Below are 56,082 nucleotides of genomic sequence, written 5' to 3' on the forward strand. Positions count from 1 at the left end.
CGGCGGCGACGACGCGACCGAGGCCCGCCTGGGCGGGGACGATGTCGCGCGAGAGCTCGTGACCGTACAGCGGCATGCCCGCCTCGAGGCGGAGAGTGTCACGCGCAGCGAGGCCACACGGCACGAGACCGTGAGCAGCGCCCGCGGCGAGCGCGGCGTCCCACAGCGCGGCGGCCTGCGCGGTGGGGATCATGAGTTCGTATCCGTCTTCGCCGGTGTAGCCGGTGCGGGCGACGAACAGCGGTGCGCCCTCGAACGTCCCCTCGGTCCAGGCGTAGTAGCCGAGCTCGTCGAGAGCGGTGCCGGTGATCTGCACCCCCGGGGTGGAGCTCAGGATGCCGCGCGCCTCGGGCCCCTGAAGAGCGATGAGGGCGTAGTCGTCGGTGACGTCGTCGACGAGCGGCGCCTCGGGGAACGTGCGCCGCGCCAGATCGAAGGCCGAGGCCACGGCATCCCGATTACCGGCATTGGAGATGACGAGGAAGCTCTGCTCCCCCGTGCGGTAGACGATGACGTCGTCGACGATGCCGCCGCTCTCGGCGAGCACCAGCGAGTACTTCGCCTTACCGATCTTCATGGTCGACAGTCGCCCGGCGAGCACGTAGTCGAGGAACGCGGGCGCGGCCTCGCCCTCGACGCGGAACTCCGCCATGTGCGAGATGTCGAACAGCCCCGCGGCCGTGCGCACCGCGTGGTGCTCGGCGAGGTCGGAGGTGTAGCGCACGGGCATGTTCCAGCCGCCGAAGTCGGTGAACGAGGCGCCGAGGGCCTCGTGTCGATCGTTCAGCGGCGACGTGCGCGGTGGAGCGGGGGTTTCGGTCATGAGTTCTGCCGTTCGCGATGACGGACAGACGTCGGACGACGCCTGGAGAACTCCCCCTCTGTCATGGACCTGAGAGTTTCACCCGTGCGGTCGAATCGAGCGCGGGCTTTCACCGTCGGCGGACCCGGGACGGTGCATCCGGGTCTCTTTCCAGAGTGGCCCGATCGACGCGGTACGCGTACCTGAGAGATTGGCGGGGAGGCTTGCTCCTTCGGTGTCCGGCTGCGTTCGCCGGAGCTCTCCCGCATCGATCATGGGGCCGGTGTGGACTTGTGGGGTCAGCCTAGCGGAGCTCGGGCGCGGGACGTGCGATGTTCAGCCGTTGTCCTGCTTGCGTATTTCGCGGGCGTCTCCGGGGACGCAGAGGGAGGTGCCGGCAATGTAGTAGTCGCCGGGGGCCGTTGAGAACGACAGACCCGCCACGGTCCCGCCCGAGGCGTACACGACGTAGAGCGGCGTATCGACGACACGCACCTGCATGCCGAGCGAACGCCAGTAGTCGGCGATGACCTTGGCGTCGGCACCCCGATCACTGTCCGGAGCGGGTGCCCCGTAGCCATATGAGTAATTGACGCGCTGGCCTTGTTGATCGCCGCAATCGCCGACCTCGGGCGCGTGATCGCGGTTCCACCCCGCGACATTGAGCTGGGCCGCACTGTCTTCGATGGTTGAGACGAGAGCGTCACGGGCCTCAGCGGGAGTCATACTGTCTTCCTTCGATTGCACACAGCCGGCCAAAGTGATCGGTGAGATGAGGACGAGCGCTCCGAGCACCATCGCAAGGACGGGCCGACTAGTTCGAGAAGCCATTCGTCAATCCTTCGATCAGCGCTTTCTGCAGCGGGGTCGGAGCTGGCGGAACATAAGGCGACACGAGATCACCACGTCCGGTCGTGGCGAGGGCCACGTTGCGCAAAGACTCCGTCTGCTTGTCAAGATAACCCCCCTCATCCGATGTGACTGCGCCATGATCGTTGACCGCGCGCAGCGCTCCGTCTCCGGCGACGCTGAATGCGTGTGATCCGAAATCCGGGCTGATCGGATTGACGGAATGGTCAGGAGCCAGACGCCCTGTCCACGCCCACTGATCGCCTCGAGCAGGATCTATCGCCCAAACGTCCTGGGCCTGCCCCGAGAACACGGAATCCGCATGTATGTCCGACGCCGAATCAATGTTCGTCGGCAAACCTGCTGAACCTAGCGTGACGAAGGAGTCGACGTGGACCTGGTCTTCAGTCAGAGCCAGAGACGCCGTGGTGGTCCCGTAGGAATGCGCCACAATGTTCACTTGCGCTCCGGAGTTGACGTGGTCAAGGGAACGCAAGTCACGGGCGAGGTTCGCTGCTCCCGCGTCAGCCAGGTCGTTATGCATGACGTCGAAGCCTCCCTCCATGATCGGCACGGGCGGGGTCTTGTACCCGATCCAGGCCACGGTCGCATGGGAATGGCCCGGATCCGCGCGGTTTTGCTGATCGAGGAGGTTCTGAGCGGCGCGCGACCAACCGTCCATCCCCTCGGTCGTGGTTCCCATGCCGGGCACGGCGTACGTGATGTTGTCCGCGGTGTCGAGATCGCCGATGGATATCGCGGCGAGAGGGGGCGAGTCCCCCGTGAGAGTGATGAGGTGCCGAGGGGCGCCGCCGGCAGGTGACGTCAGCGACGACTCGATGTTCTCAAGACCCTCCACCCGAGAACGCGCACGATCGAGCCGCTCGGCATACGCCTCGGCGGCGGCCTGTCCCCCGACGATCTCGTCGTATGTCGGTGGCTTCTCCGCCTCGGCCAGCGCTGCGCGCGCGTCTGCGAGCTGGTCCTTGAGCCAGATGCGGTTCGCCTCGTCGCGAGCGGCGTAGGCGACTCCCCCGAGGTTGCCGATGATCGCCGGGGCGGCGTGGATGAGCGCGTTTTTCTGCGCCGCGTCCAGGTGCGCCCACCACGGTGCGACGGCCGCCGGCTCTGCCCGGGCGAGAATCCCGGCGAGGTTCGGGCGGGCCCGCAGAAGAGCGGCCAGACTCCCGGCGTCCGCGCCGGCGAGAGCGTCGAGCACCTGGCCGGGATTCGCACAACCCGTCAGGAGAGCCGCCCACTCGTCGGCGCCCAGGCCGGGCACGGCGATGGCGGCGCGAAGCACGGCAGCCGCCCTTTGCGCGGCATCGCGGAGTGCCGCACGCGCATCCGCGAGGACCGCCCTGGCCTCTGCTCGCGGTCCGGAGCCCAGGAACGCTCGTCGGTCCGGCCCGAGCCAACCGGTGGGCGTGGCGGGTGGCTCTTGGAAAGCCGCAGCGTCGAGCGCGTCGGCTCGGTCCCACAGGTCGACGGCGTCTCCGGCCCTTGCCCGTGCAGCGTCGATCGCGGCGGCGACGTCTTCGAGTGCCGATCCACCGCGCCGGAAGGCGGCCGCCATGGCGGACCAGCCGGACGCCACAGCCCCGACACGCGTCCCGTAGGCGTCGGCCGCTTCGCCGGTCCAGTCCGCGACCGCCTGCATCGTCCGGAGCGCTGCCCCGACCTCGTCGGCGTTCTGCTCACGCACCCGCCACGCGGAGATCGCCCGATACAGAGCGGCGACATCGCCGGGGATGAGGGCGGATGGGTCTCGCGTATCACCGAGTTCGGCAGTCACTCGATGACCCACCCCTCGACGGCACCCAGCGCTCGAACGTCGGCCTGGGCGCTGGCGTCCAAGCTCTCGAACATGTCCGCGACCTCGCGTAGCCCCGCCGCGAGCGCCTGGACACCACGGCGACGTTCGGCGGTGCAGTCGTTCATGCACCCGACGAACTCCGCCAGGGCGAGGTTCAGGTCGGGCTGGTCGGCGACGGAGAAGCCCCAGACATCGGGCTCACCGGGCACGACATCGACCATCTTCGCCGCCACCCGCCGCACCTCATCGACGGATATCGAGATGTCCCCCATGCGCAGGAGCATAGACAGATGACGCAGCGACACGGGGCGCCAGAGGGAAATTTCACCCGCCCCACGGCCGACGGCCCTCGTCGCCGGCGGGGCAGAGAGCGCTCGCCGAAGCGGGCGGCGCATTGGCCTCCCCACCGCCCGAGGCGCGGAGGCGGCTCAGCCGCGCGTGCAGTTCCCGGACGCCACGGGCGCCGACAACGAGCCCATCTGCGCCATCACCGGTTCGAGCTCGGTGGGCGTCATGGCGTAGCCGACGTCGTCGTCGGTGTCGGAGCGGGCGAACACGATGCCCGCGACCTGGCCCGAGGTGGTCAGCAGCGGACCGCCCGAGTTACCCGGGCGCACGATGCCGGCCAGGGCGTAGATGTCGCGCGGAGCGCGTGAGTCGTCGTAGATGTCGGGGACCGGAACCGTCCCCTCCGAGAGGATCTGCGCGCTTCCCGAGGTGAACGGCCCTCCACCCGGATAGCCCTGGACGACGGCGGGAGCGCCCACCGCGAGCGTCTGCGCGATCGGCAGGGCCGCGGCATCCAACTGGTCGACGGAGATGACCGCGATGTCGTCGATCGGATCGAAGTAGACGACGCGGCCTTCGCGGGCCGGACGCCCCGGGAGCTCCACGAGCGGGGTGTCGACCCCCGCGACGACGTGCGCATTGGTGACGACGCGGTTCTCGGCCACGACGAAGCCCGAGCCGCTCGAGGTGATGCCGCACGCATAGGCGGTGCCCGAGATCCGTGCGACCGACTGCGCGGCCTGGGTGAGAGCGGGGTCGTCGAGGGCGATGCTCGGGGTCGTGGGAACCGGACCGATCTGGATGAGCTCGCCCAGACGAGGGATGCCGTCGGCGAAGATCGTTCCTCGCAGGTCGGCGAGCGCACCGCGCACGGGAGCGGGCGTGAGGTCGTCGATCGTGCGCACCACGGCCGAGGAGCCGAGTGCGGCGGAGACGACGGGGACTCCCACCGGGGTGAGTGAGCCGGCGACGAACGAGATCGTGAGGGCGGCGGCCGCGACGTTGACGACCCCGCCGAGGAGGCGCTCGGGGACGCGCAGCTTGATGCGGTCGGCACCACGACGGAAGAATCCGCCCACGGCACTGCCGAGACCCGAGCCGATCACGAGGAGCGCGATCCCGGCGCCGATCATGGCGGGTCCGCGCCACGCGAGGTCGGTGACCCACTGACCGACGAACGGCAGCGCCCAGTACGCGGCGACGGCACCGAGCGCGAGGCCCGCGAAGAAGCCGACGGTGGCGAGAAAGCCCCGGGACAGACCCACGGCGAGTGCGACCGCCAGAAGGGCGATCAGGGCGATGTCGACGATCGGCATCCGACCTCCTGTGTTCGCATCGAGGCTAGGACGCCCGTCTGAGAGAACCCTTTCGACGCGCGGGCCGAGCCGGCCGCCGCGCATCCGCGGCGCGCACCGGTTCGGGGCGCGTCCGACGTTCGGGGCGGTGATTTCACGCCCCGCACCGCACGATCCGCCCCGATCCAGACGGGCTCGTCTGGAATTCGCCCTTCGAGTCGGAATGACACTAAGATCGGTTCCGGAGATATGGTCACCATGACAAGAACCCCTCACCCCGAGTCCCGCGATGCCGGCGTGCGCGTCGCGGTGTCGACCGTGATCTTCAGCGTCCGACGCGACGAACACGACGAGCCCGTCCTGTCGCTCCCCCTGGTCCGCCGCACGCGCGACCCGTTCGATGGACGGTGGGCCCTGCCCGGCGGTTGGCTCGATGCGACCGAAGAGCTCGACACCGCGGCATCCCGCACCCTCGCCGAGACGACGGGCCTCACCCCCAGCTATCTCGAGCAGCTCTACGCCTTCGGGGCCGTGGACCGCTCGCCCACGCGCGTGGTGTCGATCGTGTACTGGGCTCTGCTGCGCTCCGACGAGGTCGACGCGCAGGTCGCCGCCCACGCGCGAGAGGGCGACGCGCCCGAGAACGTGGAGTGGTTCGACGCGAACGATCTCCCGCCGCTGGCGTTCGACCACAACGACATCGTCGAGTACACGCTCTGGCGCCTGCGCAACAAGGTCGGCTACAGCCGCATCGCGCACGGGCTGCTCCCCGACGAGTTCACCCTCGCCGATCTGCGCGAGGTGAACGAGACGATCCTGGGCAAGCGCCTGGATCCGGCGAACTTCCGCCGCCAGGTCGACACCTCCGACACGCTCATCCCGACCGAGCGCTTCCGCACCGGAAGCCATCGCCCCGCCCGCCTGTACCGCTACAACCGCGATGTGGAGCTCGCCGACCGCGGCCCGCTCCCGTCCCGTCACTGATCGGAACGCCCATGTCCGCCACACCCCTCACCCTGCAGCCCCGTCCCGCGATCGACCCCAGCGTCGACCACGCAATCCAGGCGATCGTCGCCGGCGCCTCCACCGACGCCACCTGCACCACCGACCTCGCGGTCGGGCCCTGGGACTTCGACACACGCCCCGGCTACGGCCCCGGCTCATCGATGGGCGACGTCATCCCCACCGGCGCCCCGCGCCAGGGCGAGTTGCCGCAGCGGTACCGCGACGCCTCCGACGACGACCTCGACGCCCGCATCCGTGCGGCGAAAGAGACGCTGGGCGACCGGGTCGTGGTGCTGGGGCACTTCTACCAGCGCGAAGAGGTCGTGCGCCACGCCGACTACGTGGGCGACTCCTTCCAGCTCGCGAACGCCGCGAAGGACCGCCCCGAGGCCGAGGCCATCGTGTTCTGCGGCGTGCACTTCATGGCCGAGACCGCCGACCTGCTCTCGCACCCCGAGCAGGCCGTGATCCTCCCGAACCTCGCGGCGGGCTGCTCCATGGCCGACATGGCCGACATCGACCAGGTCGAAGAGTGCTGGGAGCAGCTCGCGGACGTGCTGGGCGATCTCGAGACCCCGGATGCCGAGGGCCTGGTTCCCGTGATCCCGGTGACCTACATGAATTCCAGCGCCGCCATCAAGGGTTTCGTGGGCCGCCACGGCGGAATCGTCTGCACCTCGTCCAATGCCCGCACGGTGCTCGAGTGGGCGTTCGCGCGCGGACGCCGGGTGCTCTTCTTCCCCGATCAGCACCTGGGCCGGAACACCGCCAAGGCAATGGGCGTGCCCCTCGAGCAGATGCCGATGTGGAACCCGAGGAAACCCCTCGGCGGCTCCTCCGACGCCGAGATCGTCGAGAGCCGCGTGATCCTGTGGCACGGATTCTGCTCGGTGCACCGCCGCTTCACGGTCGACCAGATCGACAGGGCTCGCGCCGATCACCCCGGCGTCCGCGTGATCGTGCACCCGGAATGCCCGATGGACGTGGTCGATGCCGCCGACGAGGCAGGCTCGACAGACATCATCCGCAAGGCGATCGCAGCGGCGACCGAGCCGACGACCTTCGCGATCGGCACGGAGATCAACCTCGTGCAGCGCCTCGCCGCCCAGTACCCCCAGCACGAGATCTTCTGTCTCGACCCCGTCGTCTGCCCGTGCTCGACGATGTATCGCATCCACCCGGGTTACCTCGCGTGGGTGCTCGAGTCGCTCGTCGACGGCACCGTCGTCAACCGCATCACGGTACCGGCCGATGTCGCCGAGCCCGCCACCGTCGCGCTCGAGCGCATGCTCGCCGCGAAGCCGAACGGCGCGGTGAAGTGACCGCCGTCGTCGTGGTGGGCAGCGGCATCGCCGGTCTCACGGCGGCGCTGCACGCTTCCGAGAACGGATGCCGTGTCACGGTCGTGACCAAGGGCGCCCTGCCCGACACGAACACGCGCTGGGCGCAGGGCGGGATCGCCGCCGTGACCAGCGCGGCCGACACGGTGGCTTCGCACGCGGCCGACACGATCACCGCCGGCGCGGGGCTGAACGATCCCGCCGCCGTCGACGTCCTGGTCGGCGATAGCCCGGAGCGCATCGCCGAACTCGTGGCACGCGGAATCGTCTTCGACCGCGCTGCCGATGGCGACTTCTCCCGGGGCCTCGAGGCCGCTCACGCGGTCCCCCGCGTGCTGCACGCCGGAGGCGACGCGACCGGTGCCGCGATCCAGGCTGCTCTCGGCGCGTCCGTGCGCGCCGCGGGGATCGAGGTGCGCGAGCACGCCCTCCTCCGCGATCTGGTGGTCATGGACGGCCGCATCAGGGGCATCGAGCTCGATGGCGGCGAGCGCCTCGACGCCGACGCGGTGATCCTGGCCACCGGGGGCGCGGGACAGCTTTACGCCCACACCACCAACCCCCTCGGCGCGACAGGCGACGGAGTCGCCGCGGCTCTTCGCGCGGGGGCGGCTGTCGACGACCTGGAGTTCGTGCAGTTCCACCCCACGGCGCTGGCCGACGGCATCCCGTTCCTGGTCTCGGAGGCCGTCCGCGGAGAGGGCGCCATCCTGATCGACGATGCCGGTCGACGGTTCGTCTTCGACTCCCACCCCGACGGCGAACTCGCTCCGCGTGACGTCGTCGCTCGCGCGAACGCCCGCGCGATGGCCGCGCAGGGCGGTCGCCCCGTCCGGCTGGATGCCACCGCCATCGGCCGCGAACGACTCGCCCAGCGCTTTCCCACGATCGACGCAGCGGTGCACGAGCGCGGGCTCGATTGGGGCCGTGATCCGATCCCCGTGACCCCGGCGGCGCACTACCTCATGGGCGGCATCGTCACCGACCTCGACGGACGCACCACGCTGCCCGGACTGTACGCGGTCGGCGAGACGGCCCGCACCGGCGTGCACGGGGCGAACCGTCTGGCATCCAATTCGCTTCTCGAAGGGGCGGTGTTCGGAGCGCGCGCCGGGGATGCCGTGGCCCGCGGCGACGCCTGGCCGGCGTTCTCGACGCGCACCGTTCGGTGTCTCGACGTCGCCCCCGCGGTGGACGCTCCCCCGTTCTCTCGTCGCGCCCTGCAGCAACTCATGTGGGCCGAGGCGGGGCTCGAACGGGAGGCGACGGGTCTGCGCCGCGCGGCCGCCGTGCTCGCCGCCTGGGACGCCGAGCCCGCACCGCGCAGCATCGAGGACGCGAACCTCCTCCTCCTCGCCACGCACGTGGTCACCGCAGCTCTTGCCCGCACGACCTCGGTGGGCGCGCACTTCCGCTCCGACGCCGAGTCCTCGGCATCCCGTCTCGATCTCCAGGAGGTCCTCGCATGCTGACCCGCGCCACGATCGACCGCGTCGTCTCGGCCGCCCTCGACGAGGACGCCCCCTGGGGCGACCTCACCAGCGAGACCTTGATCCCCGAGCACGCCACCGCGCGCGCCGAGCTCGTGGCACGCGTCGAGGGGGTGTTCAGCGGCTCGGCGGTGTTCGTCGCCGCGTTCACCCTCACCGACCCCTCGATCACCGTCGAGCTGCAGATCACCGACGGCGCGCGGTTCACCCCCGGCGACACGCTCGCCGTGGTCACGGGACCGGCGCGAGGTGTGCTCACGGCCGAGCGCATCGGCCTCAACTTCGTGCAGCGTATGTCGGGGATCGCGACCCTCACCAGCCGCTATGTCGCCGAGGTCGCCCACACCGGCGCGCGGATCGTCGACACACGCAAGACCACGCCGGGCCTGCGCGCGATCGAACGCCAGGCCGTCCGCGACGGCGGCGGCCACAATCACCGCTTCTCGCTGTCGGATGCCGTCATGGCCAAGGACAACCACCTCGCGGTGCTGACCGCCAGTGGGCTCTCGGTGACGCAGGCGCTCGAGAGCGCCATCGCCCGACTCCCTCACACCACGCACGTCGAGGTCGAGGTGGACCGGCTCGAGCAGATCGACGCGGTGCTCGCCGCCGGCGTCGGAACGATCATGCTCGACAACTTCTCGATCGACGACTTGCGCACGGGCGTCGCCCGCATCGCCGGGGCCGCCCAGGTCGAGGCTTCGGGCGGCGTGACGCTCGACACCGTGCGGGCGATCGCCGAGACCGGCGTCGACGTCATCTCGGTCGGCGCACTCACGCACTCGGCCTCCGCCCTCGATCTGGGCCTCGACATCCGCATCGAGACGGCGTGAGCCTCTACCTCGACAACGCCGCCACCACCCCCGTGCGCCCCGAGGTGCTCGAGGCGATGGCGCCCTACCTCACGCGGTTGTTCGGCAATCCGTCGAGCCATCATGAGGTGGGCGAGGCCGCGGCATCCGCCCTCGATGAGGCTCGCGCGCGGGTTGCCGCCGTCCTCGGGTTCCGCGCCGGCGACGTGGTCTTCACCTCCGGCGGCACCGAGTCGAACAACGCGGCGATCAAGGGAATCGTGCTGGGCTCGGGGAAGCGTCATCTCGTGACCACGGCGATCGAGCACGAGTCGGTGCTGGCCTCCGCGGACTACCTGTCACGCCTGCACGGGGTGCGCGTGACCCACGCTCGGGTCGACGACACCGGCACTCTGACGCCCGAAGCGCTCGCCGGCGTGCTGTGCGACGACACGGGGCTCGTCAGCGTGGGCTACGCCAACAACGAGATCGGAACGGTTCAGGACGCCGCCGCCCTCGCGGCCGTCGCTCACCAACGCGGGATTCCCCTCCATCTCGACGCCGTCCAGGCCGCCGGGTGGCTTCCCCTGACGGGACTCGGAGCGGATGCCGTGACGGTCGCCGGCCACAAGATCGGCGCCCCGAAGGGCACCGGGATCCTGGCCGTGCGCGGGCGCCTGCCGTTCGAGCCGCTGCTGCACGGGGGCGGGCAGGAGCGCGGCCGACGCTCCGGCACCCCCGACGTCGCGGGGGCGGTGGCGATCGCCACCGCCCTGACGCTCGCCGAAGCGGAACGGGCGGCCGATGCGGCCCGGGTCAAGACCCTGCGCGATGCCTTCATCAGACGGGTGCTCGCAACGGTGCCCGGCGCACGCCTCACCGGTCACCCGCAGCGCCGGCTTCCCGGGACCGCCAGCTTCGTCTTTCCGGGAACGAACGGCGAGACCGTCCTGCTCGAGCTGGAGCGTCACGGGGTTGTCTCATCGAGTGGCTCGGCGTGCGCGGCGGGCAGTGACGAGGCCTCGCACGTGCTCCTCGCCGTGGGGCTCTCGCCCGACGAGGCTCGCACGGCCGTGCGTTTCTCCCTCCCGCATGGACTGACGGGTTCTCTCGACGCCGTCGCAGATGCGGTCGCCGACGCCGTATCCGCCGTAGGCTCGCGCGGGTGAGTTCCACTCCCGTCACCGTCATCGTCCCCGGATACGACGTCGCCGCCTTCGCGGAGGAGGCCCTGGACTCCCTGCGCGCACAGACGCACCGGCACTGGACGGCGGTCCTCGTCGACGACGCCTCCATCGACGACACCACCCGCATCTTCGCCGACGCCGCTGCCTCCGATCCCCGTTTCCGACTCGAGCGGCATGAAGAGCAGCGCGGGCTGGGCGCCGCCCGCAACACCGGCCTGTCACGCGTCAACACCCCGTACGTCGCCTTCCTCGACGCCGACGACCGCTTCCGCCCCGACGCACTCACGCGCCTCGCCGACACTCTCGATCGAACCGGCAGCGACTTCGCCGTCGGCGCGTACGTCCGTCTGCGACCGGATGCCGACACCCCGGGGTACACGGCCGGCGACGTGCAACCGTGGGTCACGGCATCCACTTCTCCCGCCCGCGAGCGCACGACGATCGCGGAGCATCCCGCGGCCTCGGGGAACATCGTGGCGTGGTCGAAGATGAGCCGCACGCGGTTCTGGGACATGCACGGCCTGCGCTTTCCCGAGGGGCGCTACTACGAGGACCAGGTCCTCACGCAGCGCATGTACACGGCGGCCACGGCGTTCGACGTCATCCCCGACGTCGTCGTCGACTGGCGCCAGCGCCGCGAGGGCGGGTCGATCACCCAGCGTCTCGGCGAGCTCGACGTGCTGCGCGACTACCTCGACGCCCTCGGCGAGGGCATCGCGGTGCTCCGCGAGGCCGGGGCCGACGCGGCGGTGCAGGAGCGCGGAGCCCTCATCCGCACCCTCGATCTCCCGCCGCTGCAGCTGATCGCCGAGACGCACCCCGACCCCGCGTACCGCATCGCGCTCGACGCGTTCCTGGAGACGCTTCCCGGCTGAGCGGTCACACCGGTCTCAGCAGCCTCCGTCGCCTAGGCGGGGGCCTCGTCGGCGCGGCGAGCGGGGAGCGCTGCGCGCGCGAGACCGGCAGAATCGTGTTCTTCTTCGGCCAGGACGGACGAGGCGGCGAGCTGCTCGGCGGCGAGGCTCGAATACAGGCCACCCGCGACCAGCAGTTCGGAGTGGGTGCCCGATTCGACGATGCGGCCGGCATCCACCACGTGGATCTGGTCAGCGCCGATCACCGTCGACAGGCGATGCGCGATCGAAAGGGTCGTGCGCCCGTGCGACGCGGTCTCGAGAGCCTCTTGCACGATGCGCTCCGACACGGTGTCGAGGGCGCTCGTCGCTTCGTCGAGCAGCAGTACCGGTGGGTCTTTCAGCAGGACGCGCGCGATCGCGATGCGCTGCTTCTCTCCGCCCGAGAGTCGATAGCCGCGTTCGCCGACGATGGTGTCGTATCCCGCCTCGAACGAGTCGATGACGTGGTGGATGTTGGCCGCACGGCAGGCGGCCTCGATCTCGTCGTCGGTGGCGTCGGGCCGGGCGTACCGCAGATTCTCGCGCACGGTCGCGTGAAAGAGGTAGGTCTCTTGCGAGACGATGCCGATCTCGTCGATGATCGACGCCCGCTCGAGGGAGCGAACGTCGGCACCCGAGAACATCACCGCTCCCCCGGTTGCTTCGTACATCCGGGGCGTGAGGTAGAGGATCGTCGTCTTACCGGCGCCCGAGGGGCCGACGAAGGCGACGTGCTGACCCGGATCGACGGTGAACGAGACGCCGTCGAGGGTCGGCCGCGCCTGCTGCGGCGCATCGGGGTAGCGGAACTCGACGTCGCGGAACTCGATACGCCCCACCGGACCGGGGGCCGCCGAGACGGGCAGGGCGTCGGCGTCGTCGACAATCGCCGGACGCAGGTCGAGGTACTCGAAGATGCGGGCGAACAAAGCCGACGAGGTCTGCACGTCGAGGGCGACGCGCATGAGCCCCATCAGCGGCATGAGCAACCGCGCCTGCACCGTGGTGAAGGCGACGATCGTGCCGGCCGTGATCGCTCCCGCGCCGCCGCCGATGAGGTACCCGGCGACCAGATAGATGACCGCCGGAACGCTCGACATGATCACCTGGACGACGGCGAAGAAGCCCTGACCGCTCATGGCACGCCGCACCTGCAGGCGCACCTGGTTGTCGTTCTCGGCGTCGAAGCGCGCGGACTCGGTGCGCTGACGGTTGAACGACTTCGACAGCAGGATGCCCGAGACGCTGAGCGTCTCTTGCGTGATCGCCGACAGCTCCGACAGCGACTCCTGCGTCTCACCGGCGATGCGCGCACGCACCTGGCCCACGCGCCGCTGCACGAACAGCAGGAACGGCATGAGCGCGACGGCGATGAGGGTCAGACGCCAGTCGATGAGGATCATCGCCACGAGGGATGCGATGACCGTGACGGCGTTGCCGAGGATGCTCGTCACCGTATTGGTCAGGACCCCCGAGACGCCCCCCACGTCGTTCTGGAGGCGGGACTGGATGACGCCCGTCTTCGTGCGCGTGAAGAAGCCGAGCTCCATGTTCTGAAGGTGGTCGAACAGACGCGTCCGCAGGTCGCCCGTGACCCGGTTCCCCACGGTCGCGGTAAGCCAGGTCTGCCCGACGTTGAGTGCCGCAGAGACGAGGAAGAGGCCGATCATGACGCTCACGAGGAACGCGAGGAGCCGCAGGTCGGGCGGCGACCCGTCGATGGGGAAGAGCGCGTCGTCGAAGATGCGCTGCACGAGCAGAGGCGGGATCACGGCCACCGCCGCGCCCACCACCACGAGGAGCGCCGTGAAGGCGATACGACCGCGGTAGGGCCGGAACAGGTCGATGACGCGGCGCCCGAGGTTCTGCACGCGCGGGGCCTGGGCGTTGCGACGACGCTGCACGTCCGCGTCGACGCCGCGGAACATGCTCCCGCCCATCCCCATGCTCATGCTCGTCAGCCTACGTCCGACCGCCGACACCGAGCGCCGGGCCGGCGATGTCGGATGCCCTCGATAGGGTCGCTAACGAACGACCTTTGATCGGTTGTCTCGATATCGGAATATCCGAGTCCGCGCACCCGTTGTGTCCGTCGCAGTCGCCCACCGTGGCGCCACGAAGCCCCCCGCACGTAAAGGACCTCGTCATGGCCGCCACCGGCACCATCCCCGTCTCTCCGGAGAGCACCGCTTCCTCACCGTCGCACCGCTCCGGCCCCGTCATCGCTCTGCTTGTCGTCGCCGCGTTCGTCGTCATCCTCAACGAGACCACCATGTCCGTCGCCCTGCCGGCGATCATGGCGGACTTCGGAGTGAGCGCCGCGACCGGCCAATGGCTCACCTCGGCGTTCCTGTTGACGATGGCCGTCGTCATCCCCCTGACCGGCTTCCTCCTCGAACGCTTCCCCATCCGCGTCGTCTTCTTCAGCGCGATGGGCGTCTTCGCGCTCGGCACCCTCGTCGCCGCGCTCGCGCCCGCGTTCGGGGTCCTGCTCGCGGGCCGCATCGTCCAGGCGATGGGTACGGGCGTGATGATGCCGTTGCTGTTCACGACGGTTCTGAACCTCGTTCCGGCGAACAAGCGCGGCCGCGTGATGGGCGTCGTCACCATCGTCATCGCCGTCGCACCCGCCGTGGGGCCGACGGTATCCGGGCTCATCCTGTCGGCGCTCACCTGGCACGCGATCTTCTGGCTCATCCTCCCCATCGCACTGGTGTCCATCGCTCTCGGAGCGCGCTGGGTCCGCAACGTCACCCAGACGCGCCCTGACGCGCGCTTCGACGTGCTCTCGGTCGTCCTGTCGGCGGTCGGCTTCGGCGGCCTCGTCTACGGTCTCAGCGCCATCGGCGAATCGGCCTCCGGGCACGCGTCCGTGCCGGTGTGGATCCCGCTCGTCGTCGGCGTGGTCTTCGTCGCCGTGTTCGTCGTCCGTCAGCTCCGTCTGCAGCGCTCCGACTCCGCTCTGCTCGACCTGCGCGTCTTCCAGAGCCCGTCGTTCCGACTCGCCGTGCCCCTGGTGGCGATCGTGATGGCCGCGCTGTTCGGCTCGCTCATCCTCCTGCCCATCTTCCTGCAGCAGGCGCTCGGCCTCAGCAGCCTCACGGTCGGTCTCATGCTGCTCCCGGGCGGCGTGCTCATGGGCGTCATGGCCCCGATCGTCGGCCGCCTCTTCGACCGCTTCGGGCCTACCCCGCTCGTCATCCCGGGCATGTTGATCGCGGCCGCCGTGCTGTGGACGATGGCGCTGACCTTCGGCCAGGGCACCCCCATCTGGTGGATCGTCACGGTGTACCTCGCCCTGAACCTGGGACTGGGCCTCGTGTTCACGCCGCTCATGACGTCCGCGCTCGGCTCACTCCCCCGCCGTCTCTACTCTCACGGCAGCGCCGTGGTGGGTACGGCGCAGCAGGTCGCCGGGGCCGCCGGCACGGCCGGTTTCGTGGCCATCATGACGGTCTTCTCGAGCGCCGCTCTCGCCGGTGGCGTCGATCAGGCCGGTGCCGTCGCATCGGGCGTGCACGCGTCGTTCGTCGTCGGCGCGGTGATCGCCACCGCAGCCGTCGTTCTCGCGTGCTTCGTCCGCAAGCCCGCGGAGGGCGAAGAAACGGACGCTCCCGTCAGCGCCCACTGATCCCCGTCGAGGCGGGCGCGGCCCTGCGGTCGCGCTCGCCCGGCCGCGCGGACCGTGTGCAGCTAGACCTCGCGAGGAGTCTTACTCACTGCGAGGTCCGGTGGTGCGGGAGAACGTCGCGACTGGTCGCGCGCCGACGCGGACTCAGAGAGAGCAGGAACCGCCGCCGCAGCACTGCGACGCGGACGGCTTCTCGCCGTTCTCGGTCTCGACAGCGGGGGCGTTCAGCAGTGCGATCAGCGGCTTCGACGAAGCGGCCGTGTCGGACGTGGTGTCAGCAGACATGCGCTCCATGCTACGCCTGCGCGTGAGGGCCCGGGCCGGGGGTATCCGCTAACGCTGCGTCGCGGCATCCGCAACCCCCGCCCCTCCCCTCGCGGGGCTTTCTACCGTGGAGACCCCGACCGAGAAAGAAGGGCTTTCCATGACTGATCTGAACGGCAAGCGCATCGCGTTCCTGCTCACCGACGGTTTCGAGGACAGCGAGCTCACCAGCCCATGGGATGCCGTGACCTCCGCCGGTGCCGAGGCCGTCCTCGTCTCGCCGAGCGAGGGCAGCATCACCGGAGAGAAGGGCCACGAGCAGAAGGTCGACCTCTCCGTCTCGAGTGCCTCCGCGGGCGACTTCGACGCCCTCGTCCTCCCCGGCGGCGTGCAGAACGCCGACGACATCCGCATCGTGAAGGACGCCGTGTCGTTCACCCGTGACTTCTTCGATCAGCACAAGCCGGTCGCCGTCATCTGCCACGGCGGGTGGATCCTCACCGAGGCCGACGTGCTGAAGGGCCGCACCCTCACGAGCTACCCGACGCTGCAGACCGACCTGCGGAACGCGGGTGCGACGTGGGTCGACGAAGAGGTGCATGTCGACCAGGGTCTCGTCTCGAGCCGAAACCCCGACGATCTCCCCGCGTTCAACGCGAAGCTGGTCGAAGAGGTCGCGGAGGGGAAGCACTCCGGTCAGACCGCCTGAGCCCGCTTTCGACCAAGGCCCCGGACCACGGTTCGGGGCCTTCGTCGTCGGCCCTGGCGCGCGGGTCGCGATGTGCGGGGTCGCATCGCGCGGTACGACGCCGGCCGGAGCGACAGCTCACGACCCTCCCGCCCGACGGCTGCACCCCGAGGGCACCGACACCAGGGTCAGTCCCCCGCCGGCAGCGTCTGACACGAGGGACACCACTGCCCGCCGCCCTTCGTTCCGGGGATGTCTTCGATCACTCCGGCGCAGTCCGGACACGGTTCGCCCGTGCGCCCGTGCACGCGCATCGACGCGACCTTCGCCGCCTTCTGCTCCGCGATCGGCACTCCGCGTCGGGCGAGGACAGCGGCCGTCAGGGTGTCGTGCAACGCGTGGTGGAGCCGTGTGATGTCGTCCTCGCTCAGCGCCGCAGCGTGCGCCGTCGGTGCCAGCCGCGCCGCGAACAGGATCTCGTCCGAATACGCGTTCCCGATCCCGGCGAGCGTCTCCTGCTCCTGCAGGAGCGCCTTGAGCTGCTTGCGCCGACGCCCCAGTGCCTCGGCGAGCATCTCTCTCGAGTAGCTCGGATCCGCGGCATCCGGTCCGAGCTTCGCGATCGAAGGCACCTCTTCGGCCGCATCGACGACGTGCAGCTGCACCGAGAGCCACTCGCCCGCATCGATGATGCCCAGGATGCCGTCGTCGAAGGCGATACGCGCGATCACGGCTGCGGCCGGCACCGCCTCGTCGTCCGTCGCGGCCGAGGGGCTCCACGTCGCCCAGCCGGCCCGGCCGAAGCCGAGCCCCAGATGCACGCCGTCGAGATCGAGGTCGATGTGTTTCCCGTGGCGCGAGACCGCGGTCACCGTGCGACCGACGATCTCGTCGAGCGGACGCGCGCGGGTCTTGAGCGCGCGTCCCTCGACGAGTTCGACGCCCGTGACCGCACGGCCGCGCAGTCGCTCGCTCAGGAAATGCGCGAGCGCCTCGACCTCGGGTGCCTCAGGCACGGGTCATCGCGATCAGGACTCCGACGACGCCGGGGGCGCGGTCGGTGCCGGGTACGAGCTCGTCGAGCCGGGCTGACTCGACTGCTGCGCCTGGGCGAACGAGTCCGCCACGACACGACCCTGGATGATCTGGGTGAGGTCGATCCCGGTCGCCGCGCGCACGGCCTCGAACGACGAGCGCAGGCCCGTTGCCGACTCCGCCGCGAGGTGACCGCTCGCGCCCTCGCCACCGAGGACGGTGATGTTGCCGACGCGGTCGTACCCCTTGGCGAATTCGGCCATCATCGGCACGAGGGCTTCGAGGGCGCGTTGCGCGAGCAGTGCTTCCTGATTGTGCGAGAGGGCCTCGGCCTCGGCACGGATCGCCTCGGCGCGCGCCTCACCGGCGAGACGGACGGCCTGAGCATCGGCCTCGGCCCGCACGCGCACGGCGGCCGCTTCCTGCTCGGCGATCTCGGCACGGGCCTGGGCCGCCTTGATCTGCGCGTACGCCTCGGCGTCGGCGTCTTTCTGACGCTGGTACAGGTCGGCGTCCGCGACGCGCGACACCTCGGACTCCAGGCGGGCCTGGGTGTTCTGCGCTTCCTGCTGCAGCACGGCCTGTCGACGCTCGGCGCGGGTCAGCGCCTCCGCCTGCTCGGCCTCGGCGTTGGCGCGACCGACCTCGGCCTTCGCCGCCGCGCTGTTCTTGTCGAGCTTCGTCTGCTCGATGAGGTTCGCCTCGTCGGTGGCGATCTGTCGCGCGCGGATCTCACGGACGGCGTTGATGCGCGCCACCTCTGCCTCGCGCTTGACGCGCTCGACCTCGGTCGCACCCAGGGCCGAGATGTAGCCGTTGCTGTCGGTGACGCCTTGGATCTGGAAGGAGTCCAGAATCAGCCCCTGCGACGACAGGTCGCCCTTGATGCCCTCGGCGATCTGGTCCGAAAGTCGCTGTCGATCGCGCATCAATTCTTCGACGGTCAGGGTCGCGACGACGCCGCGCAAGGCTCCTTCGAGCTGCTCGGTCGTGAACTGCTCGATCGCTTTGTCCTGGGAGGCGAAACGCTCGGCCGCGCGACGCACCTGTTCGGGGTCGGAGCCGATCTTCACCAGGGCCACGCCGCTGACGTTGACCGTGACGCCGTTCGACGACTGAGCCGTGGGCTCCATCTTGATCTGACGCGCGCGCAGCGAGATCATCTCGCCGCGCTGCGTCAGCGGATTCACGATGGCGCCGCCCCCGGTGATGACGGTGATGCGCGAGGATTCCCCGTCTGCCCCTCTCTGCCGCTTTCCGACGATGACCAGTGCTTCGTCGGCCTTGGCGACGCGGTACCACCCGCGTATCAAGCCCGCGATGATCAAGAGGACGACGACGACAACGACGAGTGCGATGACCACGACGATGCCGATCGCCCCCAGAGCAGCAAATTCCATGGTTCTCCTTCGACAGGCGCCGCGAACCGCGGCGCGGGGGAATTCCCTCCAACCTATCCGGGGGCCTGCGGGCGCTGTCCAGCCCCTGTGCGCACGGTTCCGGTCGCCGCCGGGGTGGGGAGGAGCGTACCGTTGAGAGTGGGCGGCCCGAACCGCCCCAGAAGGGTCCCCCATGAAGATCGTTTCGTCGCAGGACTGGCGAGATGCCATCCGCTTCGATGCTCCCGTGCTCGTCGCCGAGGTCGTTCCGGGAGAAGCCACCCGCTGCGTGGCCTGCGGCACCGACGGTCCGCTCTACGAGCGCACAGAGCTGTGGGCGGTCAAGCACCGCCACCCCAAGCATCACGGCGGGTTCGTCCGCTTCTACTGCGAGGTTCACAAGCCGGCCGCTCCCCCGCCGCCGCCCGCCCCTACGATCGAGGCCCGCCGCGCCCGCGCCGCATCAGCGCCCAAGGAACGTCGCGCCCCGAGCCTGAAGCCCACCCCGATCACCGATCGCCCGACGCGCGCGATGTGCCCCGATTGCTTCGTCGAGGTCTCGGCCGGCGGCGACTGCGGAATGTGCGGCGCCCAGGTCGTCTGATCGGTTAAACCAAGAACCGCCCCGGATTTTCCTCGGGGCGGTTCTTCGTGTTCGGGAGACTCAGCGGGCCGAGATCGTCCACCCGGCCTCGTGCGAGGCGCCGGGGTCGAGCGAGACGACACCCGTGTCGAAGTCGTACGCGTCGTCGTTGAACGCGTCGGGCGCGCAGGTCATCGGCTCGACGGCGAGGCCCGCGCGGTGACCCGGCGTCCCCGGGCCGTCCGGCAGGTCGGCCGTGTGGACCTGCACCCACGCGCATTCCCCCGCCCAGCTCATGGCCACACCGCTGCCCGAAGGATCGGTGAGCGTGACGGTCGCGCGACCGTCGGCATCCCGGATCAGCCCCGTGTAGGCGTGGTCGATCTCGACGGTGCCCAGCATCCGCTCCTTGCGGAAGTCGAAGCGCTCCGCGTCGGAGGTGACGGATGCCAGCGCCACCGGCGCGAGCCGGTCCGGCGTGACCTCGAGCACGGTGTCGGCCGGAAGCCCGAGCGTCCACTCGTCGAGCGTCGCGGGACCGGCGACGAGATACGGGTGGGGGCCCGTACCCCAGGGCGCCGGTGTGTCCGACAGGTTCGTGGCGCGAACAGTCTGCGTGAGGCCGGCGGCATCCAGGCGATACGTGGTCGAGACGACCAGCCACCAGGGGTATCCGGCCTGCGCGGTGATGGTCGCGGTGAGAGTGACCGCGTCATCGGCTGCCTCGAGCACGTTCCAGTCCACCCACGACAGCAGTCCGTGCAGCGCGTGGCCGCGATTCGGCTCGGTCAACGGCAGCTGGTGCTCGAGACCGTCGAAGCGGTGGATGCCGTCGACCACACGGTTCGGCCAGGGGGCGAGCGTCGTGCCGCGGTAGGCGGGGCGTAACTCGTCGGCGTCGAAGGGGACGACGAGGTCGCGGCCCTCGTGCGTCAATGATCGGAGGGTGGCGCCGACGCTTGCGATCGCGGCTTCGTAGCCGTGGGCGCGCAGGACGACGGGGGTGCCCGAGACCACGGTGGGGGTCTCGGTGGGAACGGCAGCGGTCATGTCGCCATTATCCCGGCCGCGGCCCCGCCACCCCGGCATCCCCTCCGCCGGATTTCACCCGAACCGACGAAATGCCCCGACCCGCGAGGGGTCGAGGCATTCCGGGGAGGGCGACTTACTTGAAGGCGTCCTTGACGTCTTCGCCGGCCTTCTTGACGTGAGCCTTGGTCTGGTCGGCCTGGCCCTCGGCTTCGAGGCGCTCGTTGTCCGTCGCCTTGCCGGTGGCTTCCTTCGCCTTGCCAGCAATGTTCTCCGCAGCGTTCTTGATCTTGTCGTCGAGTCCCATAGTCGGCTCCTCCCGTTGTGGTCTTCGGGTATCTCCCGATGTGCATTCACGCTAGGCGGCGGTTCCCGAGGGGGCAGGGGGCTTGAAATCCACGTCGCCGTGAGGCACGGATGCGAATAGGTTCGTGACGTGGGGAACTGGGGGGACATCTCGTGAGCACGCTTGCCGATTTCGACGACCTTCTCGAGGAAGCGCCCGACGGGCCCGTGCGCAACGGTCGAGCGGGTCGCGTCGCCCTGATCGTCTTCCTCGTCATCACGTTCATCGTGCTCGGCGGAGGCGGCGGGTACGTCTGGTGGGCGTCCGCTGCGGCGCTGCCCGCCCCGACCGTCACCTCGCAGACACCGACCGCGAACGCCGGGGCGCCGGCATCCCTCGCTCTCCCTTCCGGCGGCGAGACGCTGCTTCGAGTCGACGGAGGTGCCGATTACCTGGGTCCCGACGCCGCTCAGTCGTTCGCGGCAGCGGGCGGGAACGACGCGCGCTCGCTCGCGAGCATCTCGAAGCTCATCACCGCCCTCGTCGTCCTCGACGCCCACCCTCTGATCGGCCCGACAGATCCCGGGCCGACCATCTCGTACACCGAGGCCGACACCGACCTCTACGACCAGTTCTACGTGCAGGGCGCGGTCATCGCGCCGATGCCCGATGGCCTGAAGCTGTCACTTCACGACTCGCTCACGACGATGCTCCTCCCCTCGGCCGCCAACTACGCGGTGGCCATCGCCCGGTGGGGCTTCGGCTCCGAGGGGGCCTACGTCTCGGCGGCCCGCTCGTGGCTCGGCAAGAACGGGCTGAACGACACACGCATCGTGGATGCCACCGGCATCGACTCCCGCAATGCCAGCACCCCGAGCGATCTGCTGGCACTCGCGAAGATCGCGGAGGCGAACCCGGTCATCGCACAGATCGCCAATACCCGTTCGGCGCAGATCACCGGCGCCGGAACCGTCACGAATACCAACGACCTGCTGGGCACGCTCGGGGTCACCGGGCTCAAGACCGGCAACCTCGGCGACGGGACCTTCAACCTCCTCTTCACCTCGACGCTCGACGTGCGGATCGGCGCTCCCCTGAAGATCACGGGCGTGCGGCTCGGCGGCGAGACCCACGACAGCACCGATGCGGACGTCCGAAACCTCCTCCAGAGCATCAGCGACGGCTTCCACGACATCCCCCTGGGCACCGTCGGCGACACCCTCGGCACGATCTCGACGCCGTGGGGATCGAGCGCCTCGCTCGTGCTCGCGCAGACCACGAAGCTCCGCACCTGGTCCGACACCCCCGTGGCGGTGACTCTCGACACGACGACGCCCCAGAACTACGCCGACGGCGAAGTGGTCGGTTCGCTCACCTGGACCGCGGGACCGAAGACGACCTCCGCCGACGTCAAGATCTCGGGCGCGATCGAGGAACCCACCCTGTGGTGGCGCCTGACGCACCCGAGCGAGCTGGGCTGAGCGGCCGAGGACGCGCCCGTTGAGCGGGGCCGCGCATCACGGACGCACCCGTTTGTGGAGCACGCATGACATGGATGCCGACACCCCGCGCTCACGCCGAGCAGCTGCGTCCTCGGTACGTTGATGGCGAACGGCCCCGACGGTAGCGTTCGAGGATGCGCCGGACGATTCCCCTCCTGACGATCGCGGTGGCTGCCGCCCTCGGGCTCAGCGCCTGCGTCCCGCAGCCCGCCCCGGAACCGACGACGACCGACGCGGCCACCCCGACCTTCACGCCGACGGTGAAGCCCACCGCGACGGTGTCTCCCTCCGCCGATGCCTCAGCCCCGGCGAGCGACGCCGTGCTGATCGTTCAGCTCGACAGCGCCTCCATCGCCGCGGGTTCGACGCTCGAGTACTCGCTCGCCGCGGTCGACGCGTGGACGGCCGCGCTGGGCATCGCACCGACCCGGTCGGCGGTGGAAGGCCCGTACGGCGGCGATTCCGAGCTCACCGCCCTCGAGTGGCCGGGCTTCACGCTGACCGTGCCGAACGACGGGTCGACACGCGGCGCCTCCGTTCGCGTCTCCTCGCCCACGGTCGCCGGCCACCCCGTGGTCACCAGCGGTGGCATCGGTGTCGGCTCGACCCGAGCCGAGGCCGTCGCGGCGGGCGCCACGGAGGGATTCGACTCCACCGAACTGCGGCTGGACACGCGAGACGCACCCGGGACGCAGTCGTTGCAGCGGCCGGGTGAGGTCGGCCGGCAGTACGTGATGCTCGTCCTCGACGGCGACTCCATCGTCCAGATCATCCTGCCGGCGAACGACTACAGCGATATCTGATGATTTCCCGCGTCGAACGACGCGTGGACTCTGCCGGGTGAACATCGGCATTTCCTTCTCCCGTCGCTGCGCCTCGCTCTAACGTGAACAGCATGTCGTCACTCCACCTCGAACCCGGAACCATCGCCGATTGGGTCGCAGCCCTCGCCGCCGTCTTGGGGTGCATCTTGAGCATTTTCGCGCTCCGCGTAGCCCTCGCCGCGAACAAAACCGCAGATGAGACGCGTCAAGCGGCTGTTGCCGCGGCGCGCGATTCTGCCACGCGCGAAGCGCAGCGAGACGAGGTCGACCGTGCACGCGATCGCCGCCAGTTGGCCGGCAGCGTCGCCTCGTGGTGGGCAGCCGACCGAGAAGAGAACGGCCGCAGATATGGGGTTGTGGTCTCGAACCAGAGCCCCACGTCCGCCGTGTTCTACGACGTCGAGGTGCAGGTGGCGGGACCAGGCGGCGCGACCCACACCATCCGCATGAAGGTGTTGCCGCCGGGCCAGTTCTTCGTTCAGAAGAAGGGCCTTGCACAGCAGTCTTCCTGGGACGGTATCCCCCTGCCGGTGCGCGAGGCAGACGTTCTCGACCCCTTCACCGTCGCCGGTGATCGCTCCATCACCGTGCTGGAGTACGCCGACGGCCTCGGTACGAGGTGGCAATGGACCCCCGGCGCCGGTCTCGCAGAACTCGCCTCACCCGGACGCAGCACGACGCCGACCTCCTGAGCGCATCCGCTCCTAGGCTGGCCTCATGACCAGCCTCTCCCCCGCCCAGGTCGATCGCGCTGTCGGCGCCGTGCTCGTCTCCGCCGCGGGCGACGCCCTGGGCTCGGCGTACGAGTTCGGTCCCGCGCTCGCCGACGACGTCGTCCCCGCCTTCGGCCGCGGCCACTTCGGCCACGGCGAGCGCGAGTGGACCGACGACACGAGCATGGCCGTGCCGATCCTCGACGAGCTCGCCGCCGGGCACCGACTCGAAGACCCGTCGTCGCTCGAGACCATCGTCCGACGCTGGCAGGAGTGGGCGCGCGACGCCCTCGACGTCGGAGCGCAGACGCGCCAGGTCCTGTCCCGCATCCCCGCCGACGGACGAATGGATGCCATCACCGCCGCGTCCCGTGCCGTGCACGACGCATCGGGTCGCAGCGGAGGCAACGGCTCGCTCATGCGCACCGGACCCCTGGCCCTCGGCTACCTCGAGCGTCCCCGCGAGGAGATGGCCGCGGCGGCCGGAGCCGTCGCCCGCCTGACCCACTGGGAAGACGACAATCTCGACGCGTGCGCTCTATGGTGCGGGGCGATCCGCCACGCCATCCTGACGGGAGAGCTCGACATGCGCGCGCAGCTCGACCTCGTGCCCGCCGAGCGCCGGGATCGCTGGGCCGACCTGATCGAGGCGGCCGAGGGCCGCCATCCGCGGGACTTCCAGCAGGCGAACGGCTGGATCGTACGGGCGTTCCAGGGTGCACTTTCGGCGGTCGCCGGGGCGGGCTCGCCGCTCGAGGCGATCGAGCGAGCCGTCCGTGGCGGAAACGACACCGACACGGTCGCCGCGATCGCCGGTTCTCTGGCCGGAGCGGTCTGGGGTGCCGAGGCGCTGCCGCCTTCCCATGCCGAAGGCCTGCACGGGTGGCCGGGCATCGACGGCTCCGAGCTCGCGCGTCGGGCGCGGGAGGCCGTGGGGGCCTGACGTCGCCTCAGAGCGAGGTCGCCACGCTGAACACCGTGATCAGGATCCCCACCGGAACGAGCACGGCAGCCGCGGCGATCCCGATCCCGATCCACACCCAACGCGGCAGGCTGCGCTTCAGCCGGCGCCCCTCGGGACCGACGGATGCCGACAGCCCCGGCGCCGCGCGATCGTCGCTATACCCGTCGGTCTGGGTCCACGCTTTCCGGCCCACCGTGGCCCGGATGCGGGCGAAGCGCTCCCAGACCGCGGGGTCGTGCAGGTCGAAGCCACCCGGGCGGTAGACGATGAGCATGTCGTCGCGCACCTCGACGTCGAGATCGCCTGTCTCGTCGATCAACAGACCCATGAGGTCGGGCGTGAAGACGTACAGGGCGTCGCGCTCGTACCCTCTCGGTGCGAAGAGATGGAAGTGCGCGTCGAAGTCGCCCTCGAGCGAGAGTCGCTGCTTGCGCTGCGGTCGGTGCTGGAGCGACGACAGGATGCCGTCGTTGCTCCGCGCATCGAGCACGAAGTGCGGCAGCTGTCTGGGCAACCGGATCGCCAGGTAGCCGAGGTTGATGCTCTTGACCGGCACGTTCACCGACACGCTCGTCCGGATCGTGACGATCCCGCTCTGGCGGACGTTCTCGGCCTTCCTCGCCCCGCCGACGATCCGGCCGGCCTCCCACCCCGGCCCGGTGATGCGGTCCTGGACATTGCCCGCCGTGGCGTACTCCCACATGTCACCCGAGAGCGCGGGAGGCTCCGCGGTGGCCTCGTAGGTCCAGCCATTCGTTGCGGCGAAGGAGGCGAGGTCTTCGATGCGGGCGGGCTCGGGGGTGGGCACGTGGCCGACCCTAGCGGGGTCCGTCAGAATTGGTCGTCACTGAGCCCAAGCTCCTCCCAGCGACGTCGGGCGACTGATGCGGAGAGCTTCTCGAGTTCGAATTTTTGAGGCGCGCCATGCTGATCTACCCGGATGCGGCGCCACAAGAATCGCCTCTCCGCCGTCACGCTCGGCAGGTGGTAGTCGAGAAAACCCGCATCGATCTCGCGGAGGGTGGACCAGCCCGACCCGTAATCCTCGAAGGGGAACTCCCTCCGCCCATCGATCCAGACGACCAGGAACCACAGCCACGGGGCTCTCCGAGGAAACATCATCTCCGACACCACACACGCGACATGACCTCGGAGCTCACCGTCCACGGAAAGCGTCCAGACCGCGTGGTGGTAGGAGCTCAACGAAGGATCGAGCGGTTCATAATCCCTCGGTTCCGTCACGACGACGAAGCTACCTGCCCATAGGCAGAAGTCCGGGGAACAGTCCCGTTCAATCGTTGAAGCGGAACTCCACCACGTCGAGCAGCCGAAACACCTTGAGTTGGCGTGTGTCTGCTGCAGTTCTCAACGTTGATCGACGGAGAAGCCCCACGACTCCCACCATGCATCTCACCTCTGCCAGACGCCGTCATCAACGTCACCTAGGCTCCATCTCCATCGAGTTCCAACTGAAACTCCGTGAAGATGTCGGGCACTGCGTACCCGATCGCCTCGCCTGGACCGTCGTAAACCGCCCAGAGGGGGTCCGGAGCATCTTGGCTGATCTGCGCCCGATCGACGAGCTCGGCTTTGGCTCGATCCGCGGGCATACGGAATCGCGTTAAGTACTTATTCGCATCCCCCCACCCAAGAATTCGACCAATTTCGGCCCTTGCCAAATACCCACCTGCGCGCGCTGCACCGACAATCACGTCGCGCTGACGCTCGTGCCCACGCTCATTCAAGATCACCAATAGCTCTGCGTAAGCCGTGTCGCTCCACGATGAGTTCGACACCTTCACATCTTGAGAGATGTTCGACAGAATTTCACGCGTTCCTTCGTCTGAGACCGCGTGCCCCAAAAATTCATCCCAATTTAGCGCATACATTGGCCCACCGACCGACTTGATTGTCTCATCTTGGATCCGAGGATCTATTCGCCGTAGAGCCTTTTCGCCTTGCTGAACTTCCCAAATGTCTGGCTTACGCTCCTCGGTTACGAAAACGAACCCGGAAGTAAAGTTCTGCTGCTTACAATGCGCAAGGATTTCCTGCCACACGTAGTAATCACCGGCTGCTTCGTCTACAGATGCCTTGTTGCTATCGGTCTTACCTGGTCCGACCGGATCGTCCTGATTAACCCGTGATACGTAGAGCGCTTTCCACTCGTTCAACTGCTCTTCTCCCGGCGCAGCAAGAAGATGCCCATTGTCAAAAACTTCAGCAATCTCATCTAAGAGCAAGTGAGGGACGCCACCCCTCTTGATCGCGGTGATATCAACGCGATCGCCGAGCCAGCCTCGCACTTTGTCGTCGACCTCGTCGAGCCATGTCACGAGTTCGTCAAACTTGATTTGCACCTCTGACTCGAGTGCTTCGATCTGTTCCGCCGTGACAGCGTCGACTCTGCTCTGCGGTCGGACCTTGCCAATTTCTGACAGCACGTATTCCCGGACTCGATCAAGGCCTCCTCGACCCTCAAATAGACCCGGCGTTGGCACGTTGTTCAGTACGGCGTCTGAGTAAGCCTGCCTATAAAGCTCTACCTGAACTTGGTGCGGGAGATAGACACGGCTCGCCAAATCCCGAATCGACCCGAGCAGGTTCTTTCGCGGATTACTGTGCAACTTCCACAGGTTGCGAAAAACCATCGTGTCAAAGTAGATGGGGATGCCAGCATCAAACGCTTGCCGCACCTCGTCGTCCGTGAAGACGTGCATGTGGGGGTGAATTACAGGAAATGACACAGGCAAATATCCGTAACTTCTCGCTTGAAATTCGAGCTTGGAATCCAATGCAAGTATGCAACTACCAGTGCTCGCGTCGCAACAACGATTGACGAATTCCAGCTAGCGGCGACGCCCCCTCGCCCACGACGCCGCACGAACCACCGGCTACGCACAGCACCTAAGCTTCCATCAGCGAGAGACACGTCACGGCTCGATTGGGAGGACATACGCGACCGAACACATTCTCAGTTCAACGCGCATCCTGTTTGGACGGCTGAGCTAGTTGTTAAATCGGAACTCCACCACGTCGCCGTCCTGCATGACGTAGTCCTTGCCCTCGAGGCGTGCCTTGCCCTTCGCGCGGGCCTCGGCGACCGAGCCGAGCTCGACGAGGTCGTCGAACGAGATGACCTCGGCCTTGATGAAGCCCTTCTCGAAGTCGGTGTGGATGACACCAGCGGCCTGCGGCGCCTTCGCGCCTTGCGGAATCGTCCAGGCACGCGCTTCTTTGGGGCCTGCGGTGAGGTAGGTCTGCAGGCCCAGTGTGTCGAATCCGATGCGGGCGAGCTGGTCGAGGCCCGACTCGTCCTGTCCGGTCGACGCCAGCAGCTCGGCCGCGTCCTCGGGGTCGAGGTCGATGAGTTCCGACTCGATCTTCGCGTCGAGGAAGACGGCCTTGGCGGGTGCGACCAGCGCGGCGAGCTCGTCCTTGCGAGCCTGATCGGTGAGGACGGCCTCGTCGACGTTGAAGACGAAGATGAACGGCTTCGCGGTGAGCAGACCCAGTTCGCGGATCGGCGAGAGGTCGATTCCGGATGCCGACAGCAGCACGCCGCGCTGAAGAGCATCCTGCGCGGCCTTGGCGGCCTCGAGCACCGAGGGGTCGAGCTTCTTGCCCTTGACCTCTTTCTCGTACCGGGTGATGGCTTTCTCAAGCGTCTGAAGGTCGGCGAGCTGCAGCTCGGCGTTGATGGTCTCCATGTCGTTGGCCGGGTTGACCGAACCGTCGACATGGACCACGTCGTCGTCGGCGAATCCGCGGACGACCTGGGCGATGGCATCCGCTTCACGGATGTTCGCGAGGAACTGGTTGCCGAGGCCCTCGCCCTCGCTGGCCCCGCGGACGATGCCCGCGATGTCGACGAACGACACCGCAGCGGGCACGAGCCGCTCGCTGCCGAACACGTCAGCGAGCTTCTGCAGGCGCACATCGGGAAGGTTCACGACCCCGACGTTCGGCTCGATGGTGGCGAACGGGTAGTTCGCCGCGAGCACCGAGTTCTTGGTCAGAGCGTTGAAGAGGGTCGACTTTCCGACGTTGGGAAGGCCGACGATTCCGATGGTAAGAGCCACGGGAGTCCAGGTTACCCGGCCTGGAGCCCGGTCACCCGCGTCACGGCCGCCGCGCGCGGAACGCGTGGGTCACGTACGGCAACGCGACCGACCCTCCGTCGGCGAGTTCGGGAACGGATGCCACGACCCCGTCGACCGCAGCCTCGATGCCCGCGCGCTTCTCGGGGCTGGCCGTGATGATGTCGCTCCGCGAGACGACGAGGTCGCGCAGTTGCGGCAGAGTGATCCGCCTCGCCCACGACCATTCACGGTGCTCGAGCTCGCCGTAGGGCTCGGCGACGCGCGGACCGGTCGTGGCGAGGAGGACCTCGGCGTTCGACCCGCCCATGGCCGCGGTGAGCCGCCGCACCCAGTCGACCCGGTCGTCGCGGATGTTCCAGATGAGCCCGAGCACTCCCCCGCTGCGCAGCACGCGCGCGGTCTCGAGCGAGGCCGGCTCGACGTCGACCCAGTGCCAGGCCTGGCCCATGACGACGGCGTCCAGGCCGGAATCGGGGAGGGGCAGGTCCTCGGCCATCCCGACGAACGTGGGCACACCCCGCGCGTTCTCTCGCAGGCTCGCGAGCATGTCGGCATCCGGATCGACCGCCACCACGTCGGCGCCGAGCTCGACGACAGCGCGGGTGAGCTTGCCCGTCCCCGCTCCGACATCGGCGACGCGCAACGCGCGACCGGGCTCCCGCACGGGGTCGAGGAGCCAGGCCACGGCGCCGGACGGATACCCCGGACGCCCGGATTCGTAGGCGGAGGCCGCCTGCCCGAACGAGGTCGACTTCTCGCGATCGGTCATGCCCACGACCCTACGCCGCCCCTCCGACACCCTCCGTTGGATCGGGGCAGCGGGACGCGCGCGGCCCTCCGACGTCGACCCGCCCCGTGGAGTCGGAGTGCGACACGCCGTCGGTGGATTCCGGAAGCCGGCGGGCCGTCGACGACCTCCGCTCGACGGCACGTGTGGGTCGCCTCGGGGGCGAGCAGATACCAGGGCTGTACGACCCCGCCCCGGCGCGCCTCCTCCGCAACGCGGCGGTCCCGGCACAGGGTGGAATCGTGGCTCTGGACTTCACCGCGATCGATTTCGAGACGGCGAATTCCAGCGGTGCGTCCGCGTGCGCGGTGGGTCTGGCCCGTGTTCGCGACGGCCGCGTGGTCGCCACAGCGGCCTGGCTCATCAAGCCGCCGGCGGGTCACGACCACTTCGCTCCCATCAACGTCGGGATCCATGGCATCCAGTCTTCCGATGTCGTGAACGCGCCCGGCTGGTCGGCGCAGCTCGCGCGTCTCACCTCCTTTGCGGGAGCGGACGTCCTGGTCGCGCACAACGCCGGTTTCGATATGTCGGTGCTGCGCCGCGCGTGCGCCGCGACCGGCGACGACTGCCCGCCCTACCGTTACCTGTGCAGCGTGCAGATGTCGCGCAAGACCTACACGCTCGACTCGTACCGCCTTCCGCTCGTCGCCGCTGAGGCCGGATGCTCTCCCTTCGCGCACCACGACGCTCTCGCCGACGCGGTGGCCTGTGCCGAGATCACGATCGACTGCGCCCGCCGCGCCGGTGTCGACGACGTGCACGCCCTCGCCGCCCACCTCGGCGTGCGGGTCTCGCAGATCGTCGCCGAGCCCGCCGAGCGCGCGGTCGCCTGAGTCGCGTCGGCCCGTCTTTCCGCGGATGTCGGAGGTCTGGTGCAAGCTGACCCCATGGATGCCATCGCCCTCCTCTTCGTGATCCTCGCCCTCGCTCTCGGCGTCGTCGGCGGGTGGTTCACAGGGTCCTCGCGCGCCGCAGCTCGCAACGCCGTCGAGCAACAGGCCCTCGGGGCCCGGGTCGCCGCAGCCGAGACCGCGCGCGCGGGAGTGCAGGCGCAGCTCGATCATCAGGTGTCGCTGTACCGCGAACTGGTGGGGCAATCGCGCGCCGATCAAGCAGCCCGCGAAGAGCGCGAGCGACGAGAGCAGACCGTCCTGCGCGCCCTCGACCCGGTGCGCGAGACGCTCGACGCCATGCAGCGCAAGGTCGACGGTCTCGAGCGCGATCGCGTCGAGCAGTACTCCGCACTCGGCGAGCAGTTGCGCCTGTCCCGCGAAGCCGACGAGGCTCTGCGTGCCACCACGGAGTCTCTGGCCTCGGCCATGCGTTCGGGAACCACGCGCGGCGTCTGGGGCGAGACGCAACTACGGCGGGTCGTCGAAGCCGCCGGGCTCACGCGCTACGTCGACTTCGACCTGCAGACCGCGATCTCGAGCGACGCCGGAGCCGGTCGCCCCGATATGGTCGTGCGGCTCCCCGGCGGTAAGTCCCTGGCGGTGGATGCCAAGACCCCCCTCGACGCGTACCTGCAGGCGAGCGCCATCCCGGTGACGGCGCACGGCGACGACGGGGCCCGTCGGGCAGCACTCCTGACCAAACACGCCCGCGCGGTGCGCGCCCATGTCGACGCGCTGGCGAAGAAGGCGTACTGGGCGGGCCTCACCACGAGCCCGGAGTTCGTCGTGTGCTTCCTCCCGAGCGAGTCGCTGCTGGCCTCGGCCCTCGACGAAGATCCGACCCTGCTCGACTACGCCTTCACCCGTCGCGTCGCCCTCGCTTCCCCCGTGAACCTCTGGGCGGTGCTCAAGACCGTCGCCTTCACATGGACGCAGCAAGACGTCTCCGACGAAGCGCGCACGCTCTTCGCTCTGGGCACCGAACTCTACGAGCGCATCGGCAAGCTTGCTGAACACGCCAACGACCTGCGCCGAGCGATCGAGAAGACTGTCGACAGCTACAACCGATTCGCCGGGTCGCTGGAGTCGCGCGTGCTCGTCACGGCGCGGAAGTTCCCCGGTATCGACGAGACGAAGCTCGACGCGGTCGCCGCTCCCGTCGCGCTCGAGGCAGCTCCGCGTCGGTGGACCGCACCGGAGATGATCGAGGATCTCGAGGGAACCGGCGAGGTCACGCAATCACCGGTCGACGAAGACGGGGCGACCACGAGGGCCGATCTGGGTGACATCCGTCAGCGAGCGGGGCTCTCCGACGCCGGGTCGTGAGCGTCCGCCACGTCGCGCGAAAGTGCTCGCGCGCGTCGAGGCGCCATACGAGGTGGGAGGGGTCGAGAAAACGGATGTCGCCGGTCGAACACTCGGCGACGGAAAGGGAAGAAGGCTCAGGCCCCGCCGGGAACCCAGCTCAACAGGCTCACCACGGCCGCCGAGACGGCGACGAACGCCCCGACCATCCACCACGCGCTGACCTCGTGGCCCTCGTCGCGGCGCACGCGCAGCAGAACATCGGGACGACGCGCGGGATCGGCCGCGCTGGCGATGACCGCCTGTGCACCTGTCTGAGGTGCGGTGTGATTCGTCGGAGCTGCCATGGACGATCCCCCTTCGGGTCTCGGAAGTACACAGCGTCGCCGTTGACACTGCGTTCGATTCTGCCAGACACGGCCTCCGGGGCCGGTCACGCTTGCGTCACGACACGCCCGGCTGTATCTGCACATCGCGGGATTCTCGCCGCGTCGCGGTTCCCCCGGGCGCCGGAGCGTACTGGATCGCCGGGACCCCGCCCTACCGCCGAGACCGCATTCCGCTGACACGACAGTTGCGACCTGCAACCGATTTGTCAGCGAGACGCAGTCTCGCGATCAGAGGCGTCCCAGACAGGAAACCTGACGTCAACGCAACGACGTCAACGCAATGACGTCAGCGCAATGACATCGACCCCGAAGCGTCAGCCCGGAGCGTCACAGCCATTTCGACGTCAGGTGCTCCGACGAGATGCGGCGCAGGGTGCCCGAGGCGCCGCGCAGCACGACGCTCTCCGTGTAGAGGAAGTCACCCTCGCGGCGAACACCCTGGACGAGCTGTCCGTCGGTCACGCCGGTCGCGACGAAGATCGTGTTCTTGCCCTTCACCAAGCCATCGGCCTCGTACACCTCGCCGTCGACCTGGAGTCCGGCATCTCGGCCCTTCTCCTTCTCGTCGTCGTTGCGCGGGGCAAGGACGCCCTGGATGTGCCCACCGAGAGCCTTGATGGCGCACGCGGTCACGATGCCCTCGGGGCTGCCGCCGACGCCGACGCACATGTCGGTGCGAGCGTTGTGACGAGCGGCGTTGATGCCACCGGCGACGTCGCCGTCGCTCATGAGGCGGGTGCCCGCGCCGGCCTCGCGGATCTCGGCGATGAGCTTCTCGTGGCGCGGCCGATTCAGCACCGACACGACGATCTCATCGACGGGCTTGCCCAGCGCCTTCGCGAGCAAGCGGATGTTCTCGGCGATCGGGAGGCGGATGTCGACGACGCCGACACCGGCGGGGCCCGTGACGAGCTTGTCCATGTAGAAGACGCTCGACGCGTCGAGCATGGTGCCCTGGTCCGACACGGCGATGACCGAGAGGGCGTTCTGGCGGCCTGCGGCGGTCAGCGAGGTGCCATCGATGGGGTCGACGGCCACGTCGCACTGCGGCCCGCGGCCGCTGCCGACGCGCTCACCGTTGTAGAGCATGGGAGCGTTGTCCTTCTCGCCCTCGCCGATCACGATCGTGCCGTCGAAGTTGACGGTGCTGAAGAACGCGCGCATCGCGTCGACGGCTGCACCGTCGGCGGCCTCTTTGTCGCCCCGGCCGATGAAGGGAACGGCGCGGATGGACGCCGCCTCGGTCGCTCTCACCAGCTCGAGCGCCAGGTTGCGGTCGGGGTGCAAAGGGCTCATGTCGGCAGTCAGGCTCACCATGCGGCCACTGTATCCAGCGAAGCGTGGACAATCGCCGGTTTTGACCGGATGTGCAACGAAGGAATCGCCTTTCTTAACGGTTCGACAGAACTGCCCCGTTCCTGCCGCGCCCGCCGCGTCACGATCCGGTGGCTTCGCTAGAGTGACGGTGTCCCGACAACACCAAGGAGCACCTCCATGCCCGTCGCTTCCCCTGAGCAGTACGCCGACATGCTGGACCGCGCGAAGGCCGGCGGCTTCGCGTATCCCGCGATCAACGTCTCGAGCTCGCAGACCATCAACTCGGTGCTCCAGGGCCTGACCGAGGCCGGCTCCGACGGCATCCTCCAGGTCACGACCGGTGGTGCCGACTACTTCGCCGGCCACACCGTCAAGGCCCGCGCCACCGGCGCTCTCGCCTTCGCCAAGTACGTGACCGAGGTCGCCAAGAACTACCCCATCACGGTCGCCCTCCACACCGACCACTGCCCCAAGGACGCCCTGCCCGGTTTCGTCCTCCCGCTGCTCGAGGCCTCCGAAGAAGAGGTCAAGGCCGGTCGCAACCCCATCTTCCAGTCACACATGTGGGACGGTTCGGCCGTTCCCCTCGACGAGAACATCGACATCGCGGCCGAGCTCCTCCCCCGCATGAAGAACATCAACGCGATCCTCGAGATCGAGGTCGGCGTGGTCGGCGGCGAAGAAGACGGTGTGCAGCACGAGGGCTCGAACGAGGCCCTGTACACGACCGTCGCCGACGTGACCAAGGCCGTCGAGCGCCTCGGCCTCGGCGAGAACGGCCGGTACATCTCGGCCCTCACCTTCGGCAACGTGCACGGCGTGTACAAGCCCGGTGGCGTCAAGCTCCGCCCCGAGCTGCTCGGCGAGATCCAGGAGGGCATCGCCGCGAAGTTCGGCACCGGCCCCAAGCCCCTCGACCTCGTGTTCCACGGCGGCAGCGGCTCGACCGACGACGAGATCGCCCTCGCCGTCGCCAACGGTGTCGTGAAGATGAACATCGACACCGACACCCAGTACGCCTTCACGCGCTCGATCGCGGGCTACATGTTCTCCAACTACGAGGGCGTGCTCAAGCTCGACGGCGAGGTCGGTAACAAGAAGCAGTACGATCCCCGCGCCTGGGGCAAGGTCGCCGAGTCGGCCATGGCCGTGCGCGTGGTCGAGGCCACCAAGCAGCTCGGCTCGTACGGCCAGTCCCAGAACTGACCCAGCGCGTTTGCACGAACGCCCCGGCTCTCCCGCCGGGGCGTTCGTCGTCTCCGGACGCCGCGCCCCGGGCCGGGCGCTTGACGTCAGCGAGACGACATCTCGCTGACGATTCGGCGTCGGACTGCATCCGAGATGTCAGCGAGATGCTGTCTCGCGTGCCCTCCGCCCGTCCGGCAACAGCGGCTCAGCTGCGGTACGCCTCGAGCACCGTGGGGGCACCCTCGGGCGACGACAGCACCTCGATGGCATCCCCCGCCCGGACCTCGCCGGCACGGCGAACGCGCAGGTAGGCGCCGAGTCGCCCCTCGTCGGAGAACCGCTTCACCCAGCCGCGCGCCGCCGAACCGCCGACCCATCGCGCGAAGGTCGCGCACGGGGTGCGGGGCATCGTGACCTCGACCTCGACGGTGTCGCCGATGCGCCAGATCTCTCCGATGCGCGCGCCGTTGACGTCGAGCCCCTCCACGCGCAGGTTCTCACCGAACCAGCCCGGGTGCAGCTCGCGATCCAGCTCGCCCTCCCAGAACGCGGCGTCCTCGGTGGCGTAGGCGTACACCGCCTTGTCGGGCCCACCGTGGTGCTTGCGACTCGCTTGCACGTCGGAGCGGATGCCGAGCTTGCCGACGCGCACGCTTCCCTCGATGGCACGCTTGTCGATCGCCGTCACCCCGACCGATCCGGAATCCGGGTGCAGGCTGTGGACGGCGCAGACGGCGACGAGTCGAGGCATGGACCGATGCTAAAGCGTACGAAGCCGACGCACGTGCGCAGGACTCAGCCGAACTCCCGCCGCATCACGACGGTGCCGCCGTCGAGAGAGCGGATCTCGACCGCCCCGATGTTCGAGGCAGAGAGATCCGTGCCGGCGCTCAGCTCGGTGGTCGACCCCGGGTCGGCACGCCACGTCGAGAGCACGCTCGTCGTGCCCGCGTCGTCGGTGATGGCCAGGGCATACGGCCAGCCACCGGGAGGAGCATCGAGCACCTGCCCGGTGTACTGGCAGACCAGGTCGATGCGGGTTCCCCACGGGGCAGACGTGAGCTTCACCGAGGCTTCCAGCGGCGCTCCGGCGACGTCGTCGAGGGCGTAGACCGTCCCCGTCGACTGCTGCACCGCGCTGTTCACGGCGAACACGCTCGGTACCGCGACGGCGACCAGGGCGATGGATGCGGCGAGCGTCCACACCGTGAGGCGGCGCTTACGCCGACGTCGGGCGACCTCGACGACGCGTCCGCGCAGGGCCGGGTCGGGCGAGGCGAGCGGGATGGGGCCGGTCGTCGGGCTCAGGGCTCGAGCCCGCTCGGGGGACAGCCGCGACAGCAGTCCCGCGGCGGGAGCGAGCTCGGCGACGGACGCGCGGCAGGCGGCGCACACCGCGAGGTGGGCTTCGAATTCGGCGCGGTCGGATGCGCACAGCGCCCCGAGCACGTAGGCGCCGTCCGACATCGACAGACGTTCGTGATCGTCGTTCATCGGGTCACCCCCCTTTCCTGCAGCGCGAGCCGCAATGCCCGCACCGCGTAATGCAGTCGCGATTTGACGGTTCCGGCCGGGATGCCGAGCTCCTCGGCGGCCTGAGCGACGCTGCGCCCACCGTAGTAAGCGCTGACGATGACGGCGCGGTGGTCAGGAGTCAGGGTGGCGAGCGCCTCTTCCACGAGGAGGGCGTCGAACATCGCGTCGGTGTCGTCGTCGCGGACGACCTCGGGCAGTTCGTCGACCGGATGCTCGTGCCGACGCCGCGCGCTGCGCGCTTCGTCGATGACGAGGTTGCGGGCGACGGTGTACATCCACGAGCGCAGCGTCGCGGGATCGTCGCTCATGACCCGCGGGGTCCGCCAGGCGCGCAGCAGCGTCTCTTGTACGACATCGTCGGCTCCCGCGTGATCACCGGTGAGGCTCACGACGTAGCGCCAGACGGGGGTCGCGTGCGCGTCGTACAGCGCGGTCAGCTGCGCGTGTTCGTCTCGCACCGCGGCATCCCCTCTCCCTCTTCTTCTAGGAACACGGGATGCCGCGCAGAACGGTTCAGTTCGAGACGCTGCCCATGACGGCCGACAGGAACTGCGGGTCGCTCGACATGCCGATGAGAGAGAGCACGGCGGCGATGATCGTGCTGATCAACGCGCCGACGATGGGGATCCAGAACGAGATACGGCCGCGCTTCATCGACCGCCACGTCAACAGGGCGGTGAACAGCCACCCGATGCCGGTGACGGCGGCGGCGGCGGCACCCCAGAGATACCCGGCGGTGAGGTTCGTGAACGCCACGTCGACCCGGAAGACCCGGGCGAAGTTGTTCGCGTACTCGGGGAAGTTCAGCAGTTGGATGATCGACGTGACCACCGAGAACAGCCCGTAGATAAGAAGGCCGAACGTCACGATCCGGTCGATCTGCCCGCCGCGGGTGGTGGGGACGGGCATCGGCGCAGGCTTCGCCGCGGAGCTCGATAAGGCGACCGGCTCCGGCTGAGGGGCGACCCCCGCCTCGAGGGCCTCGGTCACCTCCGGACGCCGGATGCGCGCGCGCTGCTCTTCGGGCGTGGCGTACTCGCCGTACTGCGGGCGGGGACGGGCCTCGTCGGAGGGGGTGCGCGGATCGGTGTCGCTCACGCCCGACCCCGGCCGCCCAGCGCGCGCTCGTCGCGTTTGCCGGTGGCATCCTGCCGCAGCTCTTTGGGCAACGAGAAGATCAGGTCTTCTTCGGCCGTGCGCACCTCTTCGATATCGCGGTAGCCGGCGCCGGCGAGCTCGTCGAGCACCTCTGTCACGAGGACCTCGGGAACCGACGCACCGCTGGTGACGCCGACCGTCTCGACCCCCTCGAGCCACTCCTGCTTGACCTCGTCGACGTAATCGACGCGGTACGCGGCCTTGGCCCCGTGCTCGAGGGCCACCTCGACCAGGCGGACGCTGTTGGAACTGTTCGCCGAACCGACGACGATCACGAGGTCGGCGCCGACGGCGACCTTCTTGATCGCGACCTGGCGGTTCTGGGTGGCGTAGCAGATGTCGTCCGACGGCGGATCCTGCAGCTGCGGGAAGCGCTCGCGCAGACGCCGCACGGTCTCCATCGTCTCGTCGACAGACAGCGTGGTCTGCGAGAGCCACACGACCTTCGAGGGGTCGCGCACCTCGATCGTGTCGGCGTGGTCGGGAGAGTTCACGACGGTGACGTGCTCGGGAGCCTCACCGGCGGTGCCCTCGACCTCCTCGTGTCCCTCGTGGCCGATCAGCAGGATCTCGAAGTCGTCACGGGCGAAGCGCACGGCCTCGCGGTGCACCTTCGTCACGAGGGGGCACGTGGCGTCGATGGCCTGAAGACCCCGGTCGGATGCCGCGGACACGACGGCGGGCGACACGCCGTGCGCGCTGAAGACGACGTGGGCGCCCGAGGGAACCTCGTCGACCTCTTCGACGAAGATCGCGCCCTTCTTCTCGAGCTCCGTCACGACGTGGATGTTGTGCACGATCTGCTTGCGCACGTACACCGGGGCACCGTAGCGCTCCAGGGCCTTCTCGACGGCGATGACCGCGCGGTCCACGCCGGCGCAATAGCCGCGGGGCGCGGCCAGCAGGACCTTCTTCTGGCCCTTCACGGGGATATCCTGGAGCCGCCCGCGTCGACCCGGGATACGGGGAACGGGCAGGTGGACGGCAGGTGAGCTCACCCCTCGATTCTACCGGGACGCCCCTGAACACCGGCCGAACCGGCCACCTCGACCCTCCGGAGACCATGACCTCGTTCCAGCCCGAGACCATCGCGGGCCAGGCCCCGCCCGCCGACAGCGTGCACCCCCGTGACTCGAGCACCGACGCCCCCACCTCGGTCTCGCGCCTGAACGACACCATCCGCGGCTTCATCGAACGCTGGGGGTCTGTCTGGGTCGAGGGCGAGATCACCTCGTTCAACCGCCGCGGCGGCAACGTCTTCGGTCGCCTCAAAGACCTCGGCACGGAATCGACGGTGGCCTTCCGCATCTGGTCGAGCACCCTCAACCGTCTGCCGAAAGACCTCAAGGTCGGCGACCATGTCGTCGCGTGTGTGAAGGCCGACTACTTCCCGCGCACCGGTGACTTCTCGTTCGCGATCTCGGCAATGCGGCACGTGGGTCTCGGCGAACAGCTCGAGCGTCTGGAGCGGCTCCGCGTCCAGCTGCGCTCCGAGGGCCTGTTCGATCCGGTCCGCAAGAAGAAGCTGCCCTTCCTCCCCCACTGCATCGGTCTCATCACGGGCGAGAACTCGGACGCCGAGAAAGACGTCCATCGCAATGCCGAGCTGCGCTGGCCCCGCGTGCGCTTCCGCACCCAGCACGCCGCCGTCCAGGGCGACCGGTGCGTTCCCGAGACCCTCGCGGCTCTGAAGATCCTGGATGCCGACCCCGAGGTCGACGTGATCGTGATCGCCCGCGGCGGCGGAGATCCGCAGACGCTGCTCGGCTTCAGCGACGAGCGATTGCTGCGCGCCGTGGCCGCGGCATCCACTCCGATCGTCAGCGCCATCGGACACGAGAACGACCGGCCGCTCCTCGACGAGGTGGCCGACGTGCGCGCCTCCACACCCACCGACGCCGCCAAGCGGGTGGTACCCGACGTCAGCGAGCAGCGGGCACTCGTGTCGCAGCTGCGTGCCCGGCTCACGGGCCGTCTCACCCAACGCGTGCTGCACGACATCGCGCAGCTCGAGCAGATCCGTTCGCGACCGGCGCTGCGCACTCCCCATTCCATGCTCACTTCCCGCGCGCAGGAGCTGTGGATGCTCTCGAACCGCGGACGCGACATCGTCGACCGCCGCATCGAGGCTGAGCGGCGACGCGCGAGCGAACTCGGCGCGGGGTTGCGCGCGCTCTCGCCGCTCGCGACGCTCGCCCGCGGCTACGCGATCGCGCAGCTCCCCGACGGCTCGGTGCTGCGCGACGCCGCTCACGCCCCGGCCGGGACCGCGCTTCGGCTCACCGTGGAGGAGGGCACGCTGGCCGCTCGCTCGGAGGGCGGCGTTCCCGACACGGTTCCACACGGGGCGTCGACCAGTGGCCGCGACACCGCGGACGACGCCGAGTCCTCGGCATCCGCCGATCGACCGCTCGACGACGAGGCACCCGGCGACGGGGTGTCGATGGGGCGCGCCTAGAATGGATGCCATGACCGCGACGACCCCCGGCCCCGCCGTCGACGTCGCGACCCTGTCGTTCGAGCAGGCCCGCGACGAACTCGTGCGCGTGGTCGCCGAGCTCGAGCAGGGCGCTCCGACCCTCGAAGAGTCGCTGGCGCTCTGGGAGCGCGGCGAGAAGCTCTACGCCCGCTGCGAGGAGTGGCTGCTCGGCGCGAAGCGCCGCCTCGACGCCGCCCGCGGCGAGGGTGACGACTGATGGCTCGCGTCGTCGCCCATCTCGGTCGCCCCGAAACCCCGCAGGAAGCGGCCGATCGCAAGGCCGAGTCCTCGCGTCGGTACCGGTCCAGCAAGACGTTCCGCAACCTCATCGCGGCACTCATCGTGACCGTCGGCGTCGTGCTCGTCGTCGTCGCGGCCGTGCCCCGCGGCGAGCCGGCTCCCCGCCCCGACATCGACGTCGCCGCCCTCGCGGCCGAGATGCAGAGCGACCTGGGTCGACCGGTGCTCTCCCCCTCCCTCGGCGAGGGATGGCGCGTCAACCAGGCCAGCACCGAGGGCGTCGGCGGCACCGAGGCGTGGACCATGGTCTACGTCCGCTCGGGCGAGAGCGGATTCCTCCGCGTCGCGCAGGGCTTCGAGGCAGACGAGACGTGGGTCGGACAGGTGCTCGACGGCACCCGCAGCACCGAGACCATCGAGATCGACGGCATCACGTGGAACGTGTACCGTCCGTCGAACCCGTCCGGCACCGGGAACATCGACTACGCCCTCGCCACCCCGGCCGGGCCCGACTACGTGCTCGTCTACGGCGATGCCGCCCCCGAGACCGCGGCGCTGGCCGCCGCGTCCGTCACATCGCAGATCGAGCAGTTGAGAGAGGTCCCGTGAGCGAGCGCATGACCCCCCGGCAGGTCTGGCGGCAGATGGTGGAGGGCAACGAACGTTTCGTCTCGGGCGCCCCCGCTCACCCGCGTCAAGACGTCGAGCGCCGAACCGAGCTCGCGAGCTCGCAGCACCCCACGGCGGCGCTGTTCGGCTGCTCCGACTCTCGCCTCGCGGCCGAGATCATCTTCGACGAGGGCCTCGGCGACCTGTTCGTCGTGCGCAACGCCGGTCAGGTCATCTCCGACTCGGTCATCGGCAGCCTCGAGTACGCCGTGGGCGTGCTGGAAGTCCCCCTGATCGTGGTGCTCGCGCACGACGCGTGCGGCGCCGTCGGCGCGGCCATCGAGAGCACGGGCGTCGACGCCCCGACCCTCCCCGCCTACATCTGGCGGCAGATCGCGCCCATCGTCCCGGCTGTGCGACGCGTGCAGCGCGCCTCCGCCGTCGACGGTCACCTCCCCGACGCCGTCGACCCCGAGCTTGTGGGTCGCGAGCACCTCCGCCACACGGTGGGCGAGCTGTTGCGCGCCTCCGAACTGATCAGCGAGGCCGTGGCCGAGGGGCGCACCGCCGTGGTCGGAGCGAATTACCGCCTCGATGAAGGCGAAGCCTTCCCCGTCGTCATCGTGGGCGATGTCGACGACCCCCGCGTCGACGACCCGCGCGTCGAAGACGCCCGCATCTGACAACCCAACGAACGACCCGGAGGAACAACGACGTGACCGACATCGAGTACCGCATCGAACACGACACCATGGGTGAGGTGCGGGTACCCAAGGACGCCCTCTACGCCGCGCAGACGCAGCGTGCGGTCGAGAACTTCCCCATCTCGGGCTCGGGCCTCGAGTCGACGCAGATCGCCGCTCTTGCCCGCATCAAGAAGGCCGCCGCGCTCGCCAACAAAGAGCTCGGCACCCTCGATGGACGCATCGCGGATGCCATCGCCCGAGCCGCCGACGAGGTCGTCACCGGCGCGCACGACGCGCACTTCCCCGTCGACACGTACCAGACCGGCAGCGGCACCTCGTCGAACATGAACATGAACGAGGTGCTGGCGACCCTCGCCACCCGCATCCTCGGCGACACGGTGCACCCCAACGACCACGTCAACGCCTCGCAGTCGTCGAACGATGTCTTCCCCACCTCGGTGCACATCGCCGTCACACAGGCGCTCATCACCGACCTCATCCCGGCGCTTGAGCACCTCGCGACGGCGCTCGAGACCAAGGCCGAGGCGTGGAAGGGCATCGTCAAGTCGGGCCGCACCCACCTCATGGACGCCACCCCGGTCACCCTCGGCCAGGAGTTCGGCGGCTACGCCCGCCAGATGCGCCTCGGCATCGAGCGCGTCGAGGCCGTGCTCCCCCGCGTCGGCGAGGTCCCCCTCGGCGGCACGGCGGTCGGTACCGGCATCAACACGCCCCTCGGCTTCCCACAGAAGGTCATCGAGCTGCTCGCGGCAGAGACCCAGCTGCCCATCACCGAGGCCGAGGACCACTTCGAGGCCCAGGCGAACCGCGACGGTCTCGTCGAGGCATCCGGCGCCCTCCGCACGATCGCGGTCTCGCTGACGAAGATCAACAACGACATCCGCTGGATGGGCTCCGGCCCCAACACCGGTCTGGGCGAACTGCACATCCCCGACCTGCAGCCGGGTTCCTCGATCATGCCCGGCAAGGTCAACCCGGTCGTCCCCGAGGCCACCCTGATGGTGTGCGCGCGCGTCATCGGCAACGACGCCACCGTCGCGTGGGCGGGCGCCTCGGGCTCGTTCGAGCTCAACGTCGCCATTCCGGTCATGGGCACGGCACTGCTCGAGTCGATTCGTCTGCTCTCGAACGCCATGCGCGTCCTCGCCGACAAGACCATCGACGGCCTCGAGGCCAACGTCGCGCGCGCCGAGGCGTTCGCCGGCATGTCGCCCTCGATCGTCACCCCGCTCAACAAGGTCATCGGATACGAGGCCGCGGCGAAGATCGCGAAGCACTCGGTCGCCAAGGGCATCACGGTGCGCGAGGCGGTCATCGACCTCGGCTACGTCGAGCGCGGCGAGATCACCGAAGAGGTGCTCGACGCCAAGCTCGACCTGCTGTCGATGACCCACCCGGGCTGATCGGGCCCACTGGCGCATCCCCGACGCCGAGGCGCGCCATAATCAGAGGATGAGCCGCACGACGAGACCTGTCTCGACGCGCGTGCGCTTCCTCGGCGCGATCCTCGGCGTCGTGCTGCTCGGCATGATCATCGCCGGCGGCGTCACGTTCCTCGTGCAGAGCGAACGCGTCGTGGCCAACGCCGAACGGCAACTCGACGGGTTCGTCTCGACCCTGTCGACGAGCAGCCAGGATGCCGCCACACTCGTCGCGGCGACCGTTCCCGGTCGTACCGACGGCACCGTAGCCCTCGACGGCGCGCGCGTGCTCGCGAGCACCCCGTCTCCACCCGGACTGTCGATCGCCGACGATGCCGGGCTCGTGGCATCCCTGGCCGACCAGATCAGCCTCGGCAACGATCGTGGGCGCCTCGACAGCGTCCATGGGCCCGTGCTCTACGCGGCCGTCGAGACCCGCGACGGGGCCGCCGTGCAGGTCATCTCGGTGGACCAGCGCATGGAGCTGGTGACCCTCTCGACGCTCACCTATGGAATCTCGGCGCTCGTGGTGCTGCTGCTCGTCGCCGTAGCCGGCTGGTTCGTCACGGGGCGCCTGTTCTCGCCGCTCCGGCGCCTGCGCGATACCGCCGACGCCATCACCATCGACGACCTCGGCACGCGCCTGCGCGCGCACGGCAACGACGAGATCTCCGATCTGACGACCTCGGTCAACTCGATGCTGGATCGACTGGCGATGTCGGTCGACGCGCAACGGCAACTGCTCGACGACGTCAGGCACGAGCTCAAGACCCCTATCACGATCGTCCGTGGGCACCTCGAGATGATGGATCCCGCCGATCCCCACGATGTGACCGAGACACGCGACCTCGGCATCGCCGAACTCGATCGCCTCGCGCGGCTGGTCGACGACATCGACACCCTGGCCGACGTCGAGAGCGGCGCGCTCGAGGCGGCGGTCATCGACGTGGGCTCCCTCACCGACCGCGTGGCGGAGCTCGCGGGGGCGATCCCGGGGCACACCTGGACCGTCGAGCAGCGGGCGCGCGGCCGCATCCACGGCGACGCCGATCGCCTCGTCCAGGCGTGGCTCCAGCTCGCGGACAACGCCGCGAAGTACACCCCCGAGGGCACCTCGATCGAGATCGGCAGCACGGCGGACGAGACCACCGCCCACCTCTGGGTCCGCGACCACGGCCCGGGCATCCCCCCGGCCGCTCGTCACCGCGTGTTCCGTCGCTTCGACCGCCTGTCGACGGGGCGGGGGATCGACGGATCCGGGCTCGGACTGTCGATCGTGGATGCCATCGCCAAGGCGCACGACGGACACTGCAGCGTCAGCGACACCCCCGGTGGTGGGGCGACCGTGGCCCTGCACATCCCCGTGACCGGGGCGCAGTCCCCCGCCGAGCTCCCGACGCCCGTGCGCGCCGGTGACGTCGTCATGCAGAGAGAGGCCACCGGATGACACGCATCCTCATCGCCGAAGACGAGGAACGCATCTCCGCGTTCGTCGCGAAGGGGCTGGAGTCCGCGGGCTACCAGACTCTGATCATCGCCGACGGAGCAGAGGCCCTCGACACCGCGCTCTCGGGTGACGTCGATCTCGTCCTGCTCGACGTCGGTCTGCCATCGATGGACGGCTTCGAGGTGCTGCGGAGCCTGCGCGGCCAAGGCTCGCAGATCCCCGTGATCATGTTGACCGCACGCACGAGCACGCGCGACACCGTCGACGGTCTCGACGCCGGTGCCAACGACTACGTCGCCAAGCCGTTCAAGTTCGACGAGCTCCTCGCCCGGGTGCGCTCGCGCATGCGGGAACCGGTGACGGTCGGTCCGATGACCGTGGCACACGGCGACGTGTCCCTCGATGTACTCGCCCGTCGGGCCACCGTCGGCAGTCGCGAGATCGATCTCAGCGCACGGGAGTTCTCCCTGGCCGAGGAGTTCATCCGCCACGCGGGCCAGGTGCTCAGCCGCGAGCAGTTGCTGAGCCGCGTCTGGGGAATGGACTTCGACCCGTCGTCGAACGTGGTCGACGTGTACGTGCGCTATCTGCGGGCCAAGATCGGCCAATCGCATATCGTCACCGTGCGCGGCGCGGGCTATCGCTGGGAATGACGTTCACAACCCGAAAACCCCCGGCGGGGGAACCGGGGGTTTGGGGAGACGCTCACGGTGGTCTTCCGACTCACCCGAAGAGCGGTGACCTGCACGTGACGTTCTCTTGTTTTTCCTGGGGGGAACCGCCGAGGCGGGTGACGAGGTCTCCCTCGTCGATGGCTCTACTCTGGCGGGTCATTGTGAGAGCCCGGAGAGCGTGAAATGAGAACCCTCTCATCTGAGCCCAAATCTTCCCTCCCGGTGCCGCACAGACGGCGACGAGAAGGGGCCGGGATGCCACGGCATCCCGACCCCTCTCAGAGAGCCGCTACGACAGCTCGCCGGCCTCCAGCAACTCCGTCACCAGGGCGGCGATAGCCGAACGCTCGGACCGCGTCAGGGTCACGTGACCGAAGAGTCCGTGGCCTTTCAGCGTCTCGATGACCGAGGCGACCCCGTCGTGCCGACCGACGCGCAGGTTGTCGCGCTGGCCCACGTCGTGCGTGAGCACCACGCGGGAGTTCTGGCCGATGCGGCTGAGGACGGTGAGCAGCACGTTCCGCTCCAGCGATTGCGCCTCGTCGACGATCACGAACGCGTCGTGCAGGGAACGGCCGCGGATGTGCGTGAGGGGCAATACCTCGAGCAGGCCTCGCGCGAGCACCTCCTCGAGCACGTTGCCCGACACGACCGAGCCGAGGGTGTCGAACACGGCCTGGCCCCAGGGGCCCATCTTCTCGGCCTGATCGCCGGGGAGGTAGCCCAGCTCCTGCCCGCCCACCGCGAACAGCGGTCGGAAGACGATGATCTTCTTCTGCTGCTGTCGCTCCAGCACGGCCTCGAGAGCGGCGCACAGCGCCAGCGCCGACTTGCCCGTACCGGCACGGCCGCCCAGCGAGACGATGCCCACCTCGGGGTCGAGGAGCAGGTCGAGGGCGATACGCTGCTCGGCCGACCGCCCGTGCAGGCCGAACGCGTCGCGATCTCCGCGCACCAGGCGGTACTCCCCCTTGCCGGTGACACGGCCGAGCGCCGAGCCGCGCTCGGAGTGGATGACGAGCCCGGTGTTGATCGGCAGCCCCTTGACCACCTCGCTGACCCCGACCTCGGTCTCGTACAGGTCGGAGATCTCGTCGCCCGACAGGTCGATCGAGGCGATACCGGTCCACCCGGAGTCCATCGCCTGCTCGGCGAGGTACTCCTCGGTATTCAGACCGAGGGATGCCGCCTTCACCCGCATCGGAAGGTCCTTCGACACCACGGTGACCTCGGCGCCGTCCTGCGCGAGGTTCATGGCGACGGCCAGGATGCGGCTGTCGTTGCCGCCCGTGCGCATGCCGGAGGGGAGCACCTGCTGGTCGGTGTTGTTCAGTTCGACGCGGAGGGTGCCGTCGGTGCCGACCGGGACGGGGAAGTCGAGGCGTCCGTGCTCGATACGGAGTTCGTCGAGGTGGCGCAGGGCCTGGCGGGCGAAGTACCCGATCTCGGGGTCATGACGTTTGCCTTCCAGCTCGGTGATGACCACGACGGGGATCACGACGGAGTTCTCGGCGAAGCGGAAGAACGCTCGCGGATCGCTCAGCAGGACGGAGGTGTCCAAGACATATGTGCGCAGAGCCTGGTCGGCTCCCGTTTCGGCCTCGGTGCTCTCGACGACGTGACGCTGGTCGTACGGTGCTCGTGCAGTCACAACCCACTCCCGACCCGGGTGAATCACCCGGTTGTCACGAGTCGACCTGTGGGTCACGAGTCGCGATCCGAAGGTCGACTCGACCGGACTCCGTGTCCGATGAGATCACCGTACGACCCCTCGACACCACCCGGGGTCGTTAACACGCCGCGAAAATGACGAGTTCGTAAACAGCGTGTTCACGCCGATACGTCGTCGAGATCGTTCACTGTCCGAAGCGGCGATCGCGCGCTGCGAAGTCGCGGATCGCGCGGAGGAAGTCCACCTCGCGCAGGTCGGGGCCGAGCGCCTCGACGAAGTAGAACTCCGAGTGCGCCGACTGCCAGAGCAGGAAGTCGCTGAGGCGCTGCTCACCGGAGGTGCGGATCACGAGGTCGGGATCAGCCTGTCCCCCCGTGTACAGGTGCTCCCCGATCTGTTCGGGCGTGAGGCTCGCGGCGAGCTCCTCGAGAGACCCGCCCGACTGGTCGTGCTTCGCGATGATCGAGCGCACGGCATCCACGATCTCGCTGCGCCCGCCGTAGCCGACCGCGAGATTCACGTGCAGACCATCGTGTCCGCGGGTGCGCTCGGTGGCCTCGTGGAGCACCTCGGCGAGCTCGGTGGGCAAGCCGTCGGCGCGGCCGACGTGCTTCACGCGCCAGTTGGGCTCATGCGAGAGCTCGGCAGCGAGTTCGGCGATGATCTCGAGCAGGTCCTGCAGCTCCCGACTGTCGCGCTTGACCAGATTGTCGTTCGACAGCAGGTACAGCGACACGACCTCGATGCCGAGGTCGTCGCACCAACGGAGGAACTCGTGCATCTTCGCGGCGCCGGCTCGATGACCGTGGGCGGCACTGTCGAAGCCGAGCTGGCGCGCCCACCGACGGTTGCCGTCGATCATCATCGCGACGTGGTGCGGCACGGTGGCCGGCATGCGACGACGCAGACGCGAGATGTAGAGACGGTAAAGCGGTCCACGCCCCTCGTTCTTCCGCATACGCGCCACTCGCCTACGCTACCGCGTCGCAGGCGGCGGCGACCGGTGAAAGCGACCGGTGCTTCCTGGGGGAAGGGTGAGCGGATCGCCCATGTTCCTCCGCGCGCATGAGCTGAGACGTAGTGTCGAGAGCGTGACGCCCTCGATCCCCGCAGACGGCCCCGACATGCCCCAGCTCCCCCTTCTGGAAGCGGGCGCGGTAGGCGCGCAGGCTGAGCTCAAGCCCACCTGGCGCGGCTGGATCCACGCCGGAACCTTCCCCGTCGCGATCGCTGCCGGCATCGTGTTGATCGCCCTGGCGCAGGGTGCCCCCGGCAAGTGGGCCGGGGCCGTGTTCATGGCCACCTCGATGCTGCTGTTCGGCAACTCGGCCCTGTATCACCGCTTCCATTGGAAGCCGAAGACGCTCGCGGTGCTCAAGCGCATCGACCACGCCAACATCCTGCTGCTGATCGCGGGAACGTACACACCTCTCGCCGTACTGGCCCTTCCGACGCCGAAGACCGTGCTGCTGTTGTCGATCGTGTGGGGCGGAGCGATCCTCGGCATCCTGTTCCGCGTCTTCTGGATCAACGCGCCGCGGTGGCTCTACGTGGCGCTCTACCTGGCGCTCGGGTGGGCCGCCGTGATGTACCTCGGCGACCTGCTCGCGGCGAACGTCGCCATGATGGTGCTGGTCGTGGTCGGCGGTCTGCTCTACACGGGCGGTGCGATCGTCTACGCGCTGAAGAAGCCCAACCCCTGGCCGGGACACTTCGGCTTCCACGAGATCTTCCACGTGTGCACCGTGCTGGCGTTCCTCTGCCACTGGACGGCGTGCCTGCTCATCGCCCTCGCCCCGGCGTACCACGGCGGCTGAATCCCCGGGCCACCGGGGCTGAGCGCGTCACGCCCCCGCGCGTCCCCTTCTCGAGCCTCGGATTCCGGATGCCAGAGCCCCGGGCTGAGATTCAGCTGCGAGGAGCGGCCGGGTCGATGTCCTGGTCGTCGGTCGTGCTGGCGTCTCGGGCCGCGCGCGCCTGCTCCTCGGCATCCAGTTCGGCGTTGACCTCTTCGCGGTATCGACCGCGGCGAATCCGGCGCAGCATGTCCCACACGAGGAGGAACACCGCGACGCCGATGAAGGCGATGGCGGCGAAGCCGAGCGGCCCGGGTGTGACGATCGACTCGTCGGGAGTGGTGGCCGGGGAGGGCGTGGTCGCAAGAGCGACGATCACGGGATGCATGGAGTCCTTCGGTCCGGGCGGAAGCGCGTAGCCTGGTACTCCAGCCTAAAGCCCGGGGAGACCATGACGACGCAAGCCCTGCTCGTCGAACGTTACGGGCGCACGCGTTCGCCCCGGCGGCGCCTCGTCGGCTGGACGATCGTCGCTGTGCTCGCGCTCAGCGCCATCGGGTATCTCGGCTACACGACGTTCGCCAGCAGCGCGGCCTCGGTGACGGCGACCGACACCGGTTTCACCGTCATCGACGACAAATCCGTCTCGAGCAGCTTCCAGATCACCGCCCCCGTGGGCAAGCCGGTCGCCTGCGCCCTCGAGGCCCGCGACGAGGATCACGGGACGGTGGGCTGGAAGGTCGTGCAGTATCCCGCGTCGGACGACGCCTCGCGCGCCTTCACCGAGACGATTCCGACGCTGTCGCTGGCGACCACAGGTTTTGTCAACGCCTGTTGGGTGCCGTAAACTCGCGGAATCACGACGCGCCCCGGCTCGATGCCGGGGCGTTCGACATATCCCCGCCGACGGCTGCAGACACCGCCGTCAGCGCCTCGACGAAGGAGTACCCGTGTCCAACGACGCTCAGGTGACGTTCCTCACGCAAGACGCCTACGACCGCCTCCACAGCGAGCTGGAGCACCTCTCGACCACGGGTCGCGAAGAGATCGCGAAGCGCATCGAGGCCGCGCGCGAAGAGGGCGACCTCAAAGAGAACGGCGGCTACCACGCTGCGAAAGACGAGCAGGGCAAGCAAGAGGCGCGCATCCGCACCCTGCAGGCGCTGCTGAAGTACGCGAAGGTCGGAGAGGCCCCCGAGAGCCACGGCGTGGTCGAGTCGGGCACCGTCGTCACCGCGATCGTCGCCGGCGGCGAAGAGAAGTTCCTGCTCGGCAACCGCGAGATCGCGGCCAACTCAGAGCTCGACGTCTACAGCGAGGCCTCGCCTCTCGGAACGGCCGTCATGGGCCTCAAAGAGGGCGACAAGGGCTCGTACACCGCACCCAACGGGAAAGAGATCCAGGTCGAGGTCGTCAAGGTCGAGACCTACTCGGGTCAGTAACCCGCCTTCGTTCGCGAGCCGCTCCCCCACTGCCGGGGTGGGCGGCTCGCGGCGTTTCCGGACCGCCGAGGCCAGGGCGGTCCGGGGCGTGTGACCACGCTGAACGCGCCTCGACCAGCCTCCCGGTCGAGGCCCTGACGCGTCAGTTCGGAACGACCGTCGCGATGAACCCGGCGTGCTCGAGCGTCGAGATCACGAGCGCCCGGTGCTCCTCGCCGCGCGTCTCGACGCTCAGCTGGAGGATCACCTCGCTGATCTGGAGCCCCTGCCCGTGGCGGGTGTGCAGCACCTCGATGACGTTCGCACCGACGCCTGCGAGCAGCTCCGACACCCGGGCGAGCTGGCCCGGGCGATCAGGCAGCGGAATCCGCAGAGACATATAGCGACCGGATGCCGAGAGCCCGTGAGCCACGACCCGCTGCAGCAGGAGGGGGTCGATGTTGCCGCCCGAGAGGATCGTCACGGTGGGGCCGCTGGCCTTCACCTTGCCGGCGAGGATCGCTGCGACGCCCACGGCTCCGGCGGGCTCGACGACCTGCTTGGCGCGCTCGAGGAGCACGAGCAGCGCGCGGGCGATGTCGTCCTCGGTGACGGTCACGACCTCGTCGACGTACTGACGGATGAGTTCGAACGGCAGATCACCGGGGCGGGCGACCGCGATGCCGTCGGCGATCGTCGGGGTGGTCTCGACCTGCATCGGATACCCCGCGGCGAGCGACGAGGGGTAGGCGGCGGAGTTGTGCGCCTGCACGCCGATGATGCGCACCACTCGCCCCTCGGCTGCGGCACGTGCCTTCACGGCGGCGGCGACTCCCGCGGCGAGCCCTCCCCCGCCGATACCGACGATGACCGTCTCGAGATCGGGCATGTCCTCGACGAGCTCGAGGCCCAGGGTCCCCTGCCCCACGACGATGTCGCGGTGGTCGAAGGGGTGGATGAGCACGGCACCCGTGCGCTCGGCGAACTCGGCGGCCAGGCGCAGCGGCGTCTCGACGGTCGCCCCCTCGAGGATCACCTCGGCGCCGTATCCGCGCGTGGCGAGGAGCTTGGGGACCGGAACACCCAGGGGCATGAAGATCGTGGCTGCGATACCGAGCTGCTGCGCGGCCAGCGCCACCCCCTGCGCGTGATTGCCGGCGGATGCCGCCACGACGCCTCGCGCCCGCTCCTCCTCGGTCAGGCGGGACAAGCGGTAGGTCGCGCCGCGGATCTTGAACGATCCGGTGCGCTGCAGGTTCTCGAGCTTGAGGTTCACGGGTACACCGAGCAGCTCGGTGAGGTGGAGCGACTCGTCGAGGGGCGTTCTCGTGATGATGCCGCGCAGGTTCTGCGCGGCATCCTCGAACTCGGCCAGGGTGGGAGTGTCGTTCATGATCTCCTTCCGCGCTCGCGCGGGACGGTCCGCCAGATCAGATCCGGGGATGCCAGGGTCTCACCGTCGCGCTTCCACGCTTTCGTGCTGAGGTAGACGGCGACGACGTTGACGAATGCGGCGAGGGGCACCGCGAACAGGGCGCCGGCGATGCCGCCGATCATCGCGCCTCCTGCGACGACGAGCACCACCGCGAGAGGGTGCACCTTGACGGCCGAGCCCATCAGGATCGGGTGGAGCACATGGCTCTCGAACTGCTGTACCCCGAGGACGACGATGAGCATGAACAGGGCGATGAGCGGGCCGTTGTAGACGAGGGCGATGAAGACCGCGAGCGCCCCGGTCGCGACCGCGCCGACGAACGGGATGAACGCGCCGAGGAAGACGAGCACACCGATCGGGATCGACAGGGGCACGCCGAGCAGGAAGGCGCCGAGACCGATGCCGATCGCGTCGATCGTCGCGACGAGCAGTTGGGTGCGGGCGTAGCTCTTGATGGTGCGCCAGCCGGCGCGACCTGCACCGTCGACCGCTGGTCGGGCGGCGCGCGGGAAGAGGCGCGTCGTCCACCGCCAGATGCCGCCCCCGTCGGCGAGCAGGCACAGCAGGATGAAGAGCGTCAACAGCACGCCGGTCGCGACGTGCCCGATGGTGGAGCCGATCGTGAGGGCCCCGGTCCAGATGACCTCGCCCTGCTGCTGCAGGAAGGTCCCCGCCCGCGTGAGCCCGTCGTCGATCTGCTGAGCGCTCAGATGCAGGGGGCCGCTGATCAAGTACTCGCGGAATTGCTGGACGGATGCCTCGGTCTGCTTGCGCACCGACCCGAACTGCCGCGAGATCTGCCACACGGCGACCCACACCAGACCCGCGATGATCGCGAGGGTGCCCAGCACCGTGACGATGATGGCGAGCCACTTCGGCCAGCGGTGCCGCAGCAGGAAAGAGAACCCGGGCCACACCAGTGCCGAGATCAGCACGGCGACCAGCAGCGGGATCACCAGGAGCTTCAGCTGGATGACGACGAAGATCACCACCGCGAGCGCCGCGGCGATCACCAGCAACCGCCACGCGTATGCCGTCGCCTGCCGCAGACCCGGCGGGACGGGCGGCTGCAGGTCGCTCGACACGGTGCGACGTTTCAGGGCGTCGAGGAAGGATCCACGCTCGTCGGGATCGGTTCCGCTCATCCCGTCAGCCTACCGCCGCGCCGGTCGCGCTCCGGCGGCCATGTCGGAGGGGGTCGCTACGGTGAATCGCATGACCACGACGCTCCGTCGCGCCGACGCCCGCCGAATCGCTCTCGCTGCTCAGGGCTTCGCCCGACCGCGCCCCGCGACGGTGGGAACGCGTCAGATCACGGGCGTGCTGCATCGCATGCGCATCCTGCAGATCGACTCCGTCAACGTCTTCTCCCGCTCTCATTACATGCCCCTGTTCGCACGGTTGGGGCCCTACGATCCCGCCCTGCTCGACAAACTCGCCTTTTCACGCCGGCCGACGTGGGTCGAGTCCTGGGCGCACGTGGCATCCCTCGTCTCGGTCGATGACTGGCCCCTGCTGCAGTTTCGTCGCGACGAGCTGCGCGCCAAGTACAGTCGCGACGCGTGGGCCGAGGCGAATCAGCCACTTCTGCGGTGGTTGCGCGACGAGCTCGCCGACCGCGGTCCGCTGCGTCCCGCCGAGATCGAGCACGACGCCCGCAGCGGCTCTCGCGGCTCCTGGTGGGGGTGGGACGACGTCAAGAACGGCCTGGAGCGCCTCTGGTTGTTCGGCGATGTCGCCATCGCCGGCCGACGCGGCTTCGAGCGGCGATACGCCCTCGCCTCCGATGTCCTTCCACCGGCGGCGCTCGAGACCTCCGTTGCCCGCGCCGAGGCGATCAGAGAGCTCGTACGTCGCGCCGCCATCGCGTACGGCGTCGCCACGGTGGCCGACCTCGCCGACTACTGGCGCATCCGCGATCGACCGGCGGTGATGACCGGCATCCACGATCTGGTCGACGCCGGCGAACTCATCCCCGTCTCCGTCGAGGGCTGGCAGGTCGCCGGTCGACCGGCCAAGGCATGGCTGCACCGCGACGCCGCCCGGCCGCGCAAGGTCGATGCGGCAGCCATCCTCACCCCGTTCGACCCCGTGGTGTGGTTCCGCGACCGCGCCGAGCGGCTGTTCGACTTCGACTACCGCATCGAGATCTACACGCCCGCGCCGCAGCGGCGCTACGGGTATTACTCGCTGCCCGTCCTCGTCGGAGACGACGTGGTCGGACGCATCGACCTCAAGGCCGACCGCGCGTCGCGCGCTCTGCGCGTGCAGTCCGCGTGGTGGGAGGCCGGGGCGTCTCCGGATGCCGCCGAGCGCGTCGCCGCCGAACTGCTCGCGGCCGCACGTTGGCAGGGCCTCGACCGCGTCACGGTCTCGCGGTGGGGTGACGCGGCCGAAGACCTGGCAGGGGCCCTGCGCGCCGAGCGACACGAGCACCCCGACGGTCGCACCAACTGAAACGCGCCCCCTCGGCCGAAGCGGAGGGGGCGCGTTCACTCAGAACTGCACGCGTGGCGGTTCGGCGATCGCGGCGCCGTCGATGACCTCGAAGAACTCCCGCTCGTGGAAGCCGAGCTGGCGGGCGAAGAGGTTGTTCGGGAACACCTTGATCTTCGTGTTCAACTCGCGCACGCCGCCGTTGTAGAACCGTCTCGACGCCTGGATCTTGTCTTCGGTGTCGACGATCGCATGCTGGAGCTGCAGGAAGTTCTGGCTCGCCTGGAGCTGCGGGTATGCCTCGGCCACCGCGAACAGCGATTTCAACGCTTGCTGCATGTGGCCCTCGGCGACGCCGGCCTCAGCCGGACTCTGCGCCGAGAGTGTCTCAGCCCGCGCGCGCGTGACGTTCTCGAACACGGCTTTCTCGTGCGCCGCGTAGCCCTTCACCGTTTCGATGAGGTTGGGCAGCAGGTCGGCACGTCGCTTGAGCTGAACGGTGATGTCACTCCACGCTTCGTCGACGCGCACATTGAGCGCGACGAGGCTGTTGTAGGTGGCCCACAGGTAGATGCCAGCGATGACCAGGATGCCGACGATCACGATGACCGGTACGAGCCACTCCCACATAAGTCCCCACACTCCGTTCGGAAGATTGCCCTCCAGTGTAACTGCGGGGTGCGCCGCGTTACGGGTGGTGCGAGGGACTCCCAGGCGATCTGCACGCAACGGGCATCTCGTACCCCCGGTGGGACTCGAACCCACACTGAAGCGATTTTAAGTCGCCTGCCTCTGCCATTGGGCTACGGGGGCCCGTGCCTCCACCGTATCGCGGGCGTCGCCCGCCGCCCGCTGACCGTGCGGCAAGAAGAGCGACGACACGCCGATTCCCGATGACGACATCCGGCCTCCCGGTCCCCGACTCGGCACGACGACACGTGACGCCCCCGGAAACGCCGAGACCCCCGCACCCGGAAGGGCGCGAGGGTCTCGGACGAAGGGTGTTACTTGGCCGCGACGGGCTCGGCCTTCTTCTCAGCCGGAGCTGCGGGCGTCTCTGCGGCGGGAGCGGCCGGACGCGGGCGAGCGGCGAACTCCTCGAAGGCTGCGCGAGGCTTCTGCACGGCCTCGAGCGATACGACCTCGCGGCCGTGGACGAAGTTCTGCATCCAGTCGCCGATCACGCGGAACTTGCGCTCCCAGGTGGGCATGGCGAGACCGTGGTAGCCGCGGTGTGCGAACCAGGCGATCAGACCGGTCAGGGCGATGTTGCCCGACTGGAAGGCGCCGTTGTACAGGCCCAGGCCGGCGACGGCACCGAGGTTCTTGTGGTTGTACTCCTTGGGCTCCTCGCCGCGGAGCACCGCCACGAGGTTCTTCGCCATGAGCTTGCCCTGGCGGACCGCGTGCTGGGCGTTGGGGACGCAGAATCCGCCCACGCCGCCGCCCGAGAGGTCGGGAACGGCCGAGACGTCACCGGCGGCCCACGCACCCTCGACGATCTCTTCGTCGGTGCCGACGCGCAGGTCGGGGCGGGTGCGGATGCGACCGCGCTCCTCGACGGGCAGGTCGCTGCCACGGACGACCGTGGGGTTGGCCATGACACCGGCGGTCCAGATGATGAGGTCGGTCGGCAGGTTCTCCCCCGTCGACAGCTCGACGATGCCGTCGACCGCGCCCTTGACCTGCGTGTCGAGGTGCACGAAGGCACCCTTCTTGGCGAGGTCGGCGAGGACCCACTCGCTCGTCTTCTGCGAGACCTCGGGCATGATGCGGCCCATGGCTTCGATGAGGTGGAAGTGCGTGTCGTCGAACGCCAGGGTCGGGTACTGCGAGAGCAGCGACGACGCGTAGGCGCGCAGTTCGGCGAAGACCTCGATACCGGCGAAGCCGCCACCGACGACGACGACGGTCAGCAGACGGTCGCGCTCGGGACCTGCGGGCAGCACCGACGCCTTGTCGAAGTTCGACGTGAGGCGGTCGCGGATCGCGACGGCCTCTTCGATGGTCTTGAGCCCGATCGCGTTGTCGGCGATGCCGGGGATCGGGAAGGTGCGCGAGACGGCACCGGCGGTGACGACGATGTGGTCGTAGCTCTGCTCGAAGGTCTCGTCACCGGCGATCGGCGTGACCGTCGCGGTTTTGGTCGCGTGCGAGATGCCCGTGACCTTGCCCGCGATGACCGTGGTGCGCTTCAGGTGGCGACGGAGGCCGACCACCACGTGGCGGGGCTCGATCTCGCCCGCGGCGACCTCGGGGAGGAAGGGCTGGTACGTCATGTACGGCAGCGGGTCGACGAGCGTGACTTCGGCCTCGCCTCGGCCGAGCAGCTTCTCGAGCTTCCAGGCGGTGTAGAAACCTGCATAGCCCCCACCGACGATGAGGATTCTGGGCACGGTAGTGGTCACG

General features: G+C 68.9%; 58 protein-coding genes, 1 tRNA gene and 1 riboswitch (2 of these 60 running past the window's edge). Of the genes, 27 read left to right on the top strand and 32 right to left on the bottom strand.

Translation table 11 applies throughout. From position 1 onward, the window contains the following. From gcvT to DEU35_RS15540, 5 genes are all read right to left on the bottom strand, one after another. Window positions 1-823, bottom strand: the 5' portion of a protein-coding gene (gcvT, locus tag DEU35_RS15520; RefSeq protein ID WP_116240024.1) for a glycine cleavage system aminomethyltransferase GcvT. Its footprint begins 302 nt before the window's first position; 823 of the gene's 1,125 nt are visible here — the first part of the coding sequence; its start codon is at window positions 821-823; the stop codon falls past the left edge of the window. 160 nt (window positions 824-983) lie between these two features. Beyond that, window positions 984-1,078, bottom strand: a riboswitch (glycine riboswitch). Window positions 1,079-1,138: 60 nt separating this feature from the next. Continuing rightward, a complete protein-coding gene (locus DEU35_RS15525) occupies window positions 1,139-1,528 on the bottom strand; it encodes a hypothetical protein (RefSeq protein ID WP_146035584.1) in 390 nt (129 codons plus the stop codon). Between the two features lie 88 nt (window positions 1,529-1,616). Then, complete coding sequence (locus DEU35_RS15530; protein ID WP_396652090.1) at window positions 1,617-3,458, bottom strand: alpha/beta hydrolase; 1,842 nt, start codon at window positions 3,456-3,458, stop codon at window positions 1,617-1,619. Further along, complete coding sequence (locus tag DEU35_RS15535; RefSeq protein WP_141377367.1) at window positions 3,443-3,739, bottom strand: hypothetical protein; 297 nt, start codon at window positions 3,737-3,739, stop codon at window positions 3,443-3,445. The genes DEU35_RS15530 and DEU35_RS15535 overlap by 16 nt, the downstream gene beginning before the upstream one ends. 156 nt (window positions 3,740-3,895) lie before the next feature. Then, on the bottom strand, window positions 3,896-5,071 hold the full coding sequence (locus DEU35_RS15540; RefSeq protein WP_103210920.1) for a MarP family serine protease: 1,176 nt from the start codon (window positions 5,069-5,071) through the stop codon (window positions 3,896-3,898). A gap of 237 nt (window positions 5,072-5,308) precedes the next feature. Between DEU35_RS15540 and DEU35_RS15545 the strand changes: the two genes are divergently transcribed. Genes DEU35_RS15545 through DEU35_RS15570 form a run of 6 tightly spaced genes read left to right on the top strand, consistent with a single transcriptional unit; the run spans window position 5,309 to window position 11,738 of the window. Further along, window positions 5,309-6,034, top strand: a complete 726-nt coding sequence (locus DEU35_RS15545) for an NrtR DNA-binding winged helix domain-containing protein (protein WP_170210681.1) — start codon at window positions 5,309-5,311, stop codon at window positions 6,032-6,034. An 11-nt stretch (window positions 6,035-6,045) separates the two neighbouring features. Continuing rightward, the gene (nadA, locus tag DEU35_RS15550) at window positions 6,046-7,377 is read left to right on the top strand and encodes a quinolinate synthase NadA (protein WP_116240026.1); all 1,332 of its coding nucleotides are present in this window, start codon (window positions 6,046-6,048) and stop codon (window positions 7,375-7,377) included. After that, complete coding sequence (nadB, locus tag DEU35_RS15555; RefSeq protein WP_116240027.1) at window positions 7,374-8,867, top strand: L-aspartate oxidase; 1,494 nt, start codon at window positions 7,374-7,376, stop codon at window positions 8,865-8,867. The genes nadA and nadB overlap by 4 nt, the downstream gene beginning before the upstream one ends. Continuing rightward, window positions 8,861-9,718 (top strand): carboxylating nicotinate-nucleotide diphosphorylase, encoded by an 858-nt coding sequence (gene nadC / locus DEU35_RS15560; protein ID WP_103210923.1) that lies wholly within the window; start codon window positions 8,861-8,863, stop codon window positions 9,716-9,718. Before nadB ends, nadC begins: the two co-directional genes overlap by 7 nt. Beyond that, window positions 9,715-10,845: a cysteine desulfurase family protein gene (locus DEU35_RS15565; protein WP_116240028.1), complete on the top strand. Its 1,131-nt coding sequence runs from the start codon at window positions 9,715-9,717 to the stop codon at window positions 10,843-10,845. Before nadC ends, DEU35_RS15565 begins: the two co-directional genes overlap by 4 nt. Then, window positions 10,842-11,738: a glycosyltransferase family 2 protein gene (locus tag DEU35_RS15570; protein WP_116240029.1), complete on the top strand. Its 897-nt coding sequence runs from the start codon at window positions 10,842-10,844 to the stop codon at window positions 11,736-11,738. Before DEU35_RS15565 ends, DEU35_RS15570 begins: the two co-directional genes overlap by 4 nt. A 32-nt stretch (window positions 11,739-11,770) precedes the next feature. On the opposite strand, the gene DEU35_RS15575 is transcribed toward DEU35_RS15570, so the two are convergent. Then, a complete protein-coding gene (locus DEU35_RS15575) occupies window positions 11,771-13,711 on the bottom strand; it encodes an ABC transporter ATP-binding protein (RefSeq protein ID WP_258873580.1) in 1,941 nt (646 codons plus the stop codon). A 194-nt stretch (window positions 13,712-13,905) separates the two neighbouring features. On the opposite strand from DEU35_RS15575, the gene DEU35_RS15580 reads away from it, so the two are divergent. Beyond that, window positions 13,906-15,390 carry an MDR family MFS transporter gene (locus DEU35_RS15580; RefSeq protein ID WP_116240031.1) on the top strand — a complete coding sequence of 495 codons (1,485 nt, stop codon included), beginning with the start codon at window positions 13,906-13,908 and terminating at the stop codon, window positions 15,388-15,390. Between the two features lie 144 nt (window positions 15,391-15,534). On the opposite strand, the gene DEU35_RS17260 is transcribed toward DEU35_RS15580, so the two are convergent. Further along, window positions 15,535-15,675, bottom strand: coding sequence for a hypothetical protein (locus DEU35_RS17260; RefSeq protein ID WP_170210682.1), 141 nt, complete (start codon window positions 15,673-15,675; stop codon window positions 15,535-15,537). A gap of 139 nt (window positions 15,676-15,814) precedes the next feature. On the opposite strand from DEU35_RS17260, the gene DEU35_RS15585 reads away from it, so the two are divergent. Beyond that, on the top strand, window positions 15,815-16,363 hold the full coding sequence (locus DEU35_RS15585) for a type 1 glutamine amidotransferase domain-containing protein (protein ID WP_116240032.1): 549 nt from the start codon (window positions 15,815-15,817) through the stop codon (window positions 16,361-16,363). A 167-nt stretch (window positions 16,364-16,530) separates the two neighbouring features. Here the strand turns inward: DEU35_RS15585 and DEU35_RS15590 are convergent, their stop codons facing one another. Next, window positions 16,531-17,358 (bottom strand): DNA-formamidopyrimidine glycosylase family protein, encoded by an 828-nt coding sequence (locus DEU35_RS15590; protein WP_116240033.1) that lies wholly within the window; start codon window positions 17,356-17,358, stop codon window positions 16,531-16,533. Between the two features lie 12 nt (window positions 17,359-17,370). Beyond that, window positions 17,371-18,777 (bottom strand): flotillin family protein, encoded by a 1,407-nt coding sequence (locus tag DEU35_RS15595; protein WP_116240034.1) that lies wholly within the window; start codon window positions 18,775-18,777, stop codon window positions 17,371-17,373. 172 nt (window positions 18,778-18,949) lie between these two features. Between DEU35_RS15595 and DEU35_RS15600 the strand changes: the two genes are divergently transcribed. Next, window positions 18,950-19,360, top strand: a complete 411-nt coding sequence (locus DEU35_RS15600) for a glucose-6-phosphate dehydrogenase (RefSeq protein ID WP_103210931.1) — start codon at window positions 18,950-18,952, stop codon at window positions 19,358-19,360. A gap of 60 nt (window positions 19,361-19,420) precedes the next feature. On the opposite strand, the gene DEU35_RS15605 is transcribed toward DEU35_RS15600, so the two are convergent. Then, window positions 19,421-20,389 (bottom strand): aldose 1-epimerase family protein, encoded by a 969-nt coding sequence (locus DEU35_RS15605; protein WP_116240035.1) that lies wholly within the window; start codon window positions 20,387-20,389, stop codon window positions 19,421-19,423. 115 nt (window positions 20,390-20,504) lie between these two features. Then, window positions 20,505-20,675, bottom strand: coding sequence for a CsbD family protein (locus DEU35_RS15610; RefSeq protein ID WP_103210933.1), 171 nt, complete (start codon window positions 20,673-20,675; stop codon window positions 20,505-20,507). 152 nt (window positions 20,676-20,827) lie between these two features. Here DEU35_RS15610 and DEU35_RS15615 point away from each other — a divergent pair, with 152 nt between their 5' ends. The 4 genes from DEU35_RS15615 to DEU35_RS15630 all read left to right on the top strand — a co-directional run bounded on the left by DEU35_RS15615 (window position 20,828) and on the right by DEU35_RS15630 (window position 24,636). Next, entirely contained in the window at window positions 20,828-22,135 is a 1,308-nt protein-coding gene (locus DEU35_RS15615) for a D-alanyl-D-alanine carboxypeptidase family protein (protein ID WP_181904671.1), read from the top strand. A 155-nt stretch (window positions 22,136-22,290) separates the two neighbouring features. Continuing rightward, a complete protein-coding gene (locus tag DEU35_RS15620; RefSeq protein ID WP_116240037.1) occupies window positions 22,291-22,959 on the top strand; it encodes a hypothetical protein in 669 nt (222 codons plus the stop codon). 92 nt (window positions 22,960-23,051) lie between these two features. After that, the gene (locus DEU35_RS15625; protein ID WP_116240038.1) at window positions 23,052-23,672 is read left to right on the top strand and encodes a hypothetical protein; all 621 of its coding nucleotides are present in this window, start codon (window positions 23,052-23,054) and stop codon (window positions 23,670-23,672) included. 25 nt (window positions 23,673-23,697) lie between these two features. Further along, window positions 23,698-24,636 carry an ADP-ribosylglycohydrolase family protein gene (locus DEU35_RS15630; protein ID WP_116240039.1) on the top strand — a complete coding sequence of 313 codons (939 nt, stop codon included), beginning with the start codon at window positions 23,698-23,700 and terminating at the stop codon, window positions 24,634-24,636. Window positions 24,637-24,643: 7 nt separating this feature from the next. On the opposite strand, the gene DEU35_RS15635 is transcribed toward DEU35_RS15630, so the two are convergent. The 5 genes from DEU35_RS15635 to DEU35_RS15650 form a co-directional block, all read right to left on the bottom strand. Next, window positions 24,644-25,465, bottom strand: a complete 822-nt coding sequence (locus DEU35_RS15635; protein WP_103210938.1) for a hypothetical protein — start codon at window positions 25,463-25,465, stop codon at window positions 24,644-24,646. 23 nt (window positions 25,466-25,488) lie between these two features. Further along, on the bottom strand, window positions 25,489-25,899 hold the full coding sequence (locus DEU35_RS15640) for a hypothetical protein (protein WP_146035586.1): 411 nt from the start codon (window positions 25,897-25,899) through the stop codon (window positions 25,489-25,491). Between the two features lie 200 nt (window positions 25,900-26,099). Then, complete coding sequence (locus DEU35_RS16895; RefSeq protein ID WP_220340860.1) at window positions 26,100-27,452, bottom strand: PIN-like domain-containing protein; 1,353 nt, start codon at window positions 27,450-27,452, stop codon at window positions 26,100-26,102. Between the two features lie 213 nt (window positions 27,453-27,665). Then, window positions 27,666-28,739, bottom strand: a complete 1,074-nt coding sequence (gene ychF / locus DEU35_RS15645) for a redox-regulated ATPase YchF (protein ID WP_103210940.1) — start codon at window positions 28,737-28,739, stop codon at window positions 27,666-27,668. Between the two features lie 40 nt (window positions 28,740-28,779). Then, window positions 28,780-29,529, bottom strand: a complete 750-nt coding sequence (locus DEU35_RS15650; RefSeq protein WP_116240041.1) for a class I SAM-dependent methyltransferase — start codon at window positions 29,527-29,529, stop codon at window positions 28,780-28,782. A gap of 260 nt (window positions 29,530-29,789) precedes the next feature. On the opposite strand from DEU35_RS15650, the gene DEU35_RS15655 reads away from it, so the two are divergent. After that, window positions 29,790-30,383 (top strand): 3'-5' exonuclease, encoded by a 594-nt coding sequence (locus DEU35_RS15655; protein ID WP_103210984.1) that lies wholly within the window; start codon window positions 29,790-29,792, stop codon window positions 30,381-30,383. A 54-nt stretch (window positions 30,384-30,437) separates the two neighbouring features. Next, window positions 30,438-31,769: a DNA recombination protein RmuC gene (gene rmuC / locus DEU35_RS15660; protein ID WP_116240042.1), complete on the top strand. Its 1,332-nt coding sequence runs from the start codon at window positions 30,438-30,440 to the stop codon at window positions 31,767-31,769. A 116-nt stretch (window positions 31,770-31,885) separates the two neighbouring features. Here the strand turns inward: rmuC and DEU35_RS15665 are convergent, their stop codons facing one another. Continuing rightward, on the bottom strand, window positions 31,886-32,095 hold the full coding sequence (locus DEU35_RS15665; RefSeq protein WP_116240043.1) for a UDP-N-acetylmuramyl pentapeptide phosphotransferase: 210 nt from the start codon (window positions 32,093-32,095) through the stop codon (window positions 31,886-31,888). Window positions 32,096-32,464: 369 nt separating this feature from the next. Beyond that, the gene (glpX, locus tag DEU35_RS15670; protein WP_116240044.1) at window positions 32,465-33,454 is read right to left on the bottom strand and encodes a class II fructose-bisphosphatase; all 990 of its coding nucleotides are present in this window, start codon (window positions 33,452-33,454) and stop codon (window positions 32,465-32,467) included. Window positions 33,455-33,631: 177 nt separating this feature from the next. Here glpX and fbaA point away from each other — a divergent pair, with 177 nt between their 5' ends. Then, the gene (gene fbaA, locus DEU35_RS15675; protein ID WP_103210945.1) at window positions 33,632-34,660 is read left to right on the top strand and encodes a class II fructose-bisphosphate aldolase; all 1,029 of its coding nucleotides are present in this window, start codon (window positions 33,632-33,634) and stop codon (window positions 34,658-34,660) included. A gap of 187 nt (window positions 34,661-34,847) precedes the next feature. On the opposite strand, the gene DEU35_RS15680 is transcribed toward fbaA, so the two are convergent. Genes DEU35_RS15680 through DEU35_RS15700 form a run of 5 tightly spaced genes read right to left on the bottom strand, consistent with a single transcriptional unit; the run spans window position 34,848 to window position 38,334 of the window. After that, complete coding sequence (locus tag DEU35_RS15680) at window positions 34,848-35,393, bottom strand: MOSC domain-containing protein (protein WP_116240045.1); 546 nt, start codon at window positions 35,391-35,393, stop codon at window positions 34,848-34,850. 44 nt (window positions 35,394-35,437) lie between these two features. After that, window positions 35,438-36,136, bottom strand: coding sequence for an anti-sigma factor (locus DEU35_RS15685; protein ID WP_116240046.1), 699 nt, complete (start codon window positions 36,134-36,136; stop codon window positions 35,438-35,440). Continuing rightward, on the bottom strand, window positions 36,133-36,636 hold the full coding sequence (locus tag DEU35_RS15690) for a sigma-70 family RNA polymerase sigma factor (protein WP_116240047.1): 504 nt from the start codon (window positions 36,634-36,636) through the stop codon (window positions 36,133-36,135). Before DEU35_RS15690 ends, DEU35_RS15685 begins: the two co-directional genes overlap by 4 nt. Before the next feature lie 55 nt (window positions 36,637-36,691). Beyond that, the gene (locus DEU35_RS15695) at window positions 36,692-37,276 is read right to left on the bottom strand and encodes a DUF6264 family protein (RefSeq protein ID WP_116240048.1); all 585 of its coding nucleotides are present in this window, start codon (window positions 37,274-37,276) and stop codon (window positions 36,692-36,694) included. Next, window positions 37,273-38,334, bottom strand: coding sequence for a 4-hydroxy-3-methylbut-2-enyl diphosphate reductase (locus tag DEU35_RS15700; protein ID WP_174799684.1), 1,062 nt, complete (start codon window positions 38,332-38,334; stop codon window positions 37,273-37,275). Before DEU35_RS15700 ends, DEU35_RS15695 begins: the two co-directional genes overlap by 4 nt. A gap of 65 nt (window positions 38,335-38,399) precedes the next feature. On the opposite strand from DEU35_RS15700, the gene xseA reads away from it, so the two are divergent. From xseA to DEU35_RS15735, 7 genes are read left to right on the top strand one after another with little or no spacing between them, the layout of a single operon-like run. Then, the gene (gene xseA, locus DEU35_RS15705; RefSeq protein WP_116240049.1) at window positions 38,400-39,794 is read left to right on the top strand and encodes an exodeoxyribonuclease VII large subunit; all 1,395 of its coding nucleotides are present in this window, start codon (window positions 38,400-38,402) and stop codon (window positions 39,792-39,794) included. Window positions 39,795-39,804: 10 nt separating this feature from the next. Continuing rightward, window positions 39,805-40,032, top strand: a complete 228-nt coding sequence (locus DEU35_RS15710; RefSeq protein WP_174799685.1) for an exodeoxyribonuclease VII small subunit — start codon at window positions 39,805-39,807, stop codon at window positions 40,030-40,032. Further along, window positions 40,032-40,664, top strand: coding sequence for a DUF4245 family protein (locus DEU35_RS15715; RefSeq protein WP_103210952.1), 633 nt, complete (start codon window positions 40,032-40,034; stop codon window positions 40,662-40,664). Before DEU35_RS15710 ends, DEU35_RS15715 begins: the two co-directional genes overlap by 1 nt. Beyond that, window positions 40,661-41,347 carry a carbonic anhydrase gene (locus DEU35_RS15720; RefSeq protein ID WP_371861613.1) on the top strand — a complete coding sequence of 229 codons (687 nt, stop codon included), beginning with the start codon at window positions 40,661-40,663 and terminating at the stop codon, window positions 41,345-41,347. Before DEU35_RS15715 ends, DEU35_RS15720 begins: the two co-directional genes overlap by 4 nt. A 32-nt stretch (window positions 41,348-41,379) precedes the next feature. Next, window positions 41,380-42,774, top strand: a complete 1,395-nt coding sequence (locus DEU35_RS15725) for an aspartate ammonia-lyase (RefSeq protein WP_103210953.1) — start codon at window positions 41,380-41,382, stop codon at window positions 42,772-42,774. A gap of 49 nt (window positions 42,775-42,823) precedes the next feature. After that, window positions 42,824-44,239, top strand: a complete 1,416-nt coding sequence (locus tag DEU35_RS15730; protein ID WP_103210954.1) for a HAMP domain-containing sensor histidine kinase — start codon at window positions 42,824-42,826, stop codon at window positions 44,237-44,239. Then, on the top strand, window positions 44,236-44,892 hold the full coding sequence (locus tag DEU35_RS15735; protein ID WP_103210955.1) for a response regulator transcription factor: 657 nt from the start codon (window positions 44,236-44,238) through the stop codon (window positions 44,890-44,892). Before DEU35_RS15730 ends, DEU35_RS15735 begins: the two co-directional genes overlap by 4 nt. 310 nt (window positions 44,893-45,202) lie before the next feature. Here DEU35_RS15735 and DEU35_RS15740 read toward each other — a convergent pair whose 3' ends face one another. After that, window positions 45,203-46,564 (bottom strand): PhoH family protein, encoded by a 1,362-nt coding sequence (locus tag DEU35_RS15740; protein ID WP_103210956.1) that lies wholly within the window; start codon window positions 46,562-46,564, stop codon window positions 45,203-45,205. Window positions 46,565-46,769: 205 nt separating this feature from the next. Beyond that, window positions 46,770-47,543, bottom strand: a complete 774-nt coding sequence (locus DEU35_RS15745; RefSeq protein WP_103210957.1) for an isoprenyl transferase — start codon at window positions 47,541-47,543, stop codon at window positions 46,770-46,772. A 166-nt stretch (window positions 47,544-47,709) separates the two neighbouring features. Between DEU35_RS15745 and DEU35_RS15750 the strand changes: the two genes are divergently transcribed. Then, window positions 47,710-48,402, top strand: a complete 693-nt coding sequence (locus DEU35_RS15750; RefSeq protein ID WP_103210986.1) for a hemolysin III family protein — start codon at window positions 47,710-47,712, stop codon at window positions 48,400-48,402. 91 nt (window positions 48,403-48,493) lie between these two features. On the opposite strand, the gene DEU35_RS15755 is transcribed toward DEU35_RS15750, so the two are convergent. Continuing rightward, window positions 48,494-48,769, bottom strand: coding sequence for a hypothetical protein (locus tag DEU35_RS15755; protein WP_103210958.1), 276 nt, complete (start codon window positions 48,767-48,769; stop codon window positions 48,494-48,496). A gap of 63 nt (window positions 48,770-48,832) precedes the next feature. Between DEU35_RS15755 and DEU35_RS15760 the strand changes: the two genes are divergently transcribed. Then, window positions 48,833-49,228: a DUF4307 domain-containing protein gene (locus tag DEU35_RS15760; protein ID WP_116240050.1), complete on the top strand. Its 396-nt coding sequence runs from the start codon at window positions 48,833-48,835 to the stop codon at window positions 49,226-49,228. Between the two features lie 103 nt (window positions 49,229-49,331). Beyond that, entirely contained in the window at window positions 49,332-49,823 is a 492-nt protein-coding gene (gene greA, locus DEU35_RS15765) for a transcription elongation factor GreA (protein WP_116240051.1), read from the top strand. A gap of 142 nt (window positions 49,824-49,965) precedes the next feature. Here the strand turns inward: greA and ilvA are convergent, their stop codons facing one another. Next, window positions 49,966-51,195 carry a threonine ammonia-lyase gene (gene ilvA / locus DEU35_RS15770; RefSeq protein WP_103210961.1) on the bottom strand — a complete coding sequence of 410 codons (1,230 nt, stop codon included), beginning with the start codon at window positions 51,193-51,195 and terminating at the stop codon, window positions 49,966-49,968. After that, window positions 51,192-52,382: an AI-2E family transporter gene (locus tag DEU35_RS15775; RefSeq protein WP_116240052.1), complete on the bottom strand. Its 1,191-nt coding sequence runs from the start codon at window positions 52,380-52,382 to the stop codon at window positions 51,192-51,194. Before DEU35_RS15775 ends, ilvA begins: the two co-directional genes overlap by 4 nt. Before the next feature lie 70 nt (window positions 52,383-52,452). Between DEU35_RS15775 and DEU35_RS15780 the strand changes: the two genes are divergently transcribed. Then, window positions 52,453-53,694 (top strand): winged helix-turn-helix domain-containing protein, encoded by a 1,242-nt coding sequence (locus tag DEU35_RS15780; protein ID WP_116240053.1) that lies wholly within the window; start codon window positions 52,453-52,455, stop codon window positions 53,692-53,694. A gap of 39 nt (window positions 53,695-53,733) precedes the next feature. On the opposite strand, the gene DEU35_RS15785 is transcribed toward DEU35_RS15780, so the two are convergent. The 4 genes from DEU35_RS15785 to DEU35_RS15800 all read right to left on the bottom strand — a co-directional run. Beyond that, window positions 53,734-54,303: a LemA family protein gene (locus tag DEU35_RS15785; protein ID WP_103210964.1), complete on the bottom strand. Its 570-nt coding sequence runs from the start codon at window positions 54,301-54,303 to the stop codon at window positions 53,734-53,736. A 110-nt stretch (window positions 54,304-54,413) separates the two neighbouring features. Continuing rightward, window positions 54,414-54,486 (bottom strand) — tRNA-Leu (locus DEU35_RS15790). Between the two features lie 191 nt (window positions 54,487-54,677). Then, a complete protein-coding gene (locus DEU35_RS15795; protein ID WP_116240084.1) occupies window positions 54,678-56,069 on the bottom strand; it encodes an NAD(P)/FAD-dependent oxidoreductase in 1,392 nt (463 codons plus the stop codon). A gap of 8 nt (window positions 56,070-56,077) precedes the next feature. Then, on the bottom strand, window positions 56,078-56,082 hold the final stretch of the coding sequence (locus DEU35_RS15800) for a S8 family serine peptidase (protein WP_116240054.1). Its footprint extends 1,351 nt past the window's final position; the window shows 5 of its 1,356 coding nt (coding positions 1,352-1,356); the start codon falls outside the window, past its right edge; it ends in the stop codon at window positions 56,078-56,080.

The sequence above is a fragment of the Microbacterium sp. AG157 genome (genome assembly GCF_003385695.1).
Taxonomy (GTDB): domain Bacteria; phylum Actinomycetota; class Actinomycetes; order Actinomycetales; family Microbacteriaceae; genus Microbacterium; species Microbacterium testaceum.

Coding starts and splice junctions, on each gene's coding strand:
- DEU35_RS15580 (WP_116240031.1), top strand. CDS start 13,906: ATGGCCGCCACCGGCACCATCCCCGTCTCTCCGGAGAGCACCGCTTCC.
- DEU35_RS15620 (WP_116240037.1), top strand. CDS start 22,291: ATGCGCCGGACGATTCCCCTCCTGACGATCGCGGTGGCTGCCGCCCTC.
- DEU35_RS15595 (WP_116240034.1), bottom strand. CDS start 18,777: ATGGAATTTGCTGCTCTGGGGGCGATCGGCATCGTCGTGGTCATCGCA.
- DEU35_RS15525 (WP_146035584.1), bottom strand. CDS start 1,528: ATGACTCCCGCTGAGGCCCGTGACGCTCTCGTCTCAACCATCGAAGAC.
- DEU35_RS15540 (WP_103210920.1), bottom strand. CDS start 5,071: ATGCCGATCGTCGACATCGCCCTGATCGCCCTTCTGGCGGTCGCACTC.
- DEU35_RS15650 (WP_116240041.1), bottom strand. CDS start 29,529: ATGACCGATCGCGAGAAGTCGACCTCGTTCGGGCAGGCGGCCTCCGCC.
- DEU35_RS15710 (WP_174799685.1), top strand. CDS start 39,805: ATGACCGCGACGACCCCCGGCCCCGCCGTCGACGTCGCGACCCTGTCG.
- DEU35_RS15665 (WP_116240043.1), bottom strand. CDS start 32,095: ATGGCAGCTCCGACGAATCACACCGCACCTCAGACAGGTGCACAGGCG.
- DEU35_RS15715 (WP_103210952.1), top strand. CDS start 40,032: ATGGCTCGCGTCGTCGCCCATCTCGGTCGCCCCGAAACCCCGCAGGAA.
- DEU35_RS15775 (WP_116240052.1), bottom strand. CDS start 52,382: ATGAGCGGAACCGATCCCGACGAGCGTGGATCCTTCCTCGACGCCCTG.
- DEU35_RS15630 (WP_116240039.1), top strand. CDS start 23,698: ATGACCAGCCTCTCCCCCGCCCAGGTCGATCGCGCTGTCGGCGCCGTG.
- xseA (WP_116240049.1), top strand. CDS start 38,400: ATGACCTCGTTCCAGCCCGAGACCATCGCGGGCCAGGCCCCGCCCGCC.
- DEU35_RS15680 (WP_116240045.1), bottom strand. CDS start 35,393: ATGCCTCGACTCGTCGCCGTCTGCGCCGTCCACAGCCTGCACCCGGAT.
- DEU35_RS15600 (WP_103210931.1), top strand. CDS start 18,950: ATGAAGATCGTTTCGTCGCAGGACTGGCGAGATGCCATCCGCTTCGAT.
- DEU35_RS15785 (WP_103210964.1), bottom strand. CDS start 54,303: ATGTGGGAGTGGCTCGTACCGGTCATCGTGATCGTCGGCATCCTGGTC.
- DEU35_RS15605 (WP_116240035.1), bottom strand. CDS start 20,389: ATGACCGCTGCCGTTCCCACCGAGACCCCCACCGTGGTCTCGGGCACC.
- nadA (WP_116240026.1), top strand. CDS start 6,046: ATGTCCGCCACACCCCTCACCCTGCAGCCCCGTCCCGCGATCGACCCC.
- nadC (WP_103210923.1), top strand. CDS start 8,861: ATGCTGACCCGCGCCACGATCGACCGCGTCGTCTCGGCCGCCCTCGAC.
- rmuC (WP_116240042.1), top strand. CDS start 30,438: ATGGATGCCATCGCCCTCCTCTTCGTGATCCTCGCCCTCGCTCTCGGC.
- DEU35_RS15610 (WP_103210933.1), bottom strand. CDS start 20,675: ATGGGACTCGACGACAAGATCAAGAACGCTGCGGAGAACATTGCTGGC.
- DEU35_RS15750 (WP_103210986.1), top strand. CDS start 47,710: ATGCCCCAGCTCCCCCTTCTGGAAGCGGGCGCGGTAGGCGCGCAGGCT.
- DEU35_RS15585 (WP_116240032.1), top strand. CDS start 15,815: ATGACTGATCTGAACGGCAAGCGCATCGCGTTCCTGCTCACCGACGGT.
- DEU35_RS15760 (WP_116240050.1), top strand. CDS start 48,833: ATGACGACGCAAGCCCTGCTCGTCGAACGTTACGGGCGCACGCGTTCG.
- glpX (WP_116240044.1), bottom strand. CDS start 33,454: ATGGTGAGCCTGACTGCCGACATGAGCCCTTTGCACCCCGACCGCAAC.
- DEU35_RS15745 (WP_103210957.1), bottom strand. CDS start 47,543: ATGCGGAAGAACGAGGGGCGTGGACCGCTTTACCGTCTCTACATCTCG.
- DEU35_RS15730 (WP_103210954.1), top strand. CDS start 42,824: ATGAGCCGCACGACGAGACCTGTCTCGACGCGCGTGCGCTTCCTCGGC.
- DEU35_RS15780 (WP_116240053.1), top strand. CDS start 52,453: ATGACCACGACGCTCCGTCGCGCCGACGCCCGCCGAATCGCTCTCGCT.
- ilvA (WP_103210961.1), bottom strand. CDS start 51,195: ATGAACGACACTCCCACCCTGGCCGAGTTCGAGGATGCCGCGCAGAAC.
- DEU35_RS15575 (WP_258873580.1), bottom strand. CDS start 13,711: ATGAGCATGGGGATGGGCGGGAGCATGTTCCGCGGCGTCGACGCGGAC.
- DEU35_RS15755 (WP_103210958.1), bottom strand. CDS start 48,769: ATGCATCCCGTGATCGTCGCTCTTGCGACCACGCCCTCCCCGGCCACC.
- DEU35_RS15545 (WP_170210681.1), top strand. CDS start 5,309: ATGACAAGAACCCCTCACCCCGAGTCCCGCGATGCCGGCGTGCGCGTC.
- fbaA (WP_103210945.1), top strand. CDS start 33,632: ATGCCCGTCGCTTCCCCTGAGCAGTACGCCGACATGCTGGACCGCGCG.
- DEU35_RS15625 (WP_116240038.1), top strand. CDS start 23,052: ATGTCGTCACTCCACCTCGAACCCGGAACCATCGCCGATTGGGTCGCA.
- DEU35_RS15735 (WP_103210955.1), top strand. CDS start 44,236: ATGACACGCATCCTCATCGCCGAAGACGAGGAACGCATCTCCGCGTTC.
- DEU35_RS15685 (WP_116240046.1), bottom strand. CDS start 36,136: ATGAACGACGATCACGAACGTCTGTCGATGTCGGACGGCGCCTACGTG.
- DEU35_RS15535 (WP_141377367.1), bottom strand. CDS start 3,739: ATGGGGGACATCTCGATATCCGTCGATGAGGTGCGGCGGGTGGCGGCG.
- DEU35_RS17260 (WP_170210682.1), bottom strand. CDS start 15,675: ATGTCTGCTGACACCACGTCCGACACGGCCGCTTCGTCGAAGCCGCTG.